At 48.9% G+C, this 41,127-nt stretch carries 46 protein-coding genes and 2 tRNA genes; 30 read left to right on the top strand and 18 right to left on the bottom strand.

The genetic code is table 11. The annotated features are described in order from the left end of the window. A partial coding sequence (locus GCU44_RS23015; RefSeq protein ID WP_161993972.1) for a hypothetical protein occupies positions 1 to 260 on the top strand: 260 nt, incomplete at its 5' end. On the opposite strand, the gene GCU44_RS18415 is transcribed toward GCU44_RS23015, so the two are convergent. After that, positions 255 to 330: transfer RNA gene (locus tag GCU44_RS18415), tRNA-Lys, on the bottom strand. The two genes, GCU44_RS23015 and GCU44_RS18415, sit on opposite strands and share 6 nt — an antisense overlap. A 110-nt stretch (positions 331 to 440) precedes the next feature. Between GCU44_RS18415 and GCU44_RS18410 the strand changes: the two genes are divergently transcribed. Next, positions 441 to 1,166: an SH3 domain-containing protein gene (locus tag GCU44_RS18410; protein ID WP_154858456.1), complete on the top strand. Its 726-nt coding sequence runs from the start codon at positions 441 to 443 to the stop codon at positions 1,164 to 1,166. Here the strand turns inward: GCU44_RS18410 and GCU44_RS18405 are convergent. Then, a complete protein-coding gene (locus GCU44_RS18405; protein ID WP_154858454.1) occupies positions 1,155 to 1,781 on the bottom strand; it encodes an LON peptidase substrate-binding domain-containing protein in 627 nt (208 codons plus the stop codon). The two genes, GCU44_RS18410 and GCU44_RS18405, sit on opposite strands and share 12 nt — an antisense overlap. Positions 1,782 to 1,922: 141 nt before the next feature. Then, the gene (locus tag GCU44_RS18400) at positions 1,923 to 2,627 is read right to left on the bottom strand and encodes a hypothetical protein (RefSeq protein WP_154858452.1); all 705 of its coding nucleotides are present in this window, start codon (positions 2,625 to 2,627) and stop codon (positions 1,923 to 1,925) included. A 421-nt stretch (positions 2,628 to 3,048) separates the two neighbouring features. Between GCU44_RS18400 and GCU44_RS18395 the strand changes: the two genes are divergently transcribed. Next, positions 3,049 to 3,885: a class I SAM-dependent methyltransferase gene (locus GCU44_RS18395; protein WP_154858450.1), complete on the top strand. Its 837-nt coding sequence runs from the start codon at positions 3,049 to 3,051 to the stop codon at positions 3,883 to 3,885. A gap of 228 nt (positions 3,886 to 4,113) precedes the next feature. Here GCU44_RS18395 and GCU44_RS18390 read toward each other — a convergent pair whose 3' ends face one another. The 3 genes from GCU44_RS18390 to GCU44_RS18380 all read right to left on the bottom strand — a co-directional run bounded on the left by GCU44_RS18390 (position 4,114) and on the right by GCU44_RS18380 (position 7,790). Further along, on the bottom strand, positions 4,114 to 4,674 hold the full coding sequence (locus tag GCU44_RS18390; RefSeq protein ID WP_154858448.1) for a gluconate 2-dehydrogenase subunit 3 family protein: 561 nt from the start codon (positions 4,672 to 4,674) through the stop codon (positions 4,114 to 4,116). Between the two features lie 28 nt (positions 4,675 to 4,702). Then, a complete protein-coding gene (locus tag GCU44_RS18385; RefSeq protein WP_154858446.1) occupies positions 4,703 to 6,382 on the bottom strand; it encodes a GMC oxidoreductase in 1,680 nt (559 codons plus the stop codon). 127 nt (positions 6,383 to 6,509) lie between these two features. Next, complete coding sequence (locus tag GCU44_RS18380; RefSeq protein ID WP_154858444.1) at positions 6,510 to 7,790, bottom strand: MFS transporter; 1,281 nt, start codon at positions 7,788 to 7,790, stop codon at positions 6,510 to 6,512. A gap of 237 nt (positions 7,791 to 8,027) precedes the next feature. Between GCU44_RS18380 and GCU44_RS18375 the strand changes: the two genes are divergently transcribed. From GCU44_RS18375 to GCU44_RS18360, 4 genes are read left to right on the top strand one after another with little or no spacing between them, the layout of a single operon-like run. Next, positions 8,028 to 9,194 carry a Gfo/Idh/MocA family protein gene (locus tag GCU44_RS18375; protein WP_154858442.1) on the top strand — a complete coding sequence of 389 codons (1,167 nt, stop codon included), beginning with the start codon at positions 8,028 to 8,030 and terminating at the stop codon, positions 9,192 to 9,194. A gap of 14 nt (positions 9,195 to 9,208) precedes the next feature. Continuing rightward, positions 9,209 to 10,264 (top strand): sugar phosphate isomerase/epimerase family protein, encoded by a 1,056-nt coding sequence (locus GCU44_RS18370; protein ID WP_154858440.1) that lies wholly within the window; start codon positions 9,209 to 9,211, stop codon positions 10,262 to 10,264. A 17-nt stretch (positions 10,265 to 10,281) separates the two neighbouring features. Continuing rightward, entirely contained in the window at positions 10,282 to 10,710 is a 429-nt protein-coding gene (locus GCU44_RS18365) for a c-type cytochrome (RefSeq protein ID WP_154858438.1), read from the top strand. Positions 10,711 to 10,714: 4 nt separating this feature from the next. Continuing rightward, the gene (locus tag GCU44_RS18360; protein ID WP_154858436.1) at positions 10,715 to 11,452 is read left to right on the top strand and encodes a 3-keto-disaccharide hydrolase; all 738 of its coding nucleotides are present in this window, start codon (positions 10,715 to 10,717) and stop codon (positions 11,450 to 11,452) included. A gap of 298 nt (positions 11,453 to 11,750) precedes the next feature. Here GCU44_RS18360 and GCU44_RS18355 read toward each other — a convergent pair whose 3' ends face one another. Both GCU44_RS18355 and GCU44_RS18350 read right to left on the bottom strand, forming a co-directional pair. Further along, positions 11,751 to 12,512, bottom strand: coding sequence for an alpha/beta fold hydrolase (locus GCU44_RS18355; RefSeq protein ID WP_154858434.1), 762 nt, complete (start codon positions 12,510 to 12,512; stop codon positions 11,751 to 11,753). A gap of 12 nt (positions 12,513 to 12,524) precedes the next feature. Continuing rightward, positions 12,525 to 13,241 (bottom strand): pyridoxine 5'-phosphate synthase, encoded by a 717-nt coding sequence (locus GCU44_RS18350; protein ID WP_154858432.1) that lies wholly within the window; start codon positions 13,239 to 13,241, stop codon positions 12,525 to 12,527. A gap of 144 nt (positions 13,242 to 13,385) precedes the next feature. Here GCU44_RS18350 and GCU44_RS18345 point away from each other — a divergent pair, with 144 nt between their 5' ends. The 11 genes from GCU44_RS18345 to GCU44_RS18295 all read left to right on the top strand — a co-directional run bounded on the left by GCU44_RS18345 (position 13,386) and on the right by GCU44_RS18295 (position 22,882). Then, positions 13,386 to 13,838: a GatB/YqeY domain-containing protein gene (locus GCU44_RS18345; protein ID WP_154858430.1), complete on the top strand. Its 453-nt coding sequence runs from the start codon at positions 13,386 to 13,388 to the stop codon at positions 13,836 to 13,838. Positions 13,839 to 13,846: 8 nt separating this feature from the next. Next, positions 13,847 to 14,392: a CvpA family protein gene (locus tag GCU44_RS18340; protein ID WP_154858428.1), complete on the top strand. Its 546-nt coding sequence runs from the start codon at positions 13,847 to 13,849 to the stop codon at positions 14,390 to 14,392. Next, positions 14,376 to 14,990, top strand: coding sequence for an anthranilate synthase component II (locus tag GCU44_RS18335; RefSeq protein ID WP_154858426.1), 615 nt, complete (start codon positions 14,376 to 14,378; stop codon positions 14,988 to 14,990). The genes GCU44_RS18340 and GCU44_RS18335 overlap by 17 nt, the downstream gene beginning before the upstream one ends. A gap of 103 nt (positions 14,991 to 15,093) precedes the next feature. Further along, on the top strand, positions 15,094 to 15,759 hold the full coding sequence (locus GCU44_RS18330) for a CBS domain-containing protein (protein WP_092170493.1): 666 nt from the start codon (positions 15,094 to 15,096) through the stop codon (positions 15,757 to 15,759). A gap of 6 nt (positions 15,760 to 15,765) precedes the next feature. Further along, positions 15,766 to 16,641 (top strand): NAD kinase, encoded by an 876-nt coding sequence (locus GCU44_RS18325; protein WP_092170496.1) that lies wholly within the window; start codon positions 15,766 to 15,768, stop codon positions 16,639 to 16,641. Between the two features lie 74 nt (positions 16,642 to 16,715). Beyond that, on the top strand, positions 16,716 to 17,474 hold the full coding sequence (gene porG / locus GCU44_RS18320; protein ID WP_092170499.1) for a type IX secretion system protein PorG: 759 nt from the start codon (positions 16,716 to 16,718) through the stop codon (positions 17,472 to 17,474). Positions 17,475 to 17,545: 71 nt separating this feature from the next. Next, positions 17,546 to 18,289, top strand: a complete 744-nt coding sequence (locus GCU44_RS18315) for an isoprenyl transferase (RefSeq protein WP_092170502.1) — start codon at positions 17,546 to 17,548, stop codon at positions 18,287 to 18,289. 87 nt (positions 18,290 to 18,376) lie between these two features. Then, a complete protein-coding gene (locus GCU44_RS18310; RefSeq protein WP_154858424.1) occupies positions 18,377 to 21,088 on the top strand; it encodes a BamA/OMP85 family outer membrane protein in 2,712 nt (903 codons plus the stop codon). A 2-nt stretch (positions 21,089 to 21,090) separates the two neighbouring features. Further along, the gene (locus GCU44_RS18305) at positions 21,091 to 21,615 is read left to right on the top strand and encodes an OmpH family outer membrane protein (protein ID WP_092170508.1); all 525 of its coding nucleotides are present in this window, start codon (positions 21,091 to 21,093) and stop codon (positions 21,613 to 21,615) included. 21 nt (positions 21,616 to 21,636) lie between these two features. Beyond that, positions 21,637 to 22,191, top strand: a complete 555-nt coding sequence (locus GCU44_RS18300; protein ID WP_154858422.1) for an OmpH family outer membrane protein — start codon at positions 21,637 to 21,639, stop codon at positions 22,189 to 22,191. Between the two features lie 304 nt (positions 22,192 to 22,495). After that, positions 22,496 to 22,882, top strand: coding sequence for a hypothetical protein (locus tag GCU44_RS18295; protein ID WP_154858420.1), 387 nt, complete (start codon positions 22,496 to 22,498; stop codon positions 22,880 to 22,882). Between the two features lie 30 nt (positions 22,883 to 22,912). Here the strand turns inward: GCU44_RS18295 and GCU44_RS18290 are convergent, their stop codons facing one another. The 3 genes from GCU44_RS18290 to GCU44_RS18280 all read right to left on the bottom strand — a co-directional run bounded on the left by GCU44_RS18290 (position 22,913) and on the right by GCU44_RS18280 (position 24,094). After that, positions 22,913 to 23,503: a flavodoxin family protein gene (locus tag GCU44_RS18290; RefSeq protein WP_154858418.1), complete on the bottom strand. Its 591-nt coding sequence runs from the start codon at positions 23,501 to 23,503 to the stop codon at positions 22,913 to 22,915. After that, positions 23,493 to 23,672: a hypothetical protein gene (locus GCU44_RS18285; RefSeq protein ID WP_154858416.1), complete on the bottom strand. Its 180-nt coding sequence runs from the start codon at positions 23,670 to 23,672 to the stop codon at positions 23,493 to 23,495. Before GCU44_RS18285 ends, GCU44_RS18290 begins: the two co-directional genes overlap by 11 nt. Before the next feature lie 251 nt (positions 23,673 to 23,923). Next, positions 23,924 to 24,094, bottom strand: a complete 171-nt coding sequence (locus GCU44_RS18280; protein ID WP_154858414.1) for a hypothetical protein — start codon at positions 24,092 to 24,094, stop codon at positions 23,924 to 23,926. A 205-nt stretch (positions 24,095 to 24,299) separates the two neighbouring features. Here GCU44_RS18280 and hemH point away from each other — a divergent pair, with 205 nt between their 5' ends. Beyond that, the gene (gene hemH / locus GCU44_RS18275; RefSeq protein ID WP_154858412.1) at positions 24,300 to 25,331 is read left to right on the top strand and encodes a ferrochelatase; all 1,032 of its coding nucleotides are present in this window, start codon (positions 24,300 to 24,302) and stop codon (positions 25,329 to 25,331) included. Between the two features lie 21 nt (positions 25,332 to 25,352). Here hemH and GCU44_RS18270 read toward each other — a convergent pair whose 3' ends face one another. Continuing rightward, the gene (locus GCU44_RS18270; RefSeq protein ID WP_092170524.1) at positions 25,353 to 25,916 is read right to left on the bottom strand and encodes a phosphonate degradation HD-domain oxygenase; all 564 of its coding nucleotides are present in this window, start codon (positions 25,914 to 25,916) and stop codon (positions 25,353 to 25,355) included. A gap of 291 nt (positions 25,917 to 26,207) precedes the next feature. Here GCU44_RS18270 and GCU44_RS18265 point away from each other — a divergent pair, with 291 nt between their 5' ends. Both GCU44_RS18265 and GCU44_RS18260 read left to right on the top strand, forming a co-directional pair. After that, a complete protein-coding gene (locus GCU44_RS18265; protein WP_154858410.1) occupies positions 26,208 to 26,927 on the top strand; it encodes an HAD-IA family hydrolase in 720 nt (239 codons plus the stop codon). Continuing rightward, positions 26,924 to 28,246, top strand: coding sequence for a DUF5690 family protein (locus GCU44_RS18260; RefSeq protein ID WP_154858408.1), 1,323 nt, complete (start codon positions 26,924 to 26,926; stop codon positions 28,244 to 28,246). Before GCU44_RS18265 ends, GCU44_RS18260 begins: the two co-directional genes overlap by 4 nt. 45 nt (positions 28,247 to 28,291) lie before the next feature. Here the strand turns inward: GCU44_RS18260 and GCU44_RS18255 are convergent, their stop codons facing one another. Together GCU44_RS18255 and GCU44_RS18250 are read right to left on the bottom strand one after the other, a co-directional pair. Then, complete coding sequence (locus GCU44_RS18255) at positions 28,292 to 28,489, bottom strand: hypothetical protein (RefSeq protein WP_092170529.1); 198 nt, start codon at positions 28,487 to 28,489, stop codon at positions 28,292 to 28,294. Continuing rightward, the gene (locus GCU44_RS18250) at positions 28,486 to 29,073 is read right to left on the bottom strand and encodes a methyltransferase family protein (RefSeq protein WP_092170532.1); all 588 of its coding nucleotides are present in this window, start codon (positions 29,071 to 29,073) and stop codon (positions 28,486 to 28,488) included. Before GCU44_RS18250 ends, GCU44_RS18255 begins: the two co-directional genes overlap by 4 nt. Before the next feature lie 31 nt (positions 29,074 to 29,104). Between GCU44_RS18250 and deoC the strand changes: the two genes are divergently transcribed. Next, the gene (deoC, locus tag GCU44_RS18245; protein ID WP_154858406.1) at positions 29,105 to 29,770 is read left to right on the top strand and encodes a deoxyribose-phosphate aldolase; all 666 of its coding nucleotides are present in this window, start codon (positions 29,105 to 29,107) and stop codon (positions 29,768 to 29,770) included. A gap of 34 nt (positions 29,771 to 29,804) precedes the next feature. Here deoC and GCU44_RS18240 read toward each other — a convergent pair whose 3' ends face one another. Continuing rightward, the gene (locus GCU44_RS18240; protein WP_154858404.1) at positions 29,805 to 30,920 is read right to left on the bottom strand and encodes a Na/Pi symporter; all 1,116 of its coding nucleotides are present in this window, start codon (positions 30,918 to 30,920) and stop codon (positions 29,805 to 29,807) included. Between the two features lie 309 nt (positions 30,921 to 31,229). Here GCU44_RS18240 and GCU44_RS18235 point away from each other — a divergent pair, with 309 nt between their 5' ends. The 4 genes from GCU44_RS18235 (at position 31,230) to GCU44_RS18220 (ending at position 36,190) form a co-directional block, all read left to right on the top strand. Further along, positions 31,230 to 32,360 (top strand): hypothetical protein, encoded by a 1,131-nt coding sequence (locus GCU44_RS18235; RefSeq protein WP_154858402.1) that lies wholly within the window; start codon positions 31,230 to 31,232, stop codon positions 32,358 to 32,360. A gap of 7 nt (positions 32,361 to 32,367) precedes the next feature. Then, positions 32,368 to 32,811 (top strand): nucleoside deaminase, encoded by a 444-nt coding sequence (locus GCU44_RS18230; protein WP_154858400.1) that lies wholly within the window; start codon positions 32,368 to 32,370, stop codon positions 32,809 to 32,811. A gap of 114 nt (positions 32,812 to 32,925) precedes the next feature. Beyond that, positions 32,926 to 33,531: a superoxide dismutase gene (locus GCU44_RS18225; protein WP_154858398.1), complete on the top strand. Its 606-nt coding sequence runs from the start codon at positions 32,926 to 32,928 to the stop codon at positions 33,529 to 33,531. 223 nt (positions 33,532 to 33,754) lie between these two features. Then, positions 33,755 to 36,190 carry an outer membrane beta-barrel protein gene (locus GCU44_RS18220; protein ID WP_154858396.1) on the top strand — a complete coding sequence of 812 codons (2,436 nt, stop codon included), beginning with the start codon at positions 33,755 to 33,757 and terminating at the stop codon, positions 36,188 to 36,190. Between the two features lie 90 nt (positions 36,191 to 36,280). Here the strand turns inward: GCU44_RS18220 and GCU44_RS18215 are convergent, their stop codons facing one another. From GCU44_RS18215 to GCU44_RS18205, 3 genes are all read right to left on the bottom strand, one after another. Then, a complete protein-coding gene (locus GCU44_RS18215; RefSeq protein ID WP_154858394.1) occupies positions 36,281 to 36,745 on the bottom strand; it encodes a MaoC family dehydratase in 465 nt (154 codons plus the stop codon). 100 nt (positions 36,746 to 36,845) lie between these two features. Next, a complete protein-coding gene (locus GCU44_RS18210) occupies positions 36,846 to 37,340 on the bottom strand; it encodes a Clp protease ClpB (protein WP_241685016.1) in 495 nt (164 codons plus the stop codon). Between the two features lie 84 nt (positions 37,341 to 37,424). Continuing rightward, positions 37,425 to 38,330 (bottom strand): site-specific tyrosine recombinase, encoded by a 906-nt coding sequence (locus tag GCU44_RS18205; RefSeq protein WP_154858493.1) that lies wholly within the window; start codon positions 38,328 to 38,330, stop codon positions 37,425 to 37,427. Between the two features lie 259 nt (positions 38,331 to 38,589). Here GCU44_RS18205 and aroQ point away from each other — a divergent pair, with 259 nt between their 5' ends. The 4 genes from aroQ to GCU44_RS18185 all read left to right on the top strand — a co-directional run bounded on the left by aroQ (position 38,590) and on the right by GCU44_RS18185 (position 40,871). Next, a complete protein-coding gene (aroQ, locus tag GCU44_RS18200; protein ID WP_092170548.1) occupies positions 38,590 to 39,024 on the top strand; it encodes a type II 3-dehydroquinate dehydratase in 435 nt (144 codons plus the stop codon). After that, entirely contained in the window at positions 39,024 to 40,079 is a 1,056-nt protein-coding gene (locus GCU44_RS18195; protein ID WP_154858491.1) for an aminotransferase class V-fold PLP-dependent enzyme, read from the top strand. The genes aroQ and GCU44_RS18195 overlap by 1 nt, the downstream gene beginning before the upstream one ends. 12 nt (positions 40,080 to 40,091) lie before the next feature. Further along, on the top strand, positions 40,092 to 40,670 hold the full coding sequence (locus tag GCU44_RS18190) for a MarC family protein (RefSeq protein ID WP_154858392.1): 579 nt from the start codon (positions 40,092 to 40,094) through the stop codon (positions 40,668 to 40,670). Between the two features lie 126 nt (positions 40,671 to 40,796). Next, a tRNA-Pro gene (locus tag GCU44_RS18185) sits at positions 40,797 to 40,871 on the top strand. Positions 40,872 to 41,127: the final 256 nt, after the last annotated feature.

The raw sequence follows: 41,127 nt of genomic DNA, 5'->3' as shown, positions 1-41,127 counted from the left end.
TTTTGGTGATCCCGCTGGGGCTTCCCGAAGCGGCGCTCTGGCTCCCCTTCTTCGGGATAAACTTCTCGCCCAGTCCTGAAAGTTGTAAAAACAAAAAAAAACTTGCTCCTAAGAACAAGTTTTCTGTTTTGGTGATCCCGCTGGGGCTTCCCGAAGCGGCGCTCTGGCTCCCCTTCTTCGGGATAAACTTCTCGCCCAGTCCTGAAAGTTGTAAAAACAAAAAAAACTTGCTCCGAAGAACAAGTTTTCTGTTTTGGTGATCCCGCTGGGGCTCGAACCCAGGACCCTAACATTAAAAGTGTTATGCTCTACCAGCTGAGCTACGGAATCGAATCTTGCCAACTACCTGCTTTTCAGCGCTTGATAATTTCAAAAGAAAACTTGGTTTTGCGCACGAGTTTTCCGTAATTGGACTGCAAATTTAAAGCACTAGATTGATAATGCCAAATCTTAAATGGATCTTTATTGTTTTTTTGTCAGCTTTTTCGCTGATTAATCCCCAGGAAGCTGACTGTCAGGGGCAGAGCATTTCCCTACTCCAAGAGGCGGATAGCTTATTTTCTCAAAAGCAATACAAAGAGGCCCTGCAAATCTACGAGCAGATCCTCTACGAAGAGGAGACGTATTCTCCGGCAATGTTGTTAAAAATGAGTTTCATTACGGAGGGCATGGGAGATTTTGGAAAAGCCTCCCTTTTTCTGTCCAAGTATTACGATTACAACCCAAATCCGTCGATTATCGATAAAATCAAGTCCCTGACGGATCAGAATCGACTCGAGGGTTACGAGATTTCCGATCAGGATCGATTCCTATCGGTGATCCTCGATTATAAGATGGAGCTGACGGCGTTCTTCGCCCTTTTACTGGTGGTGTCGTTGATCATGGTCTACCTGTCATCGACCAGGCAATCCCCGTTTCTGGTTCCTGCGTTTATCTTTTTGCTATTGGTTTTTGTGGGCAATAACTTTACCGATCCTCCCGAAAAGGCGATCATTACAGGTAGCCCGGTTTTGATCATGGATAGTCCTTCTGCTGCGGGGAATCTGGTGAAGCGGGTGGAGATGGGTCACCGGGTGACCATCCATTCCAGCGAGGATATGTGGTACCGCATTCGCTGGGGCAATCGGGATGCCTATATCAAAAAGTCTGACGTGTCAAAAATTTAAGGGATCCAGGTATTTAAAGTGCCCGTTCATTTTGATTCGGTGCTTGGACGCTTCGATTTCTTTGAGAATGGGGATGGTTTTTTTCAAATGCGCAAAAAGGAAATCCAGGCGTTTTTCTTCGGTTTCGAGTTCGAGTAGCCGGTATTCCTGTGCCGGGCTTAGCCCGATCTTATGGGCATAGGTAAACGAAGTAAGGGAAGGGTTTTGGAGGTCGGCTGAAAATTGCATCCATTTAAACAGTTCTTCGAGGGAATTGCGAAAGGCAATCTTTTTTTCCTGTGGGGCTTCCAATTCCAGGGGAAGGAACGCAACTTTTCCTCCTGCGTAGAGCTTTCCTTTCATAGGGTTTTCGAAACCCAGAATTTTGAATGTACGTAGGCCCCGGGTTTTTATATCCAGTCTTCCGTCCTCGTAGGTAGTGGTGATTTCGAGCAAGGACACCTCCGTACCTACCGGCATGAGTTTATCCAGAAAGGTGCAAATGCCAAAGGTCTGCCCATGCTGGAGGCAGTCGTTGATCAACTCCTTGTACCGAGGCTCGAATATGTGGAGGTTTAGATTTTCCTCCGGGAAAGCGATGAGTTTTAAAGGAAAGAGGGGCAATTCCTGCGTCATGGTTTACCGGTTTGAATCCTGCTGTCGTAGGACTTTTCATTCCTTTTAACTCATAAGTGGCCGTATGGTTTTGCTTGGGCGCGGAATCTACTACATACGCTCCACGTGCGGGGCGGTAGCTGCGAATTTTACCAGAAAGATTCAATTTTCTTCCGTTGGGGATTCTTCTGCCATTTCTACCATGGATAGGATTTCACCGGGGGATAGGTAGAGGGTTTCGATCTTCTTTTTGTAATCCAGCGGGATTTTTTCGTGATTCAGCACAAAGTTTTTTGTGGCGATAATTTTCTCCCCCAGGCCGTAAGCGACGGCATAGCTGTCTGCAGCGGTTTCCGCCTCGGAAATAAAGGTATTCGATAGGTAATATTTTACGCCGAAACCGAGCAAATTGAATGCACTTCTATCAAGATAGTCTTTGATGTGACCGAGTTCGTGGCCAATCCATCCCAGAAGCACCTCCTTGGGTAGGCTTTCAATCGGCAGGGTTTCGTCCTCCAAGGCAAGGTATCTACTGATTTTGATACGATAGGCTCTGTTTTGCTTATTTTGAAAGAGTAGGGAGGAAATTTTGGGCTGCGCTTGCATCACGGAGCCGTGTATGGCGTTTTTAAACTGAAAATCAATTTCGGTATGAATCAAGTCTGGAAAATAAGACAAAGCTTCCAATACCACCTGCCTGATTTCTTGAGGAATGGTTTTGTTTTTGGAGAAGCGTTCCAGGTCTCCCTTGTCGATCTCCGTTTTGGATGGGGGATTTATGGGCTCGTTTTTGTCGATCAGATCGCTGAAATTGTATATCAAAAGAAAATGAAGCGAAAACAGGGCATTCAGTACAAAATAGGTCATGTTTGCAGCGTAATATTCATCTTCAGTATAGCAATTATCACGTTCCTATCCAAAAAATATGCCGAATAAAACGAAAATAGCCTTCCAGAAAGCGGGGCTATTGGTAGGCTTGCGAAGCCACACAGTACTCCGATTAGATGAGCCAGGCTTTGTCAACGGATCTTCTTTCTTTTTGGATTTGATGCTGGGACCTAGATCTTTATTGGTATGGTACGCGTGTTGAAGGGTAGACAGATTTTTATTTGCCCATTTCAGATTATCAAGGATAAAAAGTTTATCTTTAAACACACAAATCGAAAAGTAGTTGATACACCCGTTCCGGGTGAGGCAGGAGAACATGCAATAATGCAAGAAAAGAGCTCTTTCCTGCCTGAGGAAAATCCGGCTTGTTCCTTTCGTGTCACCCAAAATAGTTTACTCCATGGCAAAAAAAGTCGATTCGAAAGAAGTAGGCCTAGAGCTGGGTTTTCTGGTTTTTAAATTCTTTTTGAAATCGGAATACCTGCATTACGGGTATTTCAGCGACGGGCTGGAAGCGGATGTCGCCCAACTGAATGAAGCGCAGAAACGCTATAATGAGCTTATATTTTCCTGCATTCCTGAAGGAGTGAAAACGATTCTGGATGTGGGATGCGGTTCAGGAAAAATGGCAGAGGAGTTGATTCATAGGGGATATACGGTCGACTGTGTTTCGCCTTCCGCTTCGCTTAACAAAATCGCGGAAGAATTGCTCTCCGGCAAGGGAAAGGTGTACACCAGTAAATTTGAAACCTACGAAAGCAGCGACAAATACGACCTGATCATGTTTAACGAGAGCTTTCAGTATATCCCCATCGATGAATCCATTCTGCGGGCGCTCAGTTTTTTGAATAAAGGCGGGTACATCCTGCTTGCGGATTTCTTCCGCAGGCCTATACCGGGAAAGCATCCCATCGGAGGAGGCCATGAATGGACCGAGTGGGAGCGTAAATTGCACACTTTTGATGTCGACATACTGCTCGAAAAGGACATCACCGAAGAAACTTCCAAAACGATTGAGGTGGTCAACCAATTTACCAATGAGGTGGTCCACCCCGTTTGGAAGGCAGGTTTTCTGCTCGCGGAAGACAGGTTTCCACTGTTGATGAAGCTGGTAAAATGGAAGTACAGGAAGAAATTAGCCAAGATGGAAAACAAGCACTTCACCAATCAACGAAATGGGGCAAATTTTGCTACCTATAAAAAGTACGTCCTGTGCCTGCTTCAGGCTAAAACATGAAAAATAAAAAAAGCGCATCCAATAAACCAATGGCTTCGGGTTTAGTAGATTCTCGCGTTGGTTCGGACAGACCTTTTTGTACCAATCGGGAGCGCTAAAAGTCGAAGGAATGGAGGCTTTCCCGACTCAGTCTGACGAAGGGCAGCACAGCCCGTTCCTGGTCATAAAAAAGCGTAGCTCCCCGATAGGAAAGCTACGCTGGTTTACACGGTATTTGTTCAGATACGATTAGATGGCCCAGGCTTTGTCGCCCTTTTTGTACTCGATACAGGGATCGTATCTACCGGGCGTCTCAATGTAGCGGAGGGCCTGGGTGGCGCCCACTTCCGATGTGAAATAGCCCAAGAGTGTTAAATCTTTGATCATCAGTATGTAGTTGGGAGCGTTGTTCCCTTCGCCTGCCTGTTTCATGGCCGCTTTGTTAAGCTGATTCAGGAAGGCGGTTCGTTCTTCTACCGAAGCGTCCATAAATGCCTTTCCCGTTTCAGCTTTAAAATCGGCTTTCAGGCTGTTTAGCCCGTTGATAAAGGTTTTTTGCTGTTCTTCGGTATAGGTATCCTTTACCATCATGGCCATAAAGCCACCGATACCCGCAGCCTTGGCCCCGGGAGTGTCCGTTTCCGGAATAATGGCCTCGCCGATTTCATCCATGTAAGCGAGCTCTTCCTCAGAAAAATCCAGGCCTTCAATCTGTTTTTCCGGCGCGCAACCGGTTAGGATTACGTTGGCTCCTACCATGGTGCCTCCCATCATAAGCACCACGCTTTTCAGGGCCTCTCTTCTATTCATTGCATTCATGTTGATTTCCTTTTGGGTGTTACAAATTACCTTTTTTCAGTTCTTTCACAGCAAAGTCAGCCGCACGGGCAGTCATCGCCATGTAAGTAAGGGATGGGTTTTGCGCAGCGGCAGATACCATGGCGGCACCGTCGGTGACAAATACGTTTTTGGCATCCCATACCTGGTTGTTTCCATTGAGCACGGAAGATTTGGGATCCCTTCCCATGCGGGCCGTACCCATTTCGTGAATTCCCTGTCCAAAGGTATACCCCCTGTCGTAGGTCGTGACATTCTTAACGCCGGCGGCTTCCAGCATTTCGGCCGCATCGTTCATCATGTCTACCCGCATTTTCTTTTCGTTATCGCGGATTTCGGCACTCATCTCCAACACGTACATGCCCCACTTGTCCTTTTCGGTTTTGCTGAGCTTGATGGTGTTGTCGTGGTAAGGAAGGATTTCTCCGAAGGCCGTCATTCCGATGGACCATGCGCCTGGTTCGGTAAGCTCTGCCTTCAGAGGCGCACCGAAGTCCAGTTCGGCCACGGTTCGGCTCCAGCCCTGCCGGCTTGCGCCACCCTGATAGCCAAATCCGCGCAGGTAATCTCGGCTTTCATTTCCGGTGTTTCGGTAGCGGGGTACATAAAATCCGCCCGGACGTCTGCCGAAATAGTATTTGTCTTCGTATCCTTCCACGGTGCCGTTGGCGCCAAGACGAAAATGGTGATCCATTACGTTATGGCCCAATTCCCCGGAGCTGCTACCCAGTCCTTCCGGCCAAATATCTGTCGCCGAACGCATCAAAACTGCAGTGGAGTTAAACGCAGAGGCGCAAAGAAATACGATTTTGGCGTCAAATTCGTAGGTTTGGTTGGTTTCCCCGTCTAGGACTTCTACGCCGGTGGCTTTTTTGGAGTCTTTGTCGTAGAGCAAGCGAGTAACGATCGACCAGGGTCGTAACGTCAGGTTTCCTGTGGCAACGGCAGCAGGAAGGGTGGACGACTGCGTACTGAAATACCCACCAAATGGACAACCCAGCGAACACTTGTTCCGGTATTGGCATCCAGGTCTTCCTGGCAGGGGTTGGGTAATGTTCGCTACCCGTGCATTGGTCATCACCCGGGAACCACCGAAATGATCTTTTATACGTCCGGCAATGTCTTTTTCCACGCAGTTGAGTGGGATGGCCGGCATAAATTCTCCATCTGGAAGTATATCCAGGCCGTCTCGGTTTCCAGATATGCCCGCAAATTTCTCCACATAGCTGTACCAGGGAGCCAGGTCGTTGTACCGAATCGGCCAGTCTACCGCGATGCCTTGCTTGGCATTGGCTTCAAAATCAATGTCTGCCCAACGGTAACTTTGCCTTCCCCATAGCAGGGAGCGCCCGCCCACCTGATAGCCGCGAAACCAGGTAAACGGTTTCTTTTCAATGTAAGGCGATTCGTCTTCGTGTGCCCACCAGTCCAGATTGAGTTCGTTAAGCACGTAATCCCTGCGTAGGTTGGGGTGGTTTTCCAACATTTCAATCGTTCTTCTCCCTCTATGCGGTATTTCCCAGGGAGCTTTGGTAGCATTTTTATAATCCTGCACGTGTTTTACGTCCGGACCTCTTTCCAACAGAAGAACTTTTAATCCCTTCTCCGTGAGTTCCTTTGCCGCCCATCCGCCGCTGATTCCAGACCCAACGACAATAGCGTCATAACTTTGATTGGCCATATACTTTACTTTTTTATTTTAGGTAGTGCAATTATATTGATATTTTCAAAGAAAACGTTAGATTTTTTCCTTTTCCTCTTTTCCCTTTTCCCAATTTATAATTGCTCTAAATTAGGTTTATTTGTTTCTACTCTAAGGATAACTTGCTGGATTCCTGAATGTTTTTCTCCTGCTTTCGTAGCGCATTGGCTTTTCGAAAATCGTTGTCCGTAAAGGAAAATGTAAATAAGATGGTTACGACCAGGGCAATCCCGGAAGGGATCAGCCAAATTTTGTCCCACTGGTGTACAGTGCCATCAAAATACAGGTCAGAAACGATGCCGGCGATCCAAAAACCGATCAGCATGCCGATGCCATAGGTCGCTAGTGTAATCAATCCCTGGGCGGCACTTTTGTAGCGGGGGCCGGCTTTAGAATCGGTATAGATTTGCCCCGATACAAAGAAGAAATCGTAGCAAATGCCGTGCAGCGCAATGCCGATGAGCAAGAGGTAGGTGCCCTCGCCGGCATCGCCGAACGCAAATAGTACGTACCGCACAACCCAGGCCAACATGCCGACAATCAGCGTAACCTTGAGGCCAAACTTTCGGAAAAAGAAGGGCATGAGTAGCAGAAAAAGGACTTCCGACACCTGGCCGATGGTCATTTTTCCGGTTGGATTGGAAAGCCCCACCTCCGATAGAAAGGGGTTGGCATTTTGGTAGTAAAAGGCCAGTGGAATGCAAATCAGCACCGAAGACACGAAGAAAATAGCGAAGTCTTTGTCTTTAAGGAGTTTCAGGGCATCCAGGCCCAGCAGGTCGGAGAGTGTCTGTTTTCCGGCGCGTTTGGTGGCGGGAGGGGTGGCCGGCAGGCTTAAAGCAAACAAGCCCAATACCACGGAAGAAATAGAGGCCATCAGGAAGGTGTAGCGTAGCGCGCCTTCTCCGATGGCTCCCGGACTGTCCCACACAAAGAAATAACTAATCATCAGACCCGAGGCGATCCAGCCGATGGTGCCCCATACCCGTATGCTGCTAAACTCGGTGGAGGGATCCTTCATTTGGCTGAAGGAAACCGAATTGGCCAGCGCAAGCGTGGGCATGTAAATGAGCATGTATACCAGTACAAAGGGGTAAAAGGCTGTGAAGCTGTCCGCCTGATACATTAAATACATCAGCACGGCTCCGAGCAGATGCAACACGCTGAGAATTTTTTCTGCATTGAAGTAGCGGTCGGCGATTAGTCCGATAATGAATGGAGCGATGATGGCACCAAACGACTGGGTGGAAAACGCGGCGGCGAGCTGCGCCCCGTTCGCTTCCAGGTTATTTCCCAGGAAGGTACCCAGGGTCACGTACCAGGAGCCCCAGACAAAAAACTCCAGAAACATCATTAGGGAAAGCTTAAAGCGGTTGGCAGTCGTCATGGTAGGTCGAATTATGTTTTTTGTCTGTTGAAAAGCGGTGGGTACCGACCTTCAAACTATTCTGGGAAATATTTAAAATTAAGCCAATTTAATGTAAATTTATCACTTCAGAAAGTAAGGAAACCAATTCCATGGTCCGTAGCTACGTTCGGTGGGGGACCTTGATTTCGCTTATTCCCTGAGAAATATAGACGTTATACAGCAACTTTAAAAACCAAAAAACCAAAGATTGGACTAATGAGCAACAGAAAACTTAAAATGGGCATGATCGGTGGCGGACCGGGCTCTTTTATCGGAGCCGTACACAGGATATCCGCTGCCATGGACGGAATGATCGAACTCGCCGCCGGGGCGTTTAGCAGCAGTCCGGAAAAATCCGCCGAAACCGGTAAGGAACTGTTTTTGCCAGCAACGCGAGTCTATGGCTCCTACGACGAGATGTTTGAGAAAGAAAAGCAGTTGCCGGAAGAAGAACGAATTGATTTCGTTGCCATTGTTACGCCCAACCACGTTCACTTTGACCCAACCAAAAAAGCCCTGGAAAACGGCTTTCATGTGGTACTGGACAAGCCCATGACCTTTGATTACGAGGAAGCGAAAACCCTCAATAAAATCATCGAAGATACCGGCCTCCTTTTTTGCCTAACGCATACCTACACCGGGTACCCCATGGTAAAGGAAGCCCGACACCTGATCGCCTCGGGAGTCCTGGGGGAAATTCGGAAAGTATACGTGGAATACCCACAGGGCTGGCTGTGGACCAGTCTGGAAAAGACCGATTACAAACAAGCGATCTGGCGAACCGACCCGTCCAAAAGCGGAATTGCCAATTGCATGGGGGACATCGGTACGCATGCCTTCAACCTGGCGGAGTACGTTAGCGGGCTGAAGCTGACCAAGCTCTGCGCCGATCTAAACATTGTGGTGGAAGGCAGGACCCTGGACGATGACGGGGCAGTACTGCTCAAGTTCGACAACGGCGCCTCTGGCGTCTTGATGGCAACGCAAATAGCCACGGGTGCCGAAAACAATATCAAAATCCGGGTGTTTGGAGATAAGGCTGGTTTGGAATGGGAGCAGGACAATGCCAATACGCTGATTGTGCGGCACCCCGAAGCGCCCGATCAGATTTACCGTACCGGAGGGAACGTTCCCTATTTGTCCTCCTGGTCAATGGAAAACCTTCGGACCCCGGGCGGGCATCCGGAGGGCTACCTGGAAGCATTTGCCAATCTTTACCGTAATTTTGCCCGCTGTCTGTATGCGCGCAAAAACGGGGAGACCCCCAAAAAGGAATGGGAAGACTTCCCCGGATCGGAAGACGGACTGCGCGGCATGGCCTTTGTGGAACATGTGGTGAAAAGTGGGAAATCTAATGAAAAATGGACTAAATTTGAACTTTAAAACGACAAACCCTTATGAAAACCATTAAAGGACCCGCCTTATTTTTGGCTCAATTTGCGGACGATACCGCACCGTTTAATAACTTGAAAGACATTTGTACCTGGGCAGCGAGCATTGGCTACAAGGCCGTTCAAATCCCCACCTGGGATGCCCGGTTGATTGACCTGCAGCGAGCGGCAGAGGACATGGACTATGTCAGCGAAATCAAGGCTACCGTGAAAGAGGCGGGAGTGGAGATTTCGGATTTTTCCACCCACCTGCAGGGACAGTTGGTGGCGGTTCATCCTGCCTACAACGAACTATTCGACGCGTTTGCGCCCGCGGAACTTGCCGGGGACTTGAAAGGAAAGCAAAAGTGGGCCACCCAGCAGTTGATGTGGGCAGCCAAGGCTTCTAAAAACTTCGGCATGACCACGCATGCGACCTTTAGCGGGGCATTGATGTGGCATACGGTGTATCCCTGGCCCCAGCGACCCGCTGGTTTGGTGGATACCGGATTTGAGGAACTGGCGAAACGCTGGCTGGCCATTCTGGACGAGTTTGACAAGTATGGCGTGGACGTGTGTTATGAGTTGCACCCGGGCGAGGACCTACACGACGGGGTAACCTTCGAGCGTTTCCTGGAAAAAGTAAATCACCACAAACGCGCAAACATACTGTACGATCCCAGCCATTTTGTATTGCAGTGTCTGGATTACGTATCGTTTATCGATATTTACAAAGACCGGATCAAAATGTTTCACGTCAAAGATGCGGAATTTAATCCCACCGGCAGACAAGGTGTGTATGGCGGTTATTCCAGCTGGGTAGAACGCGCCGGAAGGTTCCGTTCCCTGGGTGACGGACAGGTGGATTTCAATGCTATTTTCAGCAAGTTATCGCAGTATGATTTTGACGGATGGGCCGTATTGGAATGGGAATGTGCCTTGAAACACCCGGAAAATGGTGCCATCGAAGGAGCCAAATTTATTAGTGAAAAAATCATTCGCGTCACTGAGAAAACCTTTGACGACTTTGCTTCTACGGGAGCGGACGAAGGATTGAACAAGAAAATATTGGGAATCAATTAATCTATTTATAACAAACAATGAAGTTAAATCTTAAGTTAAGCCTGGCCCTCATTGCCGGTTCAATGATGGCTGTATCCTGTGGTGGTTCTGGCGGCAGTTCCGAATCCACTTCCTCTTCCAACACGCCTCCGGCGCCTGAACCTGCGAAGGAAATCAGCCTGGAGGAAAAGTACAAAGACGATCCCATTTTCATACGGGGTGTGGAATTGATGAAGCAGAACGACTGTCCCAGTTGCCACATGATCGAACGAAAAATCGTAGGCCCCTCCTATGCGGATGTAGCTGCGAAGTACGAAACGACGGACGAGAACGTGGAAATGCTTGCCGGACGGGTAATTGCCGGCAACGTGGGGGTCTGGGGAGAAATACCGATGCCCGCGCATCCGGCATTGTCCAAAGAAGATGCCGAAGACATGGTGCGTTATGTACTTTTGTTAAAAAAATAAGTCTATGAACAAACTATCGCTGTCGTTGGCGTTGGGCTCAATGCTGGTTTGGGGCTGCGGCCCCGGCACCCAGGAGAAAACCGCCTCTGACGAACAAATCGAAGAAATTATCGTGACGGAAGAAGAATGGATCAGCCTTTTTGACGGAAGCAGCCTTACCGGCTGGACCGGTTATGGAAAAGATCAGCCCGGAGAAGCCTGGGAAGCGGCAGACGGTGTGCTGTACTTTAATTCCGAAAAGAAGAAAAGTGGCACTACCGGTGGTGATTTGGTGACACGTGATTCCTACGGGGATTTCCACTTCCAGATAGAATGGAAGATTTCTGAAAACGGAAATAGTGGCATCATGTTTCATGTGCAAGACACCGGCAACTACGGTGCGCCGTACCATACGGGCCCGGAATACCAGTTGCTCGATAACGACGGCCACCGGGACGGGCAGATCGTGACACACCGCACCGGTGACTTGTACGACCTGATTGAATCCTCCGAGGAGGCCGCCAAACCGGTAGGTGAATGGAACCTTACGGAAATCAAAGTCGAAGACGGTCAACTCCAGTTCTTTCTCAACGGTGTAAAAACGGTAGAAACGACCCTTTGGGACGAGCAATGGAAAGCCATGGTGGCAGATAGCAAGTTCGCCCAATGGGAAGATTTTGCTACCTTCAAGGAAGGTAAAATCGCCTTGCAGGACCACAATGACGATGTCTGGTTCAGGAATATCCGCATCAAAAGATTGTGATAGTAGTTAGTAAAAGCAAAAAAAAGCCGCTGATTAAAGCGGCTTTTTTTTGGGAATGAAAGGTATATTTCTCGGTCGATTTTTTATTTTGGTAGTAAATCCCCCTGTTTCCATAAGAGAAAGGGGGATTTTGGTTGAGATCGATTTGGAAATTTATTACCTATGGCGGGTTCTGCCCTTCCTGCGAGGGTGCAGATGGGAATAAAAAGGAATCGAAAATAGCCATGCACCCGCGGCAGTCTGAACGGATCCATAGGTGCATTTCCAATCCCACTGCTTTTTTTAATGGCGAGATCGCCTACGCGTCAAGAAAGGCCTTCAACGTAGCCACTACCGCATCTGGCTGCTCGGCATGCAGCCAGTGGCCGGCATTCTTGATGTAAACCAGGTGGTTTTCCGGAAAGATCCTGTCGATATCGGCCTTGTCCTTTTCCTGGATGTAATCAGAATTGACCCCGCCCAAAAACAATACGGGCTTGTCGAAAGGCTTCTCCGAATCGATGGCTTCACCTACATTTTCTATGTTTTCGGTAATCACCGGCAGGTTTATTTTCCAGGCAAATTTCCCCTCGGTTCGGGTCAGGTTTTTCAGTAAAAATTGCCGGATACCTTTTTCATCAATGAATTCCTCCAATTGAGCTTCTGCCGCCTTTCGGGAATCGGCGGCGTCCAGGTCCACGGCGTTTAACGCTTCCAGGATGTGCTGGTGATGAACGGGATAGGGCCTGGGGGCAATGTCTGCCACAATCAGTTTAGCCACCCGTTCCGGGTACATCAACGCCAGTTTCATGGCGGCTTTTCCGCCCATGGAATGACCCAGCAGGTAGACGCTATCCAATCCCTCGGCATCCAGCAATTCCCGGAGATCTTCCGCCATCGCCTGGTAATTCCATTCTTCGGAATGCGGCGAGTCGCCGTGGTTGCGGAGGTCGATGAGGTACAGGGTATAGTTTTCCTCCAGATTTTTGGCGATCCCCAGCCAATTGTCCGCAGAGCCAAATAATCCGTGGAGAATCAAAAAGGGTTTCCCGTTGCCGCTTTTTTTGAAATTGAGTTTCATCGTCGTTTGTTTTTATACGTCCAATTGCCTGCGGTACATCTGTATGGTGTTTTCCAGGCCATAGTACAGGGCATCGCATACCAGGGCATGGCCGATAGACACCTCGTCCAGATAGGGAATGTTTTCTTTCAAAAATTTCAGGTTGTGCAGGTCCAGGTCGTGACCGGCATTCAGTCCCAGGCCGAGTTCCCGCGCCAGCTTGGCTACCTCCACATAAGGAGCCACGGCCTTTTCGCGGTCCTTGGGATACCCGCTGGCATAGGGCTCTGTATACAGCTCCACCCGGTCGGTGCCGGTAGCTTTGGCTGCTTCAAAGTAGCGGGCTTCCGGATTGATAAAAATCGACGTTCGAACCCCATAGTCGTGCAATTCGGCGATAATATCCCGAAGCATGTCCTGGTGGCTGATCGTGTCCCAGCCGGTATTGGAAGTCAGGGCTTCCGGGGGATCGGGCACCAGGGTGGCCTGGGCGGGTCGGGCTTCCCGGATGATCTCCAGGTAGCGACGATCGGGGTAGCCTTCGATGTTAAATTCCGTCGTTATCCGGTTCTTTAAGGCCATCACATCGGAGTACCGGATATGGCGCTCGTCCGGACGGGGATGCACGGTGATGCCCTGAGCACCGAAACGTTCTGCATCCAGGGCGACTTTCACCAGGTCCGGGTTGTTGGCTCCCCGGGCATTCCGCAAGGTGGCAATTTTGTTTATGTTGACACTTAATTTCGTCATGTTCCAAATATGCGTTAATTTTGCACTAAATTAAATATATTGCGTAAACAATGGTAACGAAGCCGAAGTTTAGGCCTTCGCCTTTTTTGTCCGGATCCGGGTTTGGATCGCTTTTCGCAGGTAACGAACATTAACTAGCATACCATGAGTCTAAAAATCAACATAGAAAAAGAAATCAAGCAGGCGATGTTGGCCCGGGACAAGGACAGGTTGCGGGCGCTGAGGGCGATAAAATCGCTTATCTTGCTCGAAGAAACCAAAGGCAGTGGGGATAAGGGCCTGTCTGAAGAAGACGAGATTCAGCTATTGACCAAAGCGGCCAAACAGCGGAAGGACTCGTTGGAAATTTTTGAGAAACAGGGCCGGGAAGATCTGGCAGCCCTGGAAAATTCCGAATTGCAGGTTATTCAGGAATTCCTGCCGCAGCAGCTGAGCGAAGCGGAACTGGAAGCGGAACTACAGGCCATCCTCTCAGAAACCGGGGCCGAGGGTCCAAAGGACATGGGCAAAGTCATGGGCGTTGCCACCAAAAAACTGGCAGGGAAGGCCGATGGGAAACTCATTTCCCAAAAAGTCAAAGCCATGCTTAACTCATAGGCACAACCTTGAGCACCATCGATCTGATCATAGTGGGCCTATTGGCCGTGGGGGCGTTTAGTGGGTACCGGCAGGGACTATTTATTGGACTCCTGTCCATCATCGCATTTTTCATCGGCATCATTCTGGCTTTTCGGTTCATGCACTGGGGAGCAGAACTATTGGCGGAGCGGGTGGAGAGCCTGACCTTTATGCTTCCTTTTGTTGCGTTTATTCTTATTTTTTTGGCAGTGACGATCACCATCCGGATTTTGGCCTACCTGGTCAAGCAGGCGCTGGACCTGACCATTTTGGGTACCTTTGACAATTTTGCCGGCAGCATCCTGGGGCTGATCAAATGGTCTATCATGATCAGTCTTTTGATCTGGGTAGCCCATTCTTTTGAATTTGAGGTGCCTGAGGAAATGCGGCAAGGCTCTGTCATTTATCCCTTGTTGGTACCAATAGCCCCGACGATGGTGGCCATATTGGACGATTATACGCCCATCATCGATACCGCCATTGCCACCATCAAAGAACTCGTAAACAGCTCCATCGGTGATTCTGTTAATTGATAATTTCGATTCCTTTTCGCACATGCTGGCGGATTACCTGAGGCGGTCGGGGGAGGAAGTTTGCGTCCTTCGTAACGACGTATCGGCAGCCGAACTGGAGTCCCTGGATTTTTCGGCCATGGTACTCTCGCCGGGACCGGGAACACCGGCTAGCGCCGGAAACCTAATGAAGCTGCTGGTCCCCTATGTACACAGGCTTCCAGTACTGGGCGTATGTCTGGGGCATCAGGCATTGGGGATGCATTTTGGCGCCAGTCTTCGGAAAAGTCGGCGCCCCATGCACGGAAAGGTTTCTACGGTATCCCAGAAAAGCAGGCACCCGGTATTTGCGGGCTTACCGGAGCAATTTGAGGTGACGCGGTACCATTCCCTGGAATTGCAGGATCTCCCGGCCGAACTGGAGGTGCTGCTCGAAACAGACAGGGGAGAACTCATGGCATTTTGCCACCGAAACCTGCCGCTCATGGGCCTACAGTTTCATCCGGAAGCCCATCTCACGCAGCACGGAGAGCAGCTTTTGCAAAATTGGATTGACCTTTACGTAAAAAAAAGCGGAATGGCACAGCTGCTGGCAGACACACTCTCAGGTCTACCCTGAATGGGAAGTATTTTTGCATAAATCCAGTGTATTCTTCCGGATTTGAACCAAGCAGCAGCAGCAGGCGTTTTATTTTTCGAATCCTTTTAATACCTTTAGCTACATGAGGGCACTAGACTTTATCAACCATCTGATCCCACCCCTGAAATTCACGGACAAGGTGAAGATGGCCCTATCCTGGATGGAAGAGATCCGAACAACTATTTTGCCCGTGGTAGAAAAGGGTGTTTTCAAAGGATTTATCACGGACGAAATCATTTACGATATCAACAACCCGGAGCTGACCATTGGCGAAGTGGAGTTGTTGGCGAACTCTTGTGTGGTGCAATTGGACCGGCACATCTACGAGGTGTTGCGAATCTCCTCCGAAAACCAGGTAAACATGGTGGCCGTGTTGGACCGGGAATTAAAATACCAGGGGGTGATCACCGAGGAAGATGCCGTATCTGCGTTCACTGACTCCATATCCATCCAAACACCGGGTGGCGTGCTGATTCTGTCCATGTTTATGACCGATTACAGCCTCTACGACATCGCCCGGGTGGTGGAGTCCGAAAATGCCAAAATCCTCAGCAGCTTTATCTCCAACGATCCCCTCGACGATAGCAAAATCAAGGTAACGTTAAAAACGGATCAGGTAGAGTTGCGGCATATCAAAGCAACCTTGGAACGTTTTGGCTACAAAATAATCGACCAGTACCAGGAAGAAGGAGGCATCAGCAGCGAGCAGGACCGGTTGGGTAATTTGCTTCGATTTTTAGACATCTGATCGTACATGAACGTCCTACTTCACGGCATCGCAATAGTTCCCGAATTTCACACCTACATACAGCAATTAATCCAGGCCTTTGAAAAACAGGGGCAGGAAGTGTGGGTTACCAAAAGCCTGTTCAAATCCATCCGGGACACGGAATTTGCGCCGGGTACATCGGTACTTCAGGAAGGCGAAGTTGGGATAAAAGCGATGGACTTTGTCATTTCCATTGGTGGGGACGGCACCTTGCTGGATACCATTGCCCGCATCGGTGCGCTGGAAATTCCGGTATTGGGAATCAACACCGGGAGAATGGGATTTTTAGCCACCATTGCCAAAGAAGAAATCGCCCTTGCAGCAGAAGACTTGCTGGCCGGAAGGTATTCACTGGAAGACCGAAGCCTGGTATGCCTGGAATCCAGCATTCCTTTGTTTGACGGGCTGAACTTTGGGCTCAATGAGTTTACCATTCACAAGCGGGACACTTCCTCCATGATCACGGTACACACCTACATAGACGGGGACTACCTCAATAGCTATTGGTCCGACGGACTGATCGTTTCCACGCCTACCGGCTCCACGGGTTATTCCTTGAGTTGTGGAGGCCCTTTGATTTCCCCCGCAGCAAAAAACTTTGTCATCACACCCGTGAGTCCGCATAACCTCAATGTGCGTCCCATCGTGGTCTCGGATGACAGTGAAATCACTTTCAAAATTGAAGGCCGAAGCGAAAAATTTCTGGTATCTTTAGACTCCAGGTCTACACCCATTGATGCTTCGGTGGCCTTAAAGATCAAAAAAGAAAAATTCGTGGCCAAATTGGTTAAGTTCCCGAATTACAGCTTCTTCGACACCCTGAGGCAAAAATTGAATTGGGGCTTTGACATGCGGAATTAGTTTTAACAATATTTAACCCAGCATATACTGTGAGGGGTTTTTTATTCGTTGGGTAGTTTATAAATTGCAGCGACTTGAATAAAACCAGGTATTACACGATCGTTTTCACCGCAGTATTGTTTCTGCAGGGCCTGACTGTCCGCGCACAGCAGTACGAGGTAGGAATGGGATTGGGAGCAGGGACCTATACCGGAGACATTATCCGGACCATCGACCCGACCCAACTGGGTATTCAGGGAACGTTGTTTGGCAGACGAAATTTTGACAATGCCTGGAGTCTGCGGGTGGGGCTTTCCGTGAGCAGGCTTAATGCGGCAGATAGCATTCATCCCATTGATCCGGTAGCTTTGGTTCGCGACGCGTACTTTACCGGCACCATGGTAGAAGCATCCGCCACCATGGAATTCCATTTTCTGGATTACATGAGCCAGCAGTCCCCCTCCCGGTTTTCCCCTTTCGGCTTCTTTGGCCTGGGTATCGGTACCTTCTTTGGTAATGGGCAGGCCTATGCAGCCGATCCACAGCCAGGCAGCTACCGGGTTAGTACCGCTATCGTTCCTTTTGGTCTGGGAATCAAATACAAGCTCCGGGACCGCTTGCTCCTTTCGGTTGAAGGCGGCGCCAAGGCTACCTTTTCAGACTTTCTGGATAAAATCGGCAACGATCCAAATGCTATCCCGAGGTTTCGAACCGATCCCGGCACGGGAAATCCAACACTAGACCCCAATTCCATCAATTTTGGCAATCACTCGGACCGGGATTGGTACTATTTTTTGGGCGTTTCTATCAGCTATTCCTTCCACCAAGTCAAATGCTATCCCTACAATAATTGACCACAGGATAGAATTTTTGGAAAAGAAGTGTCATTTTTGTAATTCATTACAATTTGGAAGCGTACACAGGAATGAAGGAAGTGATTGATAAAGGGAATATCCCTCAACACATTGCGGTAATCATGGATGGCAACGGTAGGTGGGCACAAAAAAAGGGTGCCATGCGAATCTTTGGCCACCGAAACGCAATTGCTGCCGTTCGGGATGCCATTGAGGGAGCTGCCGAATTGGGCGTGAAATTCATTACCTTATACGCATTTTCTACCGAAAACTGGTCCCGGCCCAAGGAAGAGGTGGATGCACTGATGGAAATCCTGGTACAGGCCATCACCGACGAAGTGCCCACCATGATGGAAAACAACATCCGGCTCGCCACCATAGGAGATACGGATAGCCTTCCCGGCAAATGCAAGGAACACCTGAACCTGGGAAAAGCAAAAACCAATGCCAATACCGGAATGACCGTGGTACTGGCCCTGAGCTACAGTGGCCGCTGGGAAATCACCCAGGCTGTAAAAGAAATTGTCAAAAAAGTAGTCAGCGGGGAAATCCAGGAGAAAGACATCAATCAGGAAGCCATTGCCTCCCACTTGAACACTGCCGATTTTCCCGATCCCGAGTTACTGATACGCACCAGTGGTGAGATACGGATCAGTAACTTTATGTTGTGGCAGCTGGCTTATACCGAACTCTACTTCACGGAAGTATTGTGGCCGGATTTTCGAAAGAAACACCTTCATGAAGCCATATTGGCCTATCAGAAAAGGGAACGAAGGTTTGGAAAAACCGGTGCCCAGATTAAGCCCTCCGAATGACCGTGCACACCCGAAAACACATGTCGTTTTTCGGGGTATTTCAGCTCACTAATCCCCGGGATTAGGGGGTTAAACTTATCGTTTGAAATGAGAAACTATTTACTGATTATTTATTTGCTGCTAGTGACCGGAGTGGCAGAAGCCCAGATTCGATTGGGGCAAAGCCGGTATACCCGTCAAGAGCCGGTGGATATAATCGATCTGGATTATTCCAATCCAAAAAAGTACCGCCTGGCTGGAATAGAAGCCGTGGGCCTGAGTACCCTGGATGAAACCGCCATCATTTCACTGGCCGGTCTTCGGGTAGACGATCAGATCACCGTTCCCGGAGATGCCATCTCGGGTGCGTTGAAAAAACTTTGGGGACAGGGAATCATCGGCGATGTCAAAATCCTGGTCACCAAAATTGAAGGAGACGACATCTACCTGCTGCTCGATCTCACCGAAAGACCCCGCTTCAGCCGCGTAGAATATTCCGGCATCAACAAAACTCAGGAAGGAGAACTTGAAGATAAAGTAAATATCCGGGGAAGAGTGGTCCGGGACGATGTCTTGAACAACGCGCAACGGAATATCCGGGATTATTTTGTGGACAAGGGTTTTCTGAATGCAGAGGTGAAGGTGATCCAGGAGCGGGATACTACCCTGCCCAACAGCGTGAAGCTGCGCTTTGACGTGGATAAGAAAACGAAAGTGCGTATCAACGAAATCAAGCTCTACGGAAACGACAACATCGCCGATACCCGCATCAAAAAGAAAATGAAGGGTACGAATGAACATGCCCGGGTATACATCTTCAAAGACCTGGTCTCCCGTTTACTCAACGCCAATCCAAAAAATCTTGGACAAGCGGTTACCAAACGAAACCCCGTCTCTGACGATCAGGTGAAAGAATACATCAACAAAAATTTCAAACTCAATTTCTTTAATGGTTCCAAATTTGTCCGAAGTGACTACCGGGACGATAAGAATTCGGTCGTCGATTTTTACAATAGCCGGGGCTACCGGGATGCCGAAATCCTCACCGATAGCATCTATCGCTTTGACGACAGCCGCATCAACATTGACATTGACATCGAAGAGGGCCAGCAATATTACTACCGCAACATCAGTTTTTCAGGAAATTACATCCACACGGACCAAGAGCTCCAAGCCAAACTGGGCATTTTCAAAGGAGATATCTACGATAAGGAAAAGCTGGACAAACGGCTGAATTACGACCCCCAACGGGGAGACGATGTCAGCTCCCTGTATCAAGACAATGGATACCTGTTTTTCACCATTGATCCGGTAGAAGTAAACGTACAGGCCGATTCCATCGACATAGAAATGCGGATCTTTGAAGGCCCGCAGGTAACCGTAAATAGCGTCTCCATCGAGGGCAACGAGCGAACCAGTGACCACGTGGTCATGCGGGAAATTCGAATCCTGCCCGGACAGAAATTTGACCGAAGTGCGCTGGTACGAACCATCCGGGAACTTTCCCAGATCGGGTACTTCAACCCGGAGAACATCGAACCCGACATGCGGCCCAATTTCGAGGACGCAACGGTGGACATTACCTTCAAGCTGGAAGAACGACCCAACGATCAAATCGAACTTTCCGGAGGTTGGGGAGGTTTGTTTGGCTTTGTGGGTACCGTCGGTCTGACTTTCAACAACTTCTCGATTAAGAACATCAACGACTTTTCCAAGTGGCGTCCCCTGCCGGTAGGTGACGGGCAGAAGCTCTCCCTGCGGGTACAGGCCAATGGACGAAGTTTCCAGAACTACAGCATGTCCTTTACCGAGCCCTGGTTTGGCGGAAGAAAACCCAATGCCCTGAGCTTTAGTTTCAATCACTCCGTACAGCGGCAGATTGATTTTTTTAACCGGAATAACTTTGGTCAGGAATTGGGCTCTTTCAAGATTACCGGGGCATCCATCGGATTGGCCAAACGGGTTACCTGGCCGGATGACTACTTTCAGGTCAGCAATAACCTGCAGTTTCAGGTATACGATTTTGACGAATACGGAAATTTCTTCGGGCTGACCTATAATACGGGAACCGCACGAAGTGTAGCACTGAACACCACGATTGCGCGAAACAACATCGATAACCCCATCTACCCGCGGTTCGGGTCGAATATCACCTTGAGTGCAACCCTCACACCGCCTTATACCTCGATGAATCCGAATATCAATCAGGAATCTCAGGATGAGGAAAAATACCAGTGGCTGGAGTACCACAAATGGATGTTTGATGCATCCCTATACACCCCGGTATTTGGCTCCAATAAACTGGTACTAAGTGCCCGTACCCACCTGGGATTCCTGGGCTCGTATGGAGACCGCATCGGCATCATACCGTTGGAACGCTTTGTGCTGGGAGGCGACGGCATGAACATGATGAACTTCGCCCTGGGGCAGGAGATCGTCGGGCTTAGGGGCTACGAAAACCAGTCCATTACTCCCGGAAGAGACTTCCGCGGGCAGCCAAATGCACCGGTTCCGTATGGAGGAGTGGTGTATAACAAGCACGTGATGGAACTCCGATTTCTGGTATCACCCAATCCCTCGGCGACCATTTTCCTGCTGGGATTTGCCGAGGCCGGAAACAACTGGGGCAACTATGCGGACTACAATCCGTATGACCTGAAAAAATCTGCAGGTTTTGGTGCCCGAATATTTATGCCGGCTTTTGGCCTGCTGGGTATCGATTGGGGCTATGGATTTGACGAAGTTCCATCCATCAGCAACCCCAATCCCGGACCAAGTGGAGGCATGTTCCACTTTACCATCGGGCAACAATTCAGATAATTATGGAAAAATCCCTGAATTTGTTACTTTTGCTTTCCCTTTTCCCCATGTTGCTTTCGGCGCAGAAGATGGGCTATGTGGATACCGAGTACATTCTCAATAAACACCCGGATTACAAGAAGATTCAGGAAGAAATGGAGGCGGTGAGTTCGGAGTGGCGAAAAGAGGCACAAAATTTGGAAGAGGAAATACAGCAAATGTACAGTGACCTGCAAGGAGAGCAGGTATTGCTGACAGATGAGATGTACCAGGAACGTCTGGAACTGATTAGGGAAAAACAACGGGAAGCAAGGGCCTTTAACAACCGTATTTTTGGCGAAAATGGCCAATTGTACCAAAAACAATCGGAACTGCTGCAACCCTTGCAATCCACCATTTACGATGCGATAGACCGGGTAGCCAAACGAAACGGGCTGGCTATTTTGTTCGACAAAGCAAGCAGCCCCACGTCCATAATCTATACGGACCCCAGGCACGATTACTCGGATTTTATCATAGAAGAATTAGGATTAGAAGAAAACAATTAAAATTAACAAAGTTTAACAATTATGAAAGCAAGAATCATCCTATCAGCAATAGCCCTCTTTTGCTTTGGATTTGTAGCAAGTGCTCAGGATTTGAAAATCGGGTACACCAACGTGGAATATATTATGAGCCTGATGCCGGAGATGGAGCAAATTGACGCTGATATCCAGGATTATAGCAATCAGTTGGGACAGCAAATCCAAACCAAAACGCAGAGTTTCCAGCAGCAAGTGGCATCCTATCAGCAGTCTGCCCAGACCATGACCGACGAAGCACGTGCTGCCAAAGAGCGTGAGCTGCAGGGCATGGAGCAGGAAATTCAGAAGTTTCAACAGGATGCTCAATCTTCCTATCAACGGAAGCTGCAGGAACTGTTGGAGCCGGTACAGACAAAGGTGTACAACGCCATCAACGCAGTAGCTGCCGAAAACAACTACACCCATGTGTTTTCGGAAGCAGCAGGGCAGTCGCCCGTTCTTTTGTATACCAAGGACAACGACCCCTTTACCGATCTGGTATTGGCCAAATTGGGTCTGGAGGCTCCGGCAACCCCGGCACCCGCTCCAGGAAGTAATTAATCATCGCATGCATACCATGTCCATGCCCGGCTGCTTCGGTAGTCGGGCTTTTTTTGGTTAACCGCGGTCCGGTTTCCGGAAACAAGGGGTACACTTCTGCAAATACGCCTTTCCGCATTGGATCGGAACCAACCGATCCTCTCGCCAAAAAAATACCTGCCCACAAAACTTCCCAAACAGAAAAAATGGTAACTTACGTTTCTGAATAAACCGATCGACTTTGGCTTGGGCTAATGGCATCGCTGCCGTTGACTACCGAAGCGCTCGATGTCCGGTTTATCTTTCTTTCCAAACCTACAGCAACATGTTTTTACGAATCCTTGGTGTTTTTTTGCTTGCTTCACCCGCCTTTTGGGGGCAAGAGGCCCCGCTATTTGATCTGGAGGCTGCGGAAGTCTACCTGGAAGCAGAAAAAGAGGGAAGCCGGATATTCCGCTTTTCCGTTAAAAACGCGGGTACCGTCACGGCTCCGGCCGAGAGTTACCGGGTGTTTTTTAAAGTAAATGGAAAAATGATGAGTTTTGATACCAAAACAGATGCCATTGAACCGGGGCAAACGATCGTTTACACCGCCCCGGAAAAGATTCCGGCCCGACAACCGGGGAAAAAGCTGAAGTACCGGCTTATCATCCACACCAAAGATGCAAATGCCGGCAACAACAAACGAAAAGGTGAGATAATTCTTTACTAACGCGGGAAAACTCAGATAATTCAGTCATCGCTACCTTTCCTTTTTCAACGTTACTACCCACTCCGCTACTCTTTTTCCCAGCCCTTCTGCTTTATTCAAAAACAGTGGATTCACCTCTTTTCCGGCAAATTCACCCTCTCCGGTAATTGCCGAGGCTCCAAATGCTGCTTCTGTTTCGGCTCCTCCTACGATCAGCATCCCATGAACCAGCATGGCACGGATCATGGCAAGCATGACCGATTCTTCCCCTATGGAAAAGCCACCACCCGTGACAAATACAGCACCGATTTTATCTTTTAGGGGTCTCCCTTCAAATGGCCAGCTATTGATAAACGCCTGCACCTGGGGCGCCATATTGGCATTGTATACGGGAGAACCCAAAATGATGGCGGAAGCCTTCAAGACCTCCCGCTCGGTCAGCTCTTCAACGCGTTTGATGGTATAATTGACATGCTCCACTTGTGCCACTCCACTTGCTACCGCCTCCGCCATGGTTTGGGTGTTGCCCGAACCGGAGTAATAAGCGATCAGGATGCTTGGAACGCCCTGTGCCATTACATTTCCGCTAAGAACCAATAAAAAAAATAAAATTAGGAGATGCCTGAGCTTTTTATTCTTCATTGCTCTTTAAATTTTCAAGATCATCTAAATCCGTATACCTGCCGCTGGCTTTTTTGGTTTTTACCAAATCAGAAATGTTTATGAGTTTCACGTCAATACCTTGAATTACAGTCACACTATCGATAGCCATAGGGGATCTTCCAAACAAAAAAAACTTGGTACCTGTCATTTTTCAAAAATTGATCAAGACGTATAGCATTGGTGGGTAATCCAAAAAATGAAAATGCCTTCATTAGTTTTCTATAGTTTTCTTTTGTTGCTTTTACCCAAATCTCCGGTCGTTCTGAGATAACCGTGCAGAACTACTGCATATCCTCCAATTAGGATATACGCCACATCAAACTTGTGCAGGCTTTCAATAAAGTCTTTAAAACCAGAATTAAACAGATTAAGAAGTGCTACCATCTTTGATCAGACTTCTTACCTCATATCCATCTTAGGCCAGGCAGTACCTACAAACCCATAGGCAGCTTGCATCAGGTGAAGAAAAACATCCCTTTTCTCTTCCTCCGAAAGGCTTTTATGCTGTTTTTGGTGATCCGCAGCTTCTTCGAAACTTTGGATGGTAAAAGCTTTTTTGTCTAGTTTCATAGTTTTCAAGGACCTACTCTTTCCCAATATAGTAATAAAAAATGTTCTCGATCGTGTACATTCTCGCTATGGGGACTACAAACCTCTTTTTTATCTGGACCCCGGGATTGCAAATTCCGCAAAGCGGCTATATTTTGCTGGTATTTTCTAACATAAGCTTGTAATTTCGGTTTACTGAAATAAAATTAAAGGTTAGCAACAACTCATGAGTCAAAATAAAGCCAAAACAGGCATCTTGCTGGTAAATCTGGGTACGCCTGATAGCACCGCTACCGGAGATGTCCGAAAATACCTGAGAGAATTTTTAATGGACGGAAGGGTAATCGACTTTCCGTTTATCCCCCGGTGGATGCTGGTAAACCTGATCATTGCCCCCTTTAGGGCACCCAAATCGGCCGGAGAGTACCGAAAACTCTGGACCGAACGGGGTTCTCCCCTGCTTTTCCACACCCAGGACTTAAAAGAAAAATTGCTCCCTTTGATCGATCATTCCAAGTACCAATTGGAAATAGCCATGCGCTATCAATCGCCGGGAATTGAGGAGGGATTGAAAGCGTTAAACAAAGCCAATGTAAAGGAAATCGTGGTATTGCCGCTGTTTCCACAATACGCCTCCGCCACAAACGGCTCGGTGATCGATCGGGTCATGGAACTCGCCCGTACCTGGCAGATTATCCCAAACATCCGCTTTATCAGCAATTTCGTAGACCATCCCCTGTTTCTGGAAGCCTGGGCCGAATTGGGCAAGGAAATGATGGCCGACCAGGAATACGACCGGTTTCTTTTTTCCTACCACGGCCTCCCCGAGCGACAGATACGAAAAGGATCCGTGGATGGCTACTGCCGTTTGGGCGATTGTTGTGCCCACTATACCAAAAAGAACCAGTTTTGCTACCGGGCACAATGCTTTCACACCACCCGACTGATTGCCGAAAAGCTCCAGTTGCCCCAGGAAAAGGTAGTGACCTGCTTTCAATCCCGGCTGGGGAAGGATCCCTGGATTAAGCCCTACACCGAAGACCTCATTCGAGAAATGGCGGCAGATGGAATCAAAAAAGTCCTCGTTTTTTCACCGGCCTTTGTTGCCGATTGCCTGGAAACCACCGTGGAAGTGGGCGAAGAGTATAAGGAACAGTTTATCGAACAAGGCGGCGAACGTTGGGACCTGGTGCCCAGCCTGAACTCGCGGGATACCTGGGTACACTGTGTGAAGGATCTGGTCACCTCCGAACCCTGATTCCAAACAGACGCGTAACAATCAGGCCAACAGTTCCAGTGCCATCTTCTTATAGGGATCCAAAGGGGGGACTGGTACCTGGGTTTCTTTGGCCTTTTCGTCCCATTCCCGCATTTTGAGGATTAGTACATGGTTTTCGTCGGCCTCAAATGCCGCCGCCTCCTCCGGACTCATCACGCCTCCCTGGTAGTTGAGGGTTTGCTTGCTTGCCTCCGAGAGTCGGTTGAAATAATCCGGATTTTTATAGGTCAGGTACCGCTTGGCTTCCACATGGCTTTCCACCAGGCGCGCCACCAATTCGGGAAAGCCCAGTTGCCGCAGGTAGTCTGCCCCCAGCTTTTCGTGGTCCATTACCCCAAATCCACCCATCTGCTCCAACGCCTCCCGCTGTGCAAAAAGGTGGCCCAGGTCGTGAAAAAAAGCGGCCAATACCACTTCGGGTCCATATCCTTCGGATTCGGCCAGTTGCGCGGCCTGACTCATGTGTTCCAACTGGGAAACAGGTTCACCGATGTAGTCCGCATCTCCATGCGCTTCGTACAAGGAAAAGACCTCGTCCACCGTTTCCCGGGCTGTTTTTTTCATAGCTTTCGTATTTTGAAAGAAAACTACTCATATTCCCGATCAATGCCTAACCAAATTCACGATAAATTAACGGAAGGATGAAGGCCTTTGGCTTTCTACTGCGACTTTTTTTAAGTAATTTATCCCGCAAATTATCCGCCTTCATCGCGGTTCTCCAAAAGGCATGAAATCGGCCCTGCCTAAGGCAGACATGATGTAAGCGTGGGCGATTCTCACAAGCAAGCCTGGCGATGGGCGATGCGATTTTTGGTGCAGGACAAGTTAGGACTATTAAAAAACACGTTTAAACAAATGAAAAAACCCATCAAGCTGGCCGTATTTGACATGGCTGGTACCACCATAAAAGACCAAAGCAATGTAGCGGAAGCGTTTGTCAGGGCTTTTTCCAAACATGGATACACGGCGGTCACGCTAAAGGAAGCAAACGAAAAAATGGGTTACCCAAAACCACTGGCGATCAAGGAAATGCTGGTAGCCCATACACCGGAAGGAGAGCGTGTATCAGAAAAGCTGGTGGATACGATTCATGACAGCTTTGTGGATGAAATGATTCAGTTTTATAAGAAGAGTCCGGATATCGCACCCATGGACGATGCCCTGGAGGTGTTCGAGTCCTTGCAGCAAATGGGGATTAAGGTGGGACTGGACACGGGTTTCAGCAGGCCCATTGCCGATGTCATTTTAGAACGCATCGGCTGGAAAAATCACCCGCTCATCGACATCACGGTATGTAGCGACGAGGTCGGCAAGGGGCGTCCTCACCCGGATATGATCCTAAAAATGATGGCCGCACTCGGCATAGGTAGCCCCAGCGAGGTCATTAAAATCGGAGATACCGAGGTGGATATCAACGAGGGCCTAAACTCAGGTTGCCTCCTCAGCATAGCCGTGACCACAGGTGCGTACACGGAGGCACAATTAGCGCCACACAAGCCTTCCCACATCGTACACCGGCTGATCGATATTCTGCCACTGGTAGCAGCGGAAATTGGTGAGCCCGTGCGCGAATGATTACCTTTCCCTCGCTTACAAAAAAACTGACGTCAGCGCCTCCTCTGGTCATGAGCCTTTTTGCCGGCTCCATGGCGTTTTTGACCTACAGCTGCATGTATGCCTTTCGCAAGCCCTTTGCTTCGGCGACTTTTGCCGGCGAGGAATGGTGGGGAATAGACCTGAAGGTTTGGTTGATCCTCTTGCAAACGCTGGGGTACATGGCCAGCAAATTTTATGGAATTAAGCGCATTGCCGAGCTCAAAGCCGAACACCGGGCCCGACTGACCCTGCGCCTGATTGGTATTTCCTGGCTGGGCTTGCTGGGATTCGCTTTGCTCCCCGCTCCCTGGAACATCCTTTGTTTCCTGATCAACGGTTTTCCGTTGGGCTTGATTTGGGGATTGGTCTTCCACTACCTGGAAGGCAGAAGATTTACGGAAATGATGGGCAGTATATTGGCTGTCAGTTTCGTGTTTTCCTCGGGCTTTGTAAAGACAGTCGGTCGTTACCTCCTGGTGGATTGGGGGGTAGACCCCTATTGGATGCCCTTTCTTACCGGTACCCTGTTTATACCTTTATTGCTCACCAGTGTTTTTTTCCTGGATCATACGCCGTCACCCAGCAGCGCGGATATTGCGCTGAAAACGGAGCGAAAATCCATGAATGGGAAAGACCGACGCACGTTTTTTCGACGTTTCAGGCCTGGACTGATCATACTGGTTCTCGTCTACATGGTTTTAACGGCCTTTCGGGATATTCGCGATAATTTTGTGGTGGAGATATGGAAAGACCTAAAGGTTACGGCCGCACCGGAATTACTCACCCAGACGGAAATTCCCATCACCCTCATCCTTTTGCTGATGATGGGCCTGCTGGTACTCGTTAAAAACAACTTCAAAGCGCTGTTTATCTACCATTTGATCATTGTATCCGGCCTGGTACTCGCCCTGGCAGCCACCCTGGCCATGGTAAACGGTTGGCTTTCGCCGTTTTATTGGATGGTGGCCACCGGCACTGGCACCTACATGGCCTACATCCCCTTCAATTGCCTCCTGTTTGACCGGCTACTTGCTTCGTTTAAGTACGCGGGAAATGTAGGCTTTCTGATGTATCTGGTAGACAGCTTTGGCTACCTGGGCTCTTCCGGCATCTTGATTTTCAAGCAATTTGGCAACTATGAAAGCATGAGTTGGTTTGGATTTTATTCGCAAGGACTACTCGTCTTGATGAGTCTGAGTGTGCTCCTAATGGCCGGAAGTGGGATTTATTTTTTCCGTAAACTGCGGGCCTACCAGCTGCTAGCCGATCCAAAGCCCCTCCACAGAATAATCCCCTGAGTCGAATAACGGAAGGTTTCCGATAAGCCGCTGCCATCCCCCCGTTCAGGAGGAGCTGCCCTGCTCCCGTTTGTAACGAAACCAGTAATAGGCCGGAAAAACCAGGGCTTTTAGCCGCCAGTCGTTCTTCTCATGAAAAGAAAGCCGGGGGTTTTTGTTGATATGCCGGTAAAAGAGGCTGGCCATAACCAAATGAGCCAGTACCAGCAGCAACGCGACAGCATACCCTATCAGTTCGTTCATTTTTGGAATCGGGGAATAATGGCGGGAACATCGGTTTTGTAGGCAGCATACTCCTGCCCGTATACTTCCAATAACTTCTGCTCTTCGAAATGAATCCCCAACGGAAGGTATGCCAACAAGGCTATCAAATGAATCAGGGAGGCCCAGTTGGGTACATACAGGAAATATCCGACAAAGATCAGGATCAATCCGGCATAGAGCGGGTGCCGCAGATGCCGGTACCATCCCTCGGTCACCAAGGGCTCGGTTTCAGCAATATCGTCCTGGGGGCGCAGCCCGATAAAACGGGTTACCGACACCCTTCGCATGCTTTTCACGCAGATAATGGTACCAAAGGTAGCAAACATAAACCCAAGGTAGGTGCTCCCCGGTCCAGGGGCAAACAGGCTTTGCGACGAAATACTGCCTGCATAAAAAAACAAGCCCAGAAAAAACAGCCCGGAAAACACACTGTAAGCCAAACGGTACCATTTATACAGACCTTTTAGCAGGGACCTGATTTTTCTTTTTATATTGAGGCTGGCCAGGAAGGTATGGCTGCCATAAAAAAGCACCCATCCAAATCCTAAAATGAGGTATTCCATACAGGTTCAAATATCCGTATTAAGATTGATTATGAAAAATTTGCAGCTATATATTGAACACACTGCTTTGCATCCGGCTGTGGACGAAAAAGCCATCCAAACACTGATCCAGCAGGCGCGTCGCTACCGGTTCCGCGCCGTTTGCATTCCTCCCTTTTGGGTAAGGAAGGTCAAACGGGAGCTGGCTGGCGAAGACATTCAGGTAGTCACGGTCATTGGCTTTCCCTTTGGATACAACATGAGCCAGACCAAAATGGCCGAGTGCCAGCAGGCGATGGAGGATGGTGCCGATGAACTGGATGTGGTCTGGTCTCTGACGGCATTTAAATCCGGGATGAACTGGCCAAAAATAGAACTAGCGCAACTGGCCAGCCGCATACACGCGGAGGAAAAACTGCTAAAGGTGATTGTAGAAACGGCCTATCTCAGTACGGAAGAATTGAAACAAGCCTGCCTGCTCTGCCGGGATGCAGGGGCCGATTTTGTGAAAACCTCCACCGGATATGCCCCGGAAGGAGCCAACGCAGCGACCATCCGCGAGATGCGACAGCTCCTGCCTAGCCAAGTCGGGATCAAAGCCAGCGGTGGCATCAAAACCCTGGGGCAGGCAGTGGAGATGATCCGCGCTGGAGCCGATCGGATTGGCAGCAGCAATGGGCACCGCATCATGGACGCCTTTTTAGACCAGGGGGATTGATCGGCAGGGTACCCCTGGCACAGAGATCCGAATATCATCGGGACTGGTTGAAGTAGATGAGAAAAAAGGGAATGATAAAAAAGGTCAGCAAGATGTACGCAAAGCCGATGAACCGGGTACTCGCCGTTTTCTTTCCAAAACTTCGGGCCATGCGAACCGGAATCTCCCGTAATCCCGGGTAAGGAAGAAAGAGCATGGCTCCGATCAGGTTAAAGAGCACGTGGACGATGGCCACGCTAATGGCCGCCTCGGTTTTGTAAAGCGCGGCGATCACGGCAGTGATGGTAGTCCCCAGATTGGCGCCCATGATAAAAGGAAAAACCTTTCGTAATGCCACCTTGCCGGTGGCCACGGCGGTTACCATCAGCGAGGTGGTCACCGTGCTTGACTGAACGGCAGCTGTAAAAAACATGCCGTAGGCAAAAGACCGGTAGGGGAAATTAAAAATATGTTTTCGTATCTTTTTAAAGTTGGGCGTAATCAGGGAACGGTATGCCAGGGAAGAAAGAACCTTGATGCTACCTACCAACAGCAAGACCCCCACCAGCAACGCCAGCAAGGGCCAATGCATCCATTCGGAGAGGTATACGCTCAACGGCCGGAGAAAAAAGCCCTGATACCCCGGCTCTCCCTCAAAAGTGGTGCTTCCGTCGCCAAATCCCTGGGTAATCCAGGCAGATAATTTACTCAGCAATCCGAAATATACCTCCAGGGGAAGCAATAAGATCACGGTAATAATATTAAACAAATCGTGTAAAACACCTGCCGAAAGCGCCTTTCGGAAGGATTTCTTTTTCATGATGTAGCCGAAGGCCACGAGCGTACTGGTCAGGGTGGTCCCGATGTTTGCCCCCATGATCAAAGGTACTGCCTGGGCGAGGGTCAGGTTACCCGAGGCCACCAAGACCACAACCATGGCCGAAACCGTGGAACTGGACTGAATCAAGGCCGTAGTCAGCAAACCAATAAACAAGCCTACAAAGGGATTGCTGGTAGCCATAAATAGTGTATTGGCTACCTCATTGTTTAAGCGGGCCAGCGAGTACGTCAAAAAATCAATGGAAAACATGAACAGCAGCAAACCAAAGATGACGGTAACTGCTAAAATCAGGTTTTTCTTATAGGCATTGCCCGCAGGAGTAGTGGTCATTCAAAAATGGGATTAGAAATTGGCCCTTTCAACTTGCAAAATACGGACAGACTACAGAGAAATGCACACTTTTCGGATAAAACTTGTGTTAAAATTTAAATCTTCTGCAAACCTGCCGCAGAATCGATAAAAAACAAAAAAGCTTGGGTAAAAATAAAATTTTCTATTTTTGACCAAAGAAGGAGGGCGAAAATGCCGGTACATTTCGGCGTACTTTATACCTTTGGCCTGGGACTTAACAATTTGGTAACATTATCCTTAGAAATTCTTGTTTAATTTGCGACCGTATTTCACCGGCAAATCCAGCTTATGGCCAAACTGAAAGATCAAAACATCAACCAGGATGCCTTATCCAAAGCAGCCTATTCCCTTTTTGATTTTACCAAAAAAGAGAAATCCTTTCTTTTGATCATTTGTATTCTGATATCCATCGCTGGAATCATTACGCCGTATACCTATGCTGCCATGTGGTTTGGGTTTGCATTGGCCGCTTATTCAGCCATCGCAAACGACAGCATTCAGACCATCGGTACGTTTATCGCTTCCAACCAGAATAGGAAATGGTACTACCTTTGGCTGTTTATGGGGTTGATTTTTGTCGCAACGGTGACCTATAGTTGGTTTACCTACAATGGAGATGTTAGCTACCAACGCCTGCAAGTAGACGGCTTGGACAAAGCCCCGCAAAGCTTCGTCTTCTTACAAATTGCTGCTCCGATTGTGCTGTTGATCATGACCCGGCTCCGGATGCCGGTGTCAACGACCTTCCTCCTACTAAATGTATTTACCTATAAAGCCGGAACCATACTGGGGGTGATGCAAAAAAGTTTTATTGGATACTTTTTGGCCTTTTTTGCGGCGATCATTGTCTGGTACATTCTCGAAAAATTTGTAACCAATTACCTGAAGGGAAAGCCCGGAAACTACTGGTACGTGCTGCAGTGGGTCACTTCCGGATGCCTCTGGGCCGTGTGGATCATGCAGGATGCGGCGAATATTGCCGTGTTTCTCCCCAGGCAGTTGGGCGTATGGGAATTTTCGGTCTATACAGGTTTTGTTTTCCTGGGTTTGGGGGTACTTTTTTACATGAAAGGCGATAAAATACAGGGCATCGTCAACGAGAAAACCCGGGTGACGGACGTACGGGCTGCTACCATTGTGGATTTGGTGTATGCCGTCATTTTGTTCTATTTCAAAGCCTATAGCAACATGCCCATGAGTACGACCTGGGTGTTTATCGGACTGTTGGGTGGCCGGGAACTTTCCATCGCGCTGGCTAAATCCAGAAAATTGAAAAAACGCAAAGCCCGACTGGTACGCGCCTACCGTCTGGCCAAAAATGATTTGGTCAAGGCAGGGATTGGATTGATCGTATCGTTGATTTTGGCCTTGATTATTAACGAAGGCGTGCGCAAAGAAATTCTAGACCTGTTTTTTTAACCGAGGTTTGGAACGCTACTCGGACCAATATTGGATGAACGAAGCCCTCAAGCAGGCGGCAATCGGCTTTGAAGAGGGGGAAATCCCCGTGGGAGCTGTGATCGTCGTTCGGGACCGAATCATCGCCCGCGCTTACAACCAAACCGAAAAACTAACCGACGTGACCGCTCATGCGGAAATCCTCGCTATCACCGCTGCCTCCAACGCCCTGGGCGCGAAGTACCTGCCCGAGTGCAAACTATACGTCACCCTTGAGCCTTGCCCGATGTGCGCCGGCGCGTGTTTTTGGGCTCAACTGGGCGAACTACACTACGGCAGCGCGGACCCTCAACGCGGATATAGCCGAATTTCCCAGCCGCTGCTCCACCCAAAAACGAAAATCTCCAGCGGCCTTTTAGCGGATGAATCCAAGAATTTATTGCAGGCATTTTTTAAAAATCTTAGAAATTAGATATTCAAGGGAATAAAAGAACCATTTTTAAGATTCATTGGTTTGTACTAGTAGGTTTTTCACGACGAACCTATACCATCAACTAACTTTATGTTTCACTAAAAAACACAACAAATGGCTTTTGAACTTCCTAGTTTACCTTATGAAAAGAATGCATTGGAACCCCACATCGATGCAAAGACCATGGAAATACACCATGGAAAACACCACAATGCCTACGTAACCAAGCTTAACGATGCCGTGGCGGGAACCGACCTGGCCTCCAAAAGCATCGAAGAAATCATGCAGGGGATATCTTCCGCATCAGGAGCCGTTAGAAATAACGGGGGAGGCCATTACAACCACTCACTTTTCTGGACCATCCTTTCTCCAAATGGAGGAGGCGCCCCCACCGGCGACCTCGCTGCCGCCATCGATAAAAAATTCGGATCGTTTGACAAATTCAAAGAGGAATTTGCCAACGCCGCAGCTACGCGCTTTGGTTCCGGTTGGGCCTGGTTGAGTGTAGCCAATGGAGAATTGCAGGTAAGTTCGACGCCTAATCAGGACAATCCCCTGATGGACATCGCGGAAACTAAAGGAATACCCATCCTGGGTCTGGACGTATGGGAACATGCCTACTACCTGAATTACCAAAACCGACGACCGGACTACATCGCCGCTTTTTGGAACGTGGTCAATTGGGAAGAAGTAGCCAAAAAATACGCTGCTGCCATCTAAGCAAGAAACAAACCTATTTCGTTTGCTATAAAAATCCGCCCGGCGATTACCGGGCGGATTATTTTTTTTGTCCGCATACCGTACAGGGCATGTGTTCGGTATTGATACAGTAGCTAAAGCCGGCACTTTATCATTTGTCTGTTTTTCAGCGTTTTACATAGCTTTTTATGTTTTGGCACCTTTTTCCCATGGCATGGTATGAAACGAATAAATGCATACAACCATGAACTTTACCAGGTACATTTTTACTACCGCCTTCTTATTTCTACTCGGACTCAGCCACCTGGCGGCACAGGAACAGAGCGCTACCGTCACCGGTAGTGTCCGGGACGAGGCAGACGCATCGGTACCCTTTGCAAATGTTTTGCTACTTCAAGCCGCTACCGGAGACTTGGTAACCGGGGCCGTTACCGACGAAGCGGGTAATTTTCTGCTTACGACTCCCTACCCCCAGGAACTAATTCTTGGTATCTCCAGCATTGGCTTCGAGTCATTTCGAAGCCAGCCCTTCCGGCTAAGCCCCGGGACAAAAAAAGATTTTGGCAGCTTGCGTTTGGAATCCGAAATGGCGGGACTGGACGAGGTAACGGTAAACGCTGCCCGTCCGAATGTGTTAATTCAAGCCGACAAGACGGTGGTAACCGTAGAAGGTACCGTCATGGCGGAGGGAAACAACGCCCTGGACGTAATCGGCCGTTCTCCTGGCGTGTTTGTTGACGCGGATGGGAACATTCAATTGAACGGGCGTACGGGACTTATCGTGCTGATCGATGATCGGCAAACCTACATGAGCGCAGCTGACCTGGCGAATTTTCTCCGTGCCATGCCAGCCGATAATATCCGAAGCATCGAAGTGATCCAAAACCCTCCGGCAAAATACGATGCCGAAGGTGCTGCCGGGGTAATCAACCTGGTTTTGAAGAAAAACAACTTTAACGGTACCAATGGCAACGTGCATGCCGGGAGTCAATTCAACGGATTGCATACCCCTTCTGCCGGAGCCACCCTCAACATAAAACAGAACAAATGGACCTCCAATGCCAGCTTAAATTACAACCAATGGGGGAGGTTTACCGACCTGGAAATTTTGCGACGGTTTCAATTGGAAAACGGACTGTCTGCCTTTGACCAGAATGCACGGCTAAAACTGCTTCGAAACAACCTGTTTTTCTCCGGAGGAACGGAATACCAAATCAATGACAGGCACTCCCTGGGAATCAACCTGCAGGCATCCGGACAAAAAGGAACCGAGGATGGAAATTCCTTGACCGCTATCTCCAATCCCGACAATACAGACCTCAACTACCTTAACGCCCTGAACGATTCCGAATCGGACAATGCCCGGATATTTGGTAACTTCCATTATACCGGCAAACTCGATACGCTCGGAACAAAGATCTCGGCGGATATCGACTATACCCGCATGGATGCCGGCAGTCTGAGCATGCTGGATAACCGGTACTGGCAAAATGAAAACACCTCTCAGGGTAGTTCAGACAGAATCCGTACCGGAAACGAAATGGACTATTCCATCTTTACCGCGAAGGTCGACTTCACAAAGCCTATGGGAGCCGAGAAAGAACTGGAAACCGGCCTTAAGGGAAGTTGGGTACGCTCCGATAACCTGTTGGATATCTCCAAAAGCACAGCGGAAGGCCCCTTTGTGCCGGACCCCAATAGCAATCATTTCATCTATCGCGAAAATGTGCTCGCTGCCTACGCTTCCTATAAGACGCCACTGACCGAAAAACTAGCGCTGCAAGCGGGCCTTCGGGCAGAATATGCAGCCATTGAGGGTAATTCGGTCACCCGCTCGGAAATCAATACCCAGGAATACCTGGACCTTTTTCCCAGCGCCTACCTGCAGCACCAGGTATCGGACGACTACCAAATCGTATACAACGTAAATCGCCGGATCACCCGGCCCTACTACCGGCAGCTCAACCCCTTTGTTTTCTACATCGACCCCTTAACCACCGAAGAAGGCAATCCCAACCTCCAACCGCAGTATGCAAACAACCTGGAGATGAACCATATCCTCAAAAACGCGTACCAGTTTTCCCTTTCCTTTTCACAAACCGAAAATGCCTTTGGTCAAATCATGGTACAAGACGAGGAAAACCGGAAAACAAGCATTCAGATGCAAAACCTGGACCGTACCCGAAACCTGAGCCTGCGGGCGGTGGTGCCGGTGGAGTTTGCCGAATGGTACAGCAGCAGCAACATGCTGCAGCTCAACGGCAATACCTTCCAATCGCAACTGGGGGAAGAACTGCTGGACGAAAAGCAATTTTCATTCATGGTGCGCAGCCAGCACAACGTATTGCTTCCCAAAGGCTTTAAGCTGGAATTGGTGGGAATCTACCGGAGCCCCTTTCGGGACGGACAGCTGGTCATCAACGGCATGAGTTGGGTAGATGCCGGAATCACCAAAACCTTTTACGAGGACAAATTGAGCCTGACGGTGAACGGTTCCGATATTCTCCGAACGATGAAATTTAAGGGAAACATCGATTTTGACCGCATCAATACCGACGTGCAGCAGTACAACAGCATGCAAAGTATTCGGTTTACGCTACGCTGGAAATTCGCCCAGGGAGAGCAATTCAAGGTGAGTCAGCGGAGCGGAAGTACCGAAGAACGAAACCGACTGGAATAAGCTTAGATTAGGTTTTTTAACATCGCTAAAAACAGCATCCGGTGGATGCTGTTTTTGTTTATTCCCGAAATGGAACCGCCACCGATCCGCTTACAAAAAGTGGTAGAGAAAAATCAAATGGGCAGATAAGGCTGGCTTTCGCTCTCCCTTGATCTCAATTTTTACCTTCATTTCGGTTTTAATTGTACCCCTGAGGTCGCTGATGTTTGCCAGGGTCGCGATCATTCGAATCTCATCGTTTACCTTTACCGGATTGGCAAAACGGAGGTTTTCGATCCCATAGTTGACCATCATTTTGAGATTGTTTACCTGTACGATCTGGTTCCAGAGAAACGGGACCAGGGAAAGGGTCAGGTACCCATGGGCAATCGTGCCGCCAAAAGCGCCTTCTGCCCGGGCTTTTTCCGGATCCGTATGAATCCACTGATGGTCCAGGGTGGCATCTGCAAACAGATTGATCTGTTCCTGGCTCACCCGGTGAAAATCCGACTGGCCCAGTTCCTCGCCAATGTACTGCTGGAAATCTTCAAAGCTATTTATGATCAGTTTGCTCATTGTTGGGTTGGTTATAAAAAATAAATGTATCAAAACCCCATTGATTTTAAAAAGAAAATCGGAACAAAACCCCTCAACCCAAACTGCCGGGCCGAAACCGCTACCTTTTTTTCCGGTAATACAAGAAGCCGAGTACCAGCGTGCTCAAAAAAAACAACAAAGTCGTCCACTCATACCTTCGTTTCTCGTCTTCTTCCTTACGGATGGCTTCGTCCTTTTCCGACAGCGCGCGTTTTAATTTCACAATATCGGCTTCTGCCTTTTGGGCCACGTACTTGTAATCCTCTTTTTCATAGCTAATCTCCGTGGTTTCGATATCCTTCAGCATTTCGAGCTCCTGCATGATCTGATTGTCCTTGCGGATGATGCGATCCATCCACTCGTTGGTAGCACTCATGTCTTTTTTGGTCCGGTTACCAAAAAGGCCCGATTTTTTACTTTCCGAAACCTGCCATTCCCGATGCAACGTTTCCCTTTCCCGAAGCAATTTGTTTAATTTCTCCTGCGCTACCGCCAGAGAGGGCAGGGTCATTAGCCATAGCACCAGTCCGAAAAAATACACGTATTTATTACTGCTACTGCGTTTCCGTTCCATACCTGCTGTCATTTACTGGAATTTAGCCCTATTCAAAAAACATGCCCAAAGCTTCCCTAGCTCCCGATGTTTCAGAAAAATGCACTAGGAGCCATTTCCAGGAAGAAATTCGTTCAGCACCTGCCGCAGGTAATCCCTGTCCAGGTGGGTGTAAATTTCCGTCGTAGTGATGCTTTCGTGCCCCAGCATTTCCTGCACAGCCCGAAGGTCGGCCCCACCTTCTACCAGATGGGTGGCAAAGCTATGTCGGAACGTATGCGGACTGACTTTTTTGGTAATTCCGGCACTTGCGGCCGTCTTTTTGATCATCAAAAACACCATCACCCGGGAGAGTTTCTTTCCCCGGTTGTTTAAAAAGAGGTATTCCTCGTGCCCTTTTGCAATGGGGCCATGTTTCCGCACCTCCTCCAGATATATCCGTAGGTAATGGGCCGCTGCCTTTCCCACAGGGACCAGCCGTTCTTTGCTCCCTTTTCCCATCACACGCAAAAAACCTATGTCCTCAAAATAATGACTCTTTTTCAGGTGAATCAATTCGGATACCCGCAGTCCACTGCCATACAGCATCTCCAGCATGGCACGGTTTCGGTGTCCTCCCGGTGTGCCCAGCGGTACGGCTTCCAGGATGCGTTCGATCTCGGGATAACTCAGCGTATCGGGCAGTGTACGCGTTAGCTTGGGCGCCTCCAACAGCAGGGCAGGGCTATCCCGAAGCTTGTCCTCGTAGAGCAGGTACTTGTAAAATGCCTTCACACCCGAAACGATACGGGCTTGAGTAAATTCGGAAATGGTTCCACTTGCCAGCGAATCGACAAATAACCGTAAATGATGCAATTCGGTGGTTAGGGGTGTTCGGTCCGGAAAGTGCTCGCTCATAAAGGCCGCCAGCTTTTCCACGTCCTGTCGGTAAGCCAACAAGGAATTTTCGCTCAGCGATCGCTCAATTTTAAGGTAATAGCCAAAACCACTGATCTCCTTTTCCCAACTCATGCAGTAAATGTACGGGGTTCCGGTCAAAATCGAAAAGAGCGCAACGGGAACCACAACCCGGAAAACAGAAAAAAAGCCAACTACCAGCCGTACCTTCCCTAGCGTAAAGCAAGCGGGCCCGGAATAATCCTCGGGACGCCGCCCATTTTTAGTGGGCAGCCGGAATAAACGAACAAAATCTACCGGAATAAATCCCCAAATTACTGGCATTTGTTTACCTTTGTCGCTTGCTTCAGTCCCATTTTAAACGCCAGAAAACGTGAAAATAGCGATCATTAACGGACCCAATCTGAACCTGCTAGGGAAACGGGAACCGGAAATTTACGGCAGCCGCTCGTTTGAAGAATATTTTGAGACCCTGGTTCAAAAATACCCCCAACTGGACCTCTCTTATTTCCAAAGCAATGGGGAAGGGGAATTGGTAAGCCAACTACATGCAGTGGGGTTTGAGGTGGACGGCATTCTGATCAATGCCGGTGCCTATACCCATACCTCCGTTGCCATTGGCGATGCCTTGGCTGCTATTTCTAGCCCAGCGTTGGAAATTCACATTTCAAACATTTACAAGCGGGAAGCGTTCCGACACAAAAGCTTTCTGTCCAGCCAATGTGTGGGCATGATCGCAGGACTGGGTTTATTGGGGTATGACCTGGGATTACAGTATTTTATCGAAAAAGAAAATTCCAACCAATGATGTTAACATTTGCTCCGGGGCCTTCCAAAGTTTACGATAAGCTGCCCGACTATTTTCAGGATGCGTACCGGGAGGGAATCCTAAGTGCCAACCACCGCAGTGCCGGTTTCATGGATTTGTACCGGGACACCGAAAATCGGATCAAGGAAAAATTGGAAATTCCGACCGATTACCGGCTATTGTTCACGTCCAGTGCCACGGAAAACTGGGAGATCATCACCCAATCCCTGGTAGAAAAGGCTTCTTTTCATGTTTTTTCGGGCTCATTCGGGAAAAGATGGTTCGGTTTTGCCCAACACATCCTTCCGGAAACTGGCTCCCTGGTCCTGGACAAAAACCAGCCCTTTTCTGAGGAAGACCTGGACGTGAGCGATGATTTCGACGTGCTCGCCATCACCCAAAACGAAACGTCCAACGCCACCCAGGTGTCGAATGAGACACTGGCTGCGCTCGCAAAGAAATTTCCGGAAAAAATGCTGACCGTCGACACCACCTCCTCCATGGGTGGCATCTACCTGGACTTTGCCCTTGCAGATGTGTGGTTTGCCTCGGTGCAAAAATGTTTTGGCCTACCTGCCGGGCTTGGTATCCTGCTGCTTTCTCCGAAAGCCATCGAAAAAGCAAAGCGGAAAGGAGAATACGGCCGCTACAATAGCCTGAATTTCATGTTGGAAAATGCCGACAATTACCAAACCCACTATACCCCGAATGTACTGGGCATCTACTTGCTCAACCGCGTATTGCGGGACATGCCAGGTATACGCACGCTACAGGAGCAAACCGAACGCAGGATGAGGCAGTTGGAGCAACTGGTAGAAAACTCCCCGGCGCTGGCTTTTCTGGTGAGCGAAGCCGGTAACCGCAGCCGCACCGTTTTGGGTGTTGGCGGGGAGGAGGCCTTTATCCAGTCTATCAAAAAGGCCGCAGAAGGCCAGGGCATGCAAATGGGTAGTGGCTACGGCCCCCTTAAACCCACCAGTTTTCGGATTGCCAACTTTCCGGCCATTACCGATACCGAATTTACCAAATTGATCCACTTTCTGGAGGCTTATTGATACCATGGCTACATGTTTGATTTCAGGGAAATACTTTCGGTCACACTGATTCTCTTTTCGGTGATTGATATCCTGGGTTCCATACCCATTGTCATCAATCTGCGCAAGAAAGTAGGGCATATCCAAAGTGGAAAGGCCACCATCGCTGCCGGCATCCTAATGGTGCTCTTTCTCATACTGGGAAAGTCCATCCTGGAACTATTTGGGATTGGGGTGGAAGATTTTGCCATTGCGGGGGCTTTGATCATTTTTGCATTGGGGGCAGAAATGATCCTCGGCATTGAGATATTCAAACCCGATCCGGCAGCCAGCTCTACCAGCACGTCCATCGTACCCATCGCCTTCCCCCTGATCGCCGGCGCGGGCACGCTGACCACCATCCTGACGCTCAAATCCGAATATTCCCAATCCAACCTTGCCGTGGGTATCGTCCTAAACCTGATCATCATTTACGTGGTGCTCAAAAGTACCAATTGGCTGGAGCGAAAACTGGGGCAAACCGGCCTGGATGTATTGCGACGGATTTTTGGGATTATCCTGCTTTCCATCGCCATCAAAATCTTCAAAAGCAATGTTTTTCCCGAACTCTAGTGCCAGCCAAAGGTAATCTCGCGAAAGCAAGGCGTTTGCCGGTCAAATAATCCGATAAATTGTTTTTATCATTTTTGAATTGCCAAAAAAAGAATTACTTTTGTCATCGCTTTGAGAGTATAAGCACGGGGTGTAGCGTAGCCCGGTCATCGCGCCTCGTTTGGGACGAGGAGGTCGCAGGTTCGAATCCTGCCACCCCGACACAAAGCTATAGAGCCTGCCTTTTTTTGGCAGGTTTTTTTATGCCCCTTTCTTTGCGTAGAGAGCGGGAAATCCACCGTTTTTTTAGAAAACTACCTGGTCCAGCCCTGTAAAATCAAACAGCGCTGATTGATAAACCCGTCTCCTGAAAATGCCACATAAACGGGCCAAAATACCTACCTTTCACTCAAAAAATGAGATGAGGCATTTGAAAACCCTTGCGCTGTGTTGGTGGCTATTTATTATTCCATCCATA

This window comes from Cyclobacterium xiamenense (assembly GCF_009467825.1).
Classification (GTDB): domain Bacteria; phylum Bacteroidota; class Bacteroidia; order Cytophagales; family Cyclobacteriaceae; genus Cyclobacterium; species Cyclobacterium xiamenense.
This window is presented reverse-complemented; position numbering and strand designations above follow the sequence as displayed.

Bases quoted from the DNA above. Each gene is read 5' to 3' on its own strand.
- GCU44_RS18270 (WP_092170524.1), bottom strand. From the start codon at position 25,916: ATGAAAAAAACAGCCCGGGAAACGGTGGACGAGGTCTTTTCCTTGTAC.
- GCU44_RS18220 (WP_154858396.1), top strand. From the start codon at position 33,755: ATGAACTTTACCAGGTACATTTTTACTACCGCCTTCTTATTTCTACTC.
- GCU44_RS18360 (WP_154858436.1), top strand. From the start codon at position 10,715: ATGAACAAACTATCGCTGTCGTTGGCGTTGGGCTCAATGCTGGTTTGG.
- GCU44_RS18355 (WP_154858434.1), bottom strand. From the start codon at position 12,512: ATGAAACTCAATTTCAAAAAAAGCGGCAACGGGAAACCCTTTTTGATT.
- GCU44_RS18310 (WP_154858424.1), top strand. From the start codon at position 18,377: ATGAGAAACTATTTACTGATTATTTATTTGCTGCTAGTGACCGGAGTG.
- GCU44_RS18390 (WP_154858448.1), bottom strand. From the start codon at position 4,674: ATGAATAGAAGAGAGGCCCTGAAAAGCGTGGTGCTTATGATGGGAGGC.
- GCU44_RS18395 (WP_154858450.1), top strand. From the start codon at position 3,049: ATGGCAAAAAAAGTCGATTCGAAAGAAGTAGGCCTAGAGCTGGGTTTT.
- GCU44_RS18250 (WP_092170532.1), bottom strand. From the start codon at position 29,073: ATGGAATACCTCATTTTAGGATTTGGATGGGTGCTTTTTTATGGCAGC.
- GCU44_RS18410 (WP_154858456.1), top strand. From the start codon at position 441: ATGCCAAATCTTAAATGGATCTTTATTGTTTTTTTGTCAGCTTTTTCG.
- deoC (WP_154858406.1), top strand. From the start codon at position 29,105: ATGAAAAATTTGCAGCTATATATTGAACACACTGCTTTGCATCCGGCT.
- GCU44_RS18210 (WP_241685016.1), bottom strand. From the start codon at position 37,340: ATGGAACGGAAACGCAGTAGCAGTAATAAATACGTGTATTTTTTCGGA.
- GCU44_RS18315 (WP_092170502.1), top strand. From the start codon at position 17,546: ATGAAGGAAGTGATTGATAAAGGGAATATCCCTCAACACATTGCGGTA.
- GCU44_RS18345 (WP_154858430.1), top strand. From the start codon at position 13,386: ATGAGTCTAAAAATCAACATAGAAAAAGAAATCAAGCAGGCGATGTTG.
- GCU44_RS18195 (WP_154858491.1), top strand. From the start codon at position 39,024: ATGTTAACATTTGCTCCGGGGCCTTCCAAAGTTTACGATAAGCTGCCC.
- GCU44_RS18225 (WP_154858398.1), top strand. From the start codon at position 32,926: ATGGCTTTTGAACTTCCTAGTTTACCTTATGAAAAGAATGCATTGGAA.
- GCU44_RS18255 (WP_092170529.1), bottom strand. From the start codon at position 28,489: ATGAACGAACTGATAGGGTATGCTGTCGCGTTGCTGCTGGTACTGGCT.
- GCU44_RS18365 (WP_154858438.1), top strand. From the start codon at position 10,282: ATGAAGTTAAATCTTAAGTTAAGCCTGGCCCTCATTGCCGGTTCAATG.
- GCU44_RS18290 (WP_154858418.1), bottom strand. From the start codon at position 23,503: ATGAAGAATAAAAAGCTCAGGCATCTCCTAATTTTATTTTTTTTATTG.
- GCU44_RS18265 (WP_154858410.1), top strand. From the start codon at position 26,208: ATGAAAAAACCCATCAAGCTGGCCGTATTTGACATGGCTGGTACCACC.
- GCU44_RS18280 (WP_154858414.1), bottom strand. From the start codon at position 24,094: ATGAAACTAGACAAAAAAGCTTTTACCATCCAAAGTTTCGAAGAAGCT.
- GCU44_RS18375 (WP_154858442.1), top strand. From the start codon at position 8,028: ATGAGCAACAGAAAACTTAAAATGGGCATGATCGGTGGCGGACCGGGC.
- GCU44_RS18240 (WP_154858404.1), bottom strand. From the start codon at position 30,920: ATGACCACTACTCCTGCGGGCAATGCCTATAAGAAAAACCTGATTTTA.
- GCU44_RS18400 (WP_154858452.1), bottom strand. From the start codon at position 2,627: ATGACCTATTTTGTACTGAATGCCCTGTTTTCGCTTCATTTTCTTTTG.
- GCU44_RS18300 (WP_154858422.1), top strand. From the start codon at position 21,637: ATGAAAGCAAGAATCATCCTATCAGCAATAGCCCTCTTTTGCTTTGGA.
- hemH (WP_154858412.1), top strand. From the start codon at position 24,300: ATGAGTCAAAATAAAGCCAAAACAGGCATCTTGCTGGTAAATCTGGGT.
- GCU44_RS18205 (WP_154858493.1), bottom strand. From the start codon at position 38,330: ATGAGTTGGGAAAAGGAGATCAGTGGTTTTGGCTATTACCTTAAAATT.
- GCU44_RS18190 (WP_154858392.1), top strand. From the start codon at position 40,092: ATGTTTGATTTCAGGGAAATACTTTCGGTCACACTGATTCTCTTTTCG.
- GCU44_RS18260 (WP_154858408.1), top strand. From the start codon at position 26,924: ATGATTACCTTTCCCTCGCTTACAAAAAAACTGACGTCAGCGCCTCCT.
- GCU44_RS18330 (WP_092170493.1), top strand. From the start codon at position 15,094: ATGAGGGCACTAGACTTTATCAACCATCTGATCCCACCCCTGAAATTC.
- GCU44_RS18350 (WP_154858432.1), bottom strand. From the start codon at position 13,241: ATGACGAAATTAAGTGTCAACATAAACAAAATTGCCACCTTGCGGAAT.
- GCU44_RS18405 (WP_154858454.1), bottom strand. From the start codon at position 1,781: ATGACGCAGGAATTGCCCCTCTTTCCTTTAAAACTCATCGCTTTCCCG.
- GCU44_RS18295 (WP_154858420.1), top strand. From the start codon at position 22,496: ATGTTTTTACGAATCCTTGGTGTTTTTTTGCTTGCTTCACCCGCCTTT.
- GCU44_RS18370 (WP_154858440.1), top strand. From the start codon at position 9,209: ATGAAAACCATTAAAGGACCCGCCTTATTTTTGGCTCAATTTGCGGAC.
- GCU44_RS18305 (WP_092170508.1), top strand. From the start codon at position 21,091: ATGGAAAAATCCCTGAATTTGTTACTTTTGCTTTCCCTTTTCCCCATG.
- GCU44_RS18285 (WP_154858416.1), bottom strand. From the start codon at position 23,672: ATGACAGGTACCAAGTTTTTTTTGTTTGGAAGATCCCCTATGGCTATC.
- GCU44_RS18235 (WP_154858402.1), top strand. From the start codon at position 31,230: ATGGCCAAACTGAAAGATCAAAACATCAACCAGGATGCCTTATCCAAA.
- GCU44_RS18385 (WP_154858446.1), bottom strand. From the start codon at position 6,382: ATGGCCAATCAAAGTTATGACGCTATTGTCGTTGGGTCTGGAATCAGC.
- GCU44_RS18380 (WP_154858444.1), bottom strand. From the start codon at position 7,790: ATGACGACTGCCAACCGCTTTAAGCTTTCCCTAATGATGTTTCTGGAG.
- GCU44_RS18325 (WP_092170496.1), top strand. From the start codon at position 15,766: ATGAACGTCCTACTTCACGGCATCGCAATAGTTCCCGAATTTCACACC.
- GCU44_RS18215 (WP_154858394.1), bottom strand. From the start codon at position 36,745: ATGAGCAAACTGATCATAAATAGCTTTGAAGATTTCCAGCAGTACATT.